Annotated in this window: 37 protein-coding genes and 1 tRNA gene; 14 read left to right on the forward strand and 24 right to left on the reverse strand. The window is 39.0% G+C overall.

What is annotated here, in order from left to right:
• Positions 1 to 618: 618 nt before the first annotated feature.
• From Q4534_RS22715 to Q4534_RS22730, 4 genes are all read left to right on the forward strand, one after another.
• Positions 619 to 1,251 (forward strand): hypothetical protein, encoded by a 633-nt coding sequence (locus tag Q4534_RS22715; protein ID WP_303615456.1) that lies wholly within the window; start codon positions 619 to 621, stop codon positions 1,249 to 1,251.
• 110 nt (positions 1,252 to 1,361) lie between these two features.
• Positions 1,362 to 4,322: a DNA polymerase III subunit alpha gene (locus Q4534_RS22720; protein ID WP_303615457.1), complete on the forward strand. Its 2,961-nt coding sequence runs from the start codon at positions 1,362 to 1,364 to the stop codon at positions 4,320 to 4,322.
• Positions 4,323 to 4,477: 155 nt separating this feature from the next.
• The gene (locus Q4534_RS22725; RefSeq protein WP_303615458.1) at positions 4,478 to 5,620 is read left to right on the forward strand and encodes a hypothetical protein; all 1,143 of its coding nucleotides are present in this window, start codon (positions 4,478 to 4,480) and stop codon (positions 5,618 to 5,620) included.
• Between the two features lie 291 nt (positions 5,621 to 5,911).
• Positions 5,912 to 6,868: a hypothetical protein gene (locus Q4534_RS22730; RefSeq protein WP_303615459.1), complete on the forward strand. Its 957-nt coding sequence runs from the start codon at positions 5,912 to 5,914 to the stop codon at positions 6,866 to 6,868.
• Between the two features lie 108 nt (positions 6,869 to 6,976).
• Here the strand turns inward: Q4534_RS22730 and Q4534_RS22735 are convergent, their stop codons facing one another.
• From Q4534_RS22735 to Q4534_RS22755, 5 genes are all read right to left on the reverse strand, one after another.
• Positions 6,977 to 8,428, reverse strand: a complete 1,452-nt coding sequence (locus tag Q4534_RS22735) for a c-type cytochrome domain-containing protein (RefSeq protein ID WP_303615460.1) — start codon at positions 8,426 to 8,428, stop codon at positions 6,977 to 6,979.
• A gap of 5 nt (positions 8,429 to 8,433) precedes the next feature.
• Positions 8,434 to 9,921: a DUF1501 domain-containing protein gene (locus Q4534_RS22740; protein ID WP_303615461.1), complete on the reverse strand. Its 1,488-nt coding sequence runs from the start codon at positions 9,919 to 9,921 to the stop codon at positions 8,434 to 8,436.
• A complete protein-coding gene (locus tag Q4534_RS22745; RefSeq protein WP_303615462.1) occupies positions 9,918 to 12,722 on the reverse strand; it encodes a DUF1553 domain-containing protein in 2,805 nt (934 codons plus the stop codon). The genes Q4534_RS22740 and Q4534_RS22745 overlap by 4 nt, the downstream gene beginning before the upstream one ends.
• A gap of 168 nt (positions 12,723 to 12,890) precedes the next feature.
• A complete protein-coding gene (locus Q4534_RS22750) occupies positions 12,891 to 13,130 on the reverse strand; it encodes a hypothetical protein (RefSeq protein ID WP_303615463.1) in 240 nt (79 codons plus the stop codon).
• 253 nt (positions 13,131 to 13,383) lie between these two features.
• Positions 13,384 to 13,770 (reverse strand): VOC family protein, encoded by a 387-nt coding sequence (locus tag Q4534_RS22755; RefSeq protein WP_303615464.1) that lies wholly within the window; start codon positions 13,768 to 13,770, stop codon positions 13,384 to 13,386.
• Positions 13,771 to 14,256: 486 nt separating this feature from the next.
• Between Q4534_RS22755 and Q4534_RS22760 the strand changes: the two genes are divergently transcribed.
• The gene (locus tag Q4534_RS22760; RefSeq protein ID WP_303615465.1) at positions 14,257 to 15,261 is read left to right on the forward strand and encodes a Gfo/Idh/MocA family protein; all 1,005 of its coding nucleotides are present in this window, start codon (positions 14,257 to 14,259) and stop codon (positions 15,259 to 15,261) included.
• A 219-nt stretch (positions 15,262 to 15,480) separates the two neighbouring features.
• Here the strand turns inward: Q4534_RS22760 and Q4534_RS22765 are convergent, their stop codons facing one another.
• From Q4534_RS22765 to Q4534_RS22800, 8 genes are all read right to left on the reverse strand, one after another.
• Positions 15,481 to 16,902: a sodium:solute symporter gene (locus Q4534_RS22765; RefSeq protein ID WP_303615466.1), complete on the reverse strand. Its 1,422-nt coding sequence runs from the start codon at positions 16,900 to 16,902 to the stop codon at positions 15,481 to 15,483.
• Entirely contained in the window at positions 16,899 to 17,126 is a 228-nt protein-coding gene (locus Q4534_RS22770) for a hypothetical protein (protein ID WP_303615467.1), read from the reverse strand. The genes Q4534_RS22765 and Q4534_RS22770 overlap by 4 nt, the downstream gene beginning before the upstream one ends.
• A gap of 113 nt (positions 17,127 to 17,239) precedes the next feature.
• Positions 17,240 to 18,010 (reverse strand): 3-ketoacyl-ACP reductase, encoded by a 771-nt coding sequence (locus tag Q4534_RS22775; RefSeq protein WP_303615468.1) that lies wholly within the window; start codon positions 18,008 to 18,010, stop codon positions 17,240 to 17,242.
• Between the two features lie 12 nt (positions 18,011 to 18,022).
• On the reverse strand, positions 18,023 to 19,165 hold the full coding sequence (locus tag Q4534_RS22780; RefSeq protein WP_303615469.1) for a Gfo/Idh/MocA family protein: 1,143 nt from the start codon (positions 19,163 to 19,165) through the stop codon (positions 18,023 to 18,025).
• Positions 19,166 to 19,177: 12 nt separating this feature from the next.
• A complete protein-coding gene (locus tag Q4534_RS22785; protein ID WP_303615470.1) occupies positions 19,178 to 20,008 on the reverse strand; it encodes a sugar phosphate isomerase/epimerase in 831 nt (276 codons plus the stop codon).
• Positions 20,005 to 21,387 carry a glycosyl hydrolase gene (locus tag Q4534_RS22790; protein WP_303615471.1) on the reverse strand — a complete coding sequence of 461 codons (1,383 nt, stop codon included), beginning with the start codon at positions 21,385 to 21,387 and terminating at the stop codon, positions 20,005 to 20,007. Before Q4534_RS22790 ends, Q4534_RS22785 begins: the two co-directional genes overlap by 4 nt.
• Positions 21,388 to 21,540: 153 nt before the next feature.
• Positions 21,541 to 22,437: an AraC family transcriptional regulator gene (locus Q4534_RS22795; protein ID WP_303615472.1), complete on the reverse strand. Its 897-nt coding sequence runs from the start codon at positions 22,435 to 22,437 to the stop codon at positions 21,541 to 21,543.
• Between the two features lie 622 nt (positions 22,438 to 23,059).
• Complete coding sequence (locus Q4534_RS22800) at positions 23,060 to 23,962, reverse strand: DUF3078 domain-containing protein (protein WP_303615473.1); 903 nt, start codon at positions 23,960 to 23,962, stop codon at positions 23,060 to 23,062.
• A gap of 141 nt (positions 23,963 to 24,103) precedes the next feature.
• Between Q4534_RS22800 and Q4534_RS22805 the strand changes: the two genes are divergently transcribed.
• Positions 24,104 to 24,379, forward strand: a complete 276-nt coding sequence (locus tag Q4534_RS22805) for a DUF202 domain-containing protein (RefSeq protein ID WP_303615474.1) — start codon at positions 24,104 to 24,106, stop codon at positions 24,377 to 24,379.
• 79 nt (positions 24,380 to 24,458) lie between these two features.
• Positions 24,459 to 24,668, forward strand: a complete 210-nt coding sequence (locus Q4534_RS22810) for a hypothetical protein (protein ID WP_303615475.1) — start codon at positions 24,459 to 24,461, stop codon at positions 24,666 to 24,668.
• Positions 24,669 to 24,761: 93 nt separating this feature from the next.
• Here the strand turns inward: Q4534_RS22810 and ppk1 are convergent, their stop codons facing one another.
• The 6 genes from ppk1 to Q4534_RS22840 all read right to left on the reverse strand — a co-directional run bounded on the left by ppk1 (position 24,762) and on the right by Q4534_RS22840 (position 33,630).
• Positions 24,762 to 26,885: a polyphosphate kinase 1 gene (gene ppk1, locus Q4534_RS22815; protein ID WP_303615476.1), complete on the reverse strand. Its 2,124-nt coding sequence runs from the start codon at positions 26,883 to 26,885 to the stop codon at positions 24,762 to 24,764.
• Positions 26,886 to 26,996: 111 nt separating this feature from the next.
• Entirely contained in the window at positions 26,997 to 28,958 is a 1,962-nt protein-coding gene (gyrB, locus tag Q4534_RS22820; protein WP_303615477.1) for a DNA topoisomerase (ATP-hydrolyzing) subunit B, read from the reverse strand.
• Positions 28,959 to 29,393: 435 nt separating this feature from the next.
• The gene (locus tag Q4534_RS22825; RefSeq protein ID WP_303615478.1) at positions 29,394 to 29,771 is read right to left on the reverse strand and encodes a CoA-binding protein; all 378 of its coding nucleotides are present in this window, start codon (positions 29,769 to 29,771) and stop codon (positions 29,394 to 29,396) included.
• A gap of 37 nt (positions 29,772 to 29,808) precedes the next feature.
• A complete protein-coding gene (locus Q4534_RS22830; RefSeq protein WP_303615479.1) occupies positions 29,809 to 31,380 on the reverse strand; it encodes an NAD(P)/FAD-dependent oxidoreductase in 1,572 nt (523 codons plus the stop codon).
• 3 nt (positions 31,381 to 31,383) lie between these two features.
• Positions 31,384 to 32,355 (reverse strand): tryptophan 2,3-dioxygenase family protein, encoded by a 972-nt coding sequence (locus Q4534_RS22835; protein ID WP_303615480.1) that lies wholly within the window; start codon positions 32,353 to 32,355, stop codon positions 31,384 to 31,386.
• Positions 32,356 to 32,532: 177 nt separating this feature from the next.
• Entirely contained in the window at positions 32,533 to 33,630 is a 1,098-nt protein-coding gene (locus Q4534_RS22840; protein ID WP_303615481.1) for a DUF1573 domain-containing protein, read from the reverse strand.
• A gap of 71 nt (positions 33,631 to 33,701) precedes the next feature.
• On the opposite strand from Q4534_RS22840, the gene trpS reads away from it, so the two are divergent.
• Positions 33,702 to 34,676: a tryptophan--tRNA ligase gene (gene trpS / locus Q4534_RS22845; RefSeq protein ID WP_303615482.1), complete on the forward strand. Its 975-nt coding sequence runs from the start codon at positions 33,702 to 33,704 to the stop codon at positions 34,674 to 34,676.
• A gap of 229 nt (positions 34,677 to 34,905) precedes the next feature.
• Here the strand turns inward: trpS and Q4534_RS22850 are convergent, their stop codons facing one another.
• Positions 34,906 to 35,328 carry a hypothetical protein gene (locus Q4534_RS22850; RefSeq protein WP_303615483.1) on the reverse strand — a complete coding sequence of 141 codons (423 nt, stop codon included), beginning with the start codon at positions 35,326 to 35,328 and terminating at the stop codon, positions 34,906 to 34,908.
• A 202-nt stretch (positions 35,329 to 35,530) separates the two neighbouring features.
• Between Q4534_RS22850 and Q4534_RS22855 the strand changes: the two genes are divergently transcribed.
• Positions 35,531 to 37,258: a phospho-sugar mutase gene (locus tag Q4534_RS22855; RefSeq protein WP_303615484.1), complete on the forward strand. Its 1,728-nt coding sequence runs from the start codon at positions 35,531 to 35,533 to the stop codon at positions 37,256 to 37,258.
• Between the two features lie 46 nt (positions 37,259 to 37,304).
• Here the strand turns inward: Q4534_RS22855 and Q4534_RS22860 are convergent, their stop codons facing one another.
• Genes Q4534_RS22860 through Q4534_RS22870 form a run of 3 tightly spaced genes read right to left on the reverse strand, consistent with a single transcriptional unit; the run spans position 37,305 to position 38,967 of the window.
• A complete protein-coding gene (locus tag Q4534_RS22860) occupies positions 37,305 to 37,478 on the reverse strand; it encodes a hypothetical protein (RefSeq protein ID WP_303615485.1) in 174 nt (57 codons plus the stop codon).
• Between the two features lie 2 nt (positions 37,479 to 37,480).
• Complete coding sequence (locus Q4534_RS22865) at positions 37,481 to 37,909, reverse strand: DUF2141 domain-containing protein (RefSeq protein ID WP_303615486.1); 429 nt, start codon at positions 37,907 to 37,909, stop codon at positions 37,481 to 37,483.
• Positions 37,906 to 38,967 (reverse strand): AMP-binding protein, encoded by a 1,062-nt coding sequence (locus tag Q4534_RS22870; protein WP_303615487.1) that lies wholly within the window; start codon positions 38,965 to 38,967, stop codon positions 37,906 to 37,908. Before Q4534_RS22870 ends, Q4534_RS22865 begins: the two co-directional genes overlap by 4 nt.
• Positions 38,968 to 39,080: 113 nt before the next feature.
• On the opposite strand from Q4534_RS22870, the gene Q4534_RS22875 reads away from it, so the two are divergent.
• The 4 genes from Q4534_RS22875 to Q4534_RS22890 all read left to right on the forward strand — a co-directional run bounded on the left by Q4534_RS22875 (position 39,081) and on the right by Q4534_RS22890 (position 43,909).
• Complete coding sequence (locus Q4534_RS22875; protein WP_303615488.1) at positions 39,081 to 39,917, forward strand: 1,4-dihydroxy-2-naphthoyl-CoA synthase; 837 nt, start codon at positions 39,081 to 39,083, stop codon at positions 39,915 to 39,917.
• 243 nt (positions 39,918 to 40,160) lie between these two features.
• Complete coding sequence (gene pckA / locus Q4534_RS22880; RefSeq protein ID WP_303615489.1) at positions 40,161 to 41,738, forward strand: phosphoenolpyruvate carboxykinase (ATP); 1,578 nt, start codon at positions 40,161 to 40,163, stop codon at positions 41,736 to 41,738.
• A gap of 7 nt (positions 41,739 to 41,745) precedes the next feature.
• Positions 41,746 to 42,921 (forward strand): 6-bladed beta-propeller, encoded by a 1,176-nt coding sequence (locus Q4534_RS22885; protein WP_303615490.1) that lies wholly within the window; start codon positions 41,746 to 41,748, stop codon positions 42,919 to 42,921.
• Positions 42,922 to 43,072: 151 nt separating this feature from the next.
• Complete coding sequence (locus Q4534_RS22890; RefSeq protein ID WP_303615491.1) at positions 43,073 to 43,909, forward strand: alpha/beta hydrolase; 837 nt, start codon at positions 43,073 to 43,075, stop codon at positions 43,907 to 43,909.
• Positions 43,910 to 44,287: 378 nt separating this feature from the next.
• Here Q4534_RS22890 and Q4534_RS22895 read toward each other — a convergent pair whose 3' ends face one another.
• Positions 44,288 to 45,013 carry a VIT1/CCC1 transporter family protein gene (locus Q4534_RS22895; protein ID WP_303615492.1) on the reverse strand — a complete coding sequence of 242 codons (726 nt, stop codon included), beginning with the start codon at positions 45,011 to 45,013 and terminating at the stop codon, positions 44,288 to 44,290.
• A 502-nt stretch (positions 45,014 to 45,515) separates the two neighbouring features.
• Here Q4534_RS22895 and Q4534_RS22900 point away from each other — a divergent pair.
• Positions 45,516 to 45,589 (forward strand) — tRNA-Asp (locus tag Q4534_RS22900).
• The last annotated feature ends 292 nt before the right edge of the window (positions 45,590 to 45,881 follow it).

Consider the following 45,881-nt stretch of genomic DNA (forward strand, 5'->3'; position numbering starts at 1 on the left):
CCAACCAATAAAACGTATATTGGTCTTCTGAACCCTGAAATCTAATTAGCCATTCTTGATTCTTTACAGCAAAAACGATCTGTATTAAAATTTGGGTATCGCTCCTACGGAGCTGGTGATAATTCAAAAACTTAGTGCTACAAAAATGAAACTCCTACGGAGCTTCCGCCATAAGTTAAATAATTATAAATCAAGTTAATAATAGAACAATTGCTAAGAAAGAAAACGAATTAGATTCTATATAACAAGTCAAGTAATTCAACAACCTGTTCTCCCATTCATCGCTATTGAACAACAATTACAAACCTTAATTTACTCAAACCTAGAAACAAATGCTTCTTGCTCCCCATAATTCGCTTGAGAATTATGATGCTCCAGAGGAGCAATATTTTTGTAGCATATTGTACCGTCTTTGATCGGAAGCTCCATAGGAGCGGCACATCCCAACCATTCAAACGTATATGGATCATCACAAGGAATATTGAATAACTATAGATACCTAGCCGTAAAAAACCTTTTGCATCTTACCTCCAATTTCCCTTTTTTGGGAAATAGCCGTAAATTGTTTGCATTATGGCAGAATAAGATCTGGCATCGTATCAAAATAACCATTCACCCATGAAAAATATTTTCCTAACCCTCAGCTTTTACCTACTATTTACCGGAATTATCCTCGCCCAAAGCAGCTATAGGCCCGATCTCTTTTTTAGAGAAGACTGGAAAGAAACACCGGCAGAAATCCCTGTCAACCAAAACCATGTGCAGAATGAAAATTTGACCGTTCAGCTATATGGACCTGGAAAGGACGTCATCAAAAAAAGCAACCATGAGAAACCTGTAGACGATCCTTTTTATATCTGGTCCGGACTATGTGAGGGCAACTGGATGCTAAGCCTAAAACACCGCCAACAAAATGTGGACCTTACAGGTTTTGCCAAAGTGAAATTCCGTTCCAAACAAGTTGGCCTAAGGGAACTTAGGATTTCACTGAAACTGGCTGACGGCAAGTGGCTGGTAAGCGACCAATCTGCCGGTGCCTCTAAAGACTGGCGCATCTGGGAATTCAATATACAGGACATCAACTGGCACCACCTGGACCCTGAAGGCATAGTAGCCATCGGTCCGGCCACTGATCCCGACCTTTCCAATGTAGAAGAAATCGGTTTTACAGATTTAATGCCCGGGGGACAATCAAAAGCTTGTTCAAGGCTGGACTGGATAGAAGTTCATGGCAGACCGGTGACAAGGTAAAGCCTTTGGAAACAAAGGTGCTCTTCCAGTAAAAATAATCACTTCAAACATCGACATTCAATTCATTTTGTTTATATTATTAACCATTAAATGTTAATAATATAAACAAAATGCACCTTAACTGCCACAGTTACTACAGCTTCAAGTACGGCACCCTTTCTGTTGAACAGCTTGTGGTGGAAGCCAAGAAGCAAAAACTCGACGCCTTGGCCCTGACAGATATCAACAGCTGTTCGGGGGTGTTTCCTTTTATCCGCGAGGCCCAGAAAAATGGCGTCCATCCCGTCATAGGAATAGATTTTCGCAATGGTAGCAAGCAGCAGTTTATAGGCCTGGCCAAAAACCAGGAGGGCTTTTATGAGTTGAACAGGTACCTTTCCCATCACCTGATGAACAAATTGCCTTTTCCCGAGAGGGCTCCCACATTCGATCACAGTGTGCTGATCTACCCTTTCACGGAGACATTCTTTACCCTGAAGGAAAATGAATACCTTGGTATACATCCTTCCCAACTCAATCGGCTCCCCTACAGTCCATGGGCCAAATACAAAGAACGGCTGGTGCTTTTACAACCGGTTTCCTTCGCCAGCAAAACAGCCTTTAATGCCCACCGCCTGCTACGTGCCATGGATGGCAATACACTGCTCAGCAAACTCCCTCTCAGCGAACAGGGAGATCCTACAGATCGGTTTTATGGCTATGCCGATATGGTTGGGCGCTGTGAAGGACACAGTTACCTGATTTACAATTCTCAAAAGCTTCTGGAACAGTGCCAGTTTTCCTTTTATTTTCAGGCCGTAAAAAACCGTAGAGACATTCTCGGGTCCGACTGGGAGGATTTTGATTACCTGCGGCAAGAAACATACAAAGGAGCCATTCGCCGTTATGGAAATTTGGATGAAACCAAAGAAAAACGCATCATTAAAGAGCTAGAGATAATCCAGCAAAAAGGCTTCGTTTCTTATTTTCTGATCAATTATGACATTGTCAATTTTGCACAACGCAAAAACTTCTTTTATGTGGGCAGAGGCAGTGGGGCCAACAGTATTGTGGCCTATTGTTTGGCCATTACGGATGTAGATCCCATAGAGTTGGACCTGTATTTCGAACGTTTCATTAACCTTTATCGGGAAAACCCACCGGATTTTGACCTTGATTTTTCTTGGAAAGACCGGGATGAAATCACCCGATATATCTTCAATACCTATAACCAACCCAAACAGGACCATGTCTGTCTGCTGGCTACTTTTAACACCTTCCAGTACAATTCCGTATTGAGGGAACTGGGAAAGGTCTTTGGGCTACCCAAATCAGAAATAGAATCTCTGATCTATCATGGTGACAAGCTGGAGAGCAGCAATTACATTCCCGACCAATACGGCAAACTAATCTATCAATATGCCAAAGTGATCCGCAATATGCCCTCTCATTTGAGCATTCATGCAGGCGGGATATTGATTTCCCACAAGCCCATTCACTATTACACCGCTACCGAGTTGCCGCCAAAAGGCTTTGCTACTTCCCAGTTTGACATGCATGTGGCTGAAGACATTGGTTTGCATAAATTTGATATACTGAGTCAAAGAGGCCTTGGACATATCAAAAGTGCATTGGAGCTGATCCATACAAATCAGGGAAAAACAGTGGATATCCGTCAGGTAGCTGCATTTAAGAAAGATCCTGCGATTAAAGCACATCTTCGTGAAGGCCGTACCATCGGGGCATTCTATGTAGAATCTCCCGCCATGCGCATGCTATTGGCCAAAATGAAAGCCGATGAATACCTGGAGCTGGTAGCTGCCAGTTCCATCATCCGCCCTGGTGTGGCCCGTTCGGGCATGATGCGGGAATACATTCTGAGACATGTTAATCCCGCCCGTAGGGAAAGGGCCCATCCGGTACTGAAGGACATCATGCCTGAGACGTACGGCATCATGGTCTATCAGGAAGATGTCATCAAAGTCGCCCACCATTTTGCCGGACTCACACTGAGCGAAGCAGATGTACTCCGTAGAGGTATGAGTGGCAAATCCCGTTCTAAAGGCGCCTTACAAAAAGTCAATGAACGCTTTTTCTCCAACTGTCAGGAAATGGGCAGGGATGCAACTGTAACAGGAGAAGTATGGCATCAGATCGAAAGCTTTGCCGGTTATTCCTTTGCCAAGGGACATTCGGCATCTTTTGCTGTGGAAAGCTATCAAAGCCTATACCTGAAAGCCCATTATCCTTTGGAGTTTATGGTGGCAGTTATCAATAATTTTGGTGGCTTTTACCATACTGAATTTTATATATACGAATTACGCATGAATGGGGCTGATGTACAGGCCCCACACCTAAACGAAAGTGACTACTTTACCAATATCAAGGGGAAGACCGTTTACCTGGGCTTTGTACATATGAAATACCTGCAACAAGAAACCTCCGGCAGATTATTGGCCGAAAGACAAAAGGCAGGCCCCTTTACCGGACTAACCGATTTTATTTCTCGGGTAGACATCAGTTTGGAGCAATTGCTGATTCTTATCCGCATCGGCTGCTTTCGGTTCACGGGCAAAAGCAAGCAAGAGTGTTTATGGGAGGCCCATTTTATCATGCACCGCAAAAAAAGCCCTACAGGTGGAAGTCAGCGCTTATTTGTCAATGCAGGATTTCGTGAGTTGAAGGCGCCGGTACTGGAAGATTTGGACCTGAGACAGGAAATTATCGATCAACTTGAAATATTGGAATTTCCGTTGATTAGCCCCTTCCACTTGGTAAAAGACCAGCAAACTACGGGAATTGCCGCATTGGAAATGAAGCAATTCCTTGGCAAGCGTGTGCAACTTATTGGATATCTCGTTACGGTCAAATATACACGTACCGTGAAAGGGGATGTAATGAATTTTGGCACTTTTATAGACAAGGACGGGCATTGGATAGACACGGTACACTTTCCTCCCGTGGTAAAAAAAACACCCTTAAAAGGGCGGGGCATCTACCTTCTCAAAGGCAAGGTAACCGAGGAATTTGATTTTTACAGCATAGAGGTAAGTAGTTGCGAAAGAATGGCCTATTGGAATGCAGAGGATTGACAAAAGAAAAAAGAGGAGGGTAATCATTTCAACACAAGACGTTCCAAGGAAATCCGCCGATAATATTTGATCATTCACTTTAAAAACGAATAAAACCCATATTGAAATGAAAATCTACCAAATTTTAATTAACTTAATAGTCGAACTATTAAGTTATGAGAAAAACAATTCTACTGCAACTCTGCTTGATCAATTGCCTCTTTTCATGTGGGCCCAAGGTTAGTGACACCCATTCTGTCACTTCCTACGCTTTAGAAATAGTAGATTCTGTGCAGGTGGATTTTCTAGGAAACCTGCAACTTTATGCGGTCCATTCCACCAAGGATTTATTCCTTTTCCATGAATTTCGACAAAATAAATTCATCCTCACGAATCAAAACGGAGAAATCCTATCCACCTTTGACCAGCCGGCTGATTCTCCCATCTCTTATGGCAATACCGCTTGTTCCGCTACTTTTGTAGGAGACAGTATTGTTGTCATGGGGAGACAAAAGCTGGTGATATATAACCTTGATTTTGATTATATTAAAAGTCATCAAAAACCCTATGCAGGTCAAGGTATGACTTACTCCGGCTTTGATCATTTGCATAAGGTCAATATAGGCGATGAAACCAACCTAGTTGCCTTTACCGGAGGAGCCCAACATCCAGTCGCAACAAATCAGGAGGACTATTACAACCATTTCAACACCTTTGACCTTATCAGCCTTGATTCAGGGGGCTTTGTACCCATTACTCCCCTGCATCCCAAAAGCAGGTACAAACAGGGTAAGGCTTTTAATTTTATCAGGCCAATGTTTCAGGTGAATGAAGACAAGATTCATTTTGTTTTTGCCACAGACACCTTATTTCATACCCATGACCTGAGCAAAGCGGAAAATGGATTAACCGTGGAAGGTATCCCATTTGATGATTTTATCCTTAATCCGGGATACCCATTTGGGGGAAGTGAAGATTACGACACTCCTAAGCCTAGGAAAGGTGAAGTAAAAAGCTATTTTAAGGTGGATGAGAAAGACCTGATCCTTTACCAGTCCGGCCTATCTCTTGAAAACACCCCACTCCGAGGAACTACTTCCCGAGAGGAATGGAACAAAATCAACGCTCGACTAAACCCCTTAAAATTTCTGGTAAGAGAAGCTGAAGGGGAATACAGCAAAGTAGGCCTCTGTCCCACCAATTTTACCCCTACACATGTAGATGGTAAAAATCGGTTGTGGGCGCGACAGCATGTTGAGCTTTTGGATCAGGAGCCTGAATTCTATACCATCTATCAGGTAGCATTGGTCCCGCAGTAGAAGTCATTGCTGGAAATAGCTAGAGAATTAATAGCCCCAAAAAGGGTACTTAGTGACGATATAGTAGATTTAGGCCTATTATAACTCGAAATCAGGTTGCTAGCACTGGTTATAAACAGATTTTTTGATTTTAAATGATATTTTTACAAATCACATCCAAAAAGTCGGATAAGATCCAATCGATGAATTTTGGAACCGCTAGCGATGTGAAATACATCATCCAGTAATCTCAAAAAGACAATCACTATGCGAGTAATTTTTCTTTCCGCAATTTTTTTGGTCTGCTTAAGTATGATTGCAGAAGCTCAAAATTCAGTAATGAATGATAGCCATATAAGGGTAAAACCAAATAATGGGATTAATGAAAGTTTAATTGACAGAGATAGGGCCGGGATCGTGCTTTCATCAAGAGCTAAAGGAGAGTCATTGCAAAATATCGATACTGAATTAGGTATAGTAATTTCTCCTCCAGCAGGCAGACTGGCAATTGTGGCGGATGGCAATTCTCCAGACCCGGATGATCTTGGTGGAACAGCTGTGAGTTTGGCATTGTTGCGGTCAGCTGGATTAACAGACAGGTTGGTGCATTACTCTCACAGTTGTGATTTGGTTAGAGGGGTAAGAATTTCTGAAAGGGCTGAAAGGGAGCGGCACTATTTGATGCAAGTAGCCTGCGATATTACAGCCCGCAGATGGGGAGGATATGATTCTCTGGTGTTTTTCGATGCCCTTTGGCAACAAGAGGAAACTGTCAATGATCTAGCTAAAGCCATAAATGAATCTTCGGCCGAAAACCCATTGTGGATCATTGAAGCAGGTGAGCCTGACATTATAGCACTCGCTTTGGAGGTGGCCGATAATGATAAATCCCAATTCGTAAAGGTAATTACCCATCATCCGGCAAATGACAATGCGGGAGATTTTTACACCTGGAAGCAGCTATTGGATTTTGGTGTTGAAGAAGTTCGCATTCCGGATCAAAATACAAACCTGAAGGTGGATTTATCACAATGGGATTGGGCTAAAAATCACGTTGATCCAAGAATTCAGTGGGTTTGGATGCTCGGGAAAATAGCTGAAGTAGATGATGTAGTCAAATTTCAAAAAGGTAAATGGGATTGCTCTGATGCCGGCATGGTGCTATATTGGATTACCGGAGCAACTGATGGAGGCATGAAATCAGGAACAGTAGAAAATGTAAAAAGTATATTATTGAATTATATTAAAATCAATCCGATGGCAGGTTAAAATTTGAATTAATATTTCTTTCCAAACTGTAAGTACTCTATAAACCAAGCCCAATTCTACTTCGAATTGAGCTTGGTATTATTCGGTTAGCTTACTCTTGTGTTATTGTCAATTACTTACAGCGATAGGTTTTACTTCTACATTGGTCGAATCAAGAACATTTACTTCATAGCCCAAATTGATGTCTAGGTTTCCAGAAGTTTCCATAAAGGCAGCTGCACCCTCCCTACTTACCTGCGTTTCCCAAGCATACAAACGTCTCAAATTAGGCAAATTTGAAAGGTGGGCAAGTCCTGCATCTGTAATACTTGTGCCATACAGGTTGAGTGATTCTAGGTAAGTCAGCCCCTGCAGATTTGCCAGCCCTGCATCTGTTACTGCTGTTTTTTCTGCCCTTAGTCTTGTAAGGTTTTTCAATTTCCCCACTTCCGCAAGTCCTTTATCAGACAGTTTGGTATCTTTTACATCCAACCAAGTAATTTGCTCAGGGAAATCCGCTGCTAATCTTGTAAGAATGGCATCTACTGAATCTTTTCTATACAATGTAACTTGCAACCAATTGTCTTCATTGGAAAGTCGCTTAATCGCAATGCCTTCATTCACGTATGCATTTAATTTTTCTTCTTCAATGGCTGTGGTACCTTCTGCCAGTAAAATTTCTACAGCGGATTTGTTTGCATTGGGATCAGACAGGGTAAGCAATACATTTTTCACTTCATCACCCGCCTCAAGTTCAGCCACTTTTTTATCAAATGACGCTCCTTCATTGATCCACCATTCTAGCAAAAGCACTTGTTCATCAGTGAGCTGTGACTTGCCTTTAGGGGGCATATGGTCATCGTGGTTTTCTTCCAAGTGAACCCTTTTGATCATTTCACTTTCTGCCGCACTTCCGGGTTCAAAAATGGCTCCATTTTCTCCACCTTTCATAAGGGCTTCAGGGGTATGCATTTGAAGGTCCCCTTTCTTCTTGCTGGCATTGTGACAGGAGTTGCAGCGCTGCTCCATGATGGGGTGGATGATGTCTACATACACCACCGCTTCATCTAGATTTTCGATTAATTTAGGCCCTTTTTCTTCCACAGGTATTCCGGCCAACTTTTTCATGGTATCGGGCATGTACTGGGTAAGGTAAGTAGAGCCATGTGTTAGCGATCCGCCATAATGACCGGCACCTGCAAGGAACAACATCATCACAGACAGGGTCCCTGTATAGGCCCGTTGAATTTGTATCAAAGGCTTTTTTTCTCGTTTATAATGTAATCCCCAAGCTGCAAAAGCAAAGACCACCAATAAAATCCCTGCCCATTTGTGAATAAACAAAAGGTCCTCTCCATAGTCTCCAGCTTGGGCCAACATTAAACCCAGCACAGCAGTGAGCAGTGAAGACAATGCGCCAAGGGCCAAAACAAAACCAACAGCAGGTTTAAGGTAAGAAAACTGGTCTTTTCTGGACAGCAATTCCATAAGAAATCCAAGGGCTAAAAAGCCTATGGGTAAGTGTAAAAACAGGGGGTGAAACCTGCCGAAGAAAATAATAATATCTGATCCTTGCTCCATTTAATTTATGCGATAACTTTACTAACTACTTTACCGGACACGTCCGTCAATCTAAAATCTCTTCCCTGTGCAAAATAGGTAAACTTTTCATGATCCATACCCATTAAATGCAAAATGGTAGCCTGCAAATCATGGACATGGACTTTATCCTGAATACCATAATAACCTATTTCGTCGGTTTCTCCAAGGGTAAAACCACCTTTTACACCACCACCGGCCATCCATACCGGAAAAGCTTCTGTATGATGATCTCTTCCTTTAAATGGCCACTCTTTCCCTCCCCTATTTTCTTGCATAGGCGTGCGCCCAAACTCTCCTCCCCAAACAACCAGGGTATCATCAAGCAAACCCCTTTGTTTCAAGTCTTTAACCAAGGCTGTCATGGCCTTATCTATTGGCTTACATTTAATTGGCAGGCCTGTGTCCAATGCTTCTCTCTCTGCTACGCCATGCATGTCCCATCCCCAATCAAACAATTGTACAAAACGAACGCCCTTTTCAATCAGCCTCCTGGCTAGCAGACAATTATTGGCAAAAGAAGTCTTTCCCGGCTCCGTCCCATACATTTCATGAATGTATTCAGGTTCATCTTTGATATCCATTACCTCCGGGACAGAGGTTTGCATGCGATAAGCCATTTCATATTGTGAGATTCTGGTCAGGGTCTCAGGATCTCCAAATTCTTTGTATTCTTTCTCGTTGATCTGGTTGATGGCATCTATGGTTTGCTTTCTAAGATTTCCATCTATACCGGAAGGATTGGAAACATAGAGTACCGGGTCACCTTCAGAGCGACATTGCACGCCTTGATAAACAGAAGGCAAAAACCCACTTCCCCAGACTGATTTCCCTGCATCCGGGGTATTCCCTCCAGAAACCAAAACCATAAATCCCGGTAAATCTTCATTTTCGGAACCTAGGCCATAAGTAACCCAACTTCCCATACTTGGACGTCCGAGCCGTGGTGATCCCGTTTGCAAAAGTAATTGTGCAGGTGCATGGTTAAATTGGTCTGTGTGCATGGTTTTAATCAAGGTCACATCATCCACTATGCTTGAAAAATGGGGTAAATTGTCGGAAACCATCATCCCTGAATTCCCTCTGGGAGAAAATTCAGCTTGTGGTCCAAGCATCTTAGGCACGCCTTGAATAAAGGCAAATTTCTTCCCTTCCAAGAGAGACTGTGGGCAATCTTTCCCATCCAATTTGGCCAACTCAGGTTTGTAATCAAACAGCTCTAACTGAGAAGGTGCTCCGGCCATGTGCAGGTAAATGATCCGCTTGGCACTGGGTGCAAAATGAGGAACCTGCTTGCGAACAAAGGCCTCTATATCTGCCTGAGTATTTGTAGAATTACTTCTTCCACAACCCAATAAACTTCCCAAAGCAATTCCACCCAAACCGGTGGTACACTGCTTGATAAAGTGTCTTCTCGTCCGGCTTTGCAGTTCCCTATATTGATATTCACTCGTTAAATCAATTCTTTTACTCATGATTTCATCAGAAATTCGTCCAAATTCATTACCACATTGGCCATTACTGTCAACACAGCCAATTCTTTGTCCTCTTCCCCTGTTAATTTACAAATCTCCTCAGGGCTATTTTCAAAATAAGTTTGAGTTTGATGGTAAACATCTTTTAAGTCTTCCAGTTTTTCTTCACTAATCCCCCTCAACATAGCCAAACTATAAAGCAAGGAAAGTTGCGTATTCACATCAGCTGATTCGTTTTTCAGCACCCTTCTACCAAGAGCTATTGCAGCATCCAGATAAACCGGATCATTTAAAGTCACCAAAGCCTGAAGCGGTGTATTGGTTGCTATTCTTTTCGGTAAGCAAAACTCCCTGCTGGGCGCATCAAAGGATATAATGGATGGATAAGGACTTGTTCTTCTCCAAAATGTATACAATGCTCTTCTGTATTTATCATCTCCTTTGCTGGTTTCCCATTTAGTACCACTGTATACGACTTGCCAAATTCCTTCCGGCTGTTCGGGCATCACACTTTTTCCAAGCATTTTTTTACTGAGTAACCCGGATACTGCGAGTGATTGATCCCTTACTTGCTCAGCATTCAACCTCAATCGGGGGCCTCTAGCCAGCCACTCGTTTAACGGATCTTTCTCTTTGGCTTCTTGGGTATAATGGGATGACTGCCTGTAGGTAGCTGACATGACTATTTCTTTCATCAATTTTTTCATGTCCCATTTAAGGTCCTCCCTAAATTTGATCGCCAGCCAATCAAGTAATTCAGGATGTGTGGGCGCAAATCCCTGAGAACCAAAATCCTCCAAAGAAGATACAATCCCTCTACCGAAAAACTGTTCCCAAATTCGGTTTACCATGACCCTAGCCGTAAGTGGATTTTCCTCGCTAAACATCCACTGTGCCAAACCCATACGGTTTTCTTCATACTTGTCAAAAGGATTCCAAATCTCCGGAACGCCAACATCTACCTCCTCTCCGGGTACCATCCAGCTCCCTTTCTCAAACACCCTGGAAATCCTTTGGTGATTAGCGGGAAGATCAACCATTACAGGGGTTGTCTCCTTCTCCTTTTCAGAATTAAAAAGCGCATACATTGCTTGTTCAATTTCAGGGTAATTTTCTTTATCCCCACCTGGTAAAGCATGATGAAGCATCAGCCACTCGAAGGTACTCGTTTGCTCTACCTCTTCTTTTCCTTCCCAAACAAGGTACAGGTCATGCTTGCCTTTTATAGGTTTTATGGGCAATGTGATTACCTCATTGAGATAATAGGTTACCTCCTTATTTTCTTCCTCATCAAATTCCTTTTTAAACCTTGCCTTTACCTTCCATGTTCCTATTTCTGCTCCATTGATACTGTCTAAACGAAAAGTAATCTTCCCCTCGTCCCCATTGGTTCTTGCTTTAAATACCAATCGATCTTCTCCTTCAAATGAAAGGGCTTTAGTGAAAGCATATACTTTCTCATTCACCTTAAAAGTAGCCGTTCCCTGAATGGGTAGGCCTTTGTCCATTTGATAAAAATAATGTGCATAAAGTTTGGGCACGCCCAACCTAAGCAATTGGGTGTAATATTTGCCCTTTCTACCTTCATCACCATTTTCATTCGCCCAATTTTTAATCTGAGCTAATTTCTCCAGGTCCTCATCCTCCTTATACGTTATCAATACAGGTGATTCACTGGGTACATCAGCATCTGCTGATTGGTTAAAAAATGCCATACTTCGGAAATAATCTTCGTGGCGAATAGGGTCATAAGGATGGCTATGACATTGTACACATTCCATTGTGGTTCCTTGTAAGACCGTCCATGTGGCATTCACCCTATCTAATACAGCCGCCACCCGAAATTCTTCATTGTCTGTGCCCCCTTCGTCATTGTTCATTGTATTGCGGTGAAAAGCGGTTGCAATAAAATCTTGGTCAGTAGCATCCGATTTTAAATCTCCTGCCAATTGGGCCTTAACAAATTGATCGTACGGAATATTCTCATTGAATGCATTTATAAGCCAATCCCGGTATTTCCAAATTTCCCTTGGCCTATCTGCTTCATAGCCTTTTGAGTCAGCATACCTGGCCAAATCCATCCACATGGCAGCCCAGCGTTCCCCATAGGCAGGTGAAGCCAATAAGCTGTCCACAGCCTTTTCATAAGCATTATCGGAACTGTCATTAAGAAAATCCTGCATTTCCTCTAGGCTGGGGGGCAAGCCTGTGATATCCAAGCTTAGCCTTCTTAATAAGGACTGTTTGTCCGAAATAGGGTTAGGACTCAGTTGTTTTTCTTCCAACTTAGCTTTAATAAAATGATCTATTTCATTACCGACCCATTTGAAATCTATCTCGGGAACTTCTGGTTTTTCAGGCGCTTTATAGGCCCAATGATCCTTCCATTGGGCACCTTGGTTGATCCAGCGAGAAAACAAAGCGACCTCTTCATCAGAAAGTGGTTCCTCCTCCAGAGGCATGCGGTACTCAGGATCTGTATGGGTAATTCTTTGAATAAGCTCACTTTTCTTGATATTACCTGGAACGATTGCTCTTTCTCCCGATTCATTGACTTCCAATGCTTCTTCTTCAAATAATAAACTGAAGCCCCCGGAGCGTTTCACACCTCCATGACAAGCTATGCATTTATTATTAATTATCGGTCGAATGTCACGATTGAAATCGACCCTTTCTCCCAGCATGACCTGGGGAATAAATTTATGCTTATTTTCTAAGGGTACTACACGAACAACCCACCATATTAACCCTAAAATAAATGCAGATGATAATACTATTAATACGTTTTTTTGATTGATCATAATTATGGTTTTGGCCAATCCGCCTAATCACCAAACAAAGTAAAGAAAAACATGCTCAATTCAAATATAAGATTTAAGGAAAGGTAAAAACAAGAATTATTAGACAACAAAAAAAGGTAAGCGCCGAACACTTACCTTTACCAAAAAGAAGATTAAAAAGTTCACCAACTAATCTTTCAACACCTTAGCTTTTAAACCTGCCAAATGCTTTAAATAGGTGTCTTGTATTTGTTCCCAACTTTTTTCTTCCACAACTTGATCGCTTGCAATGGATTTATTTTTTACTGAAAGAACTGCTTTTTCACCATCACTATTTAATTCGGAATGTCGAAACTCATTCCGTTCACATGACAAGCATATAAACAATAGCAAAAGAACATCCGGTAGAAACAATAATTTACTTTTCATTTCGATGTGATAAAATTGGGTTTATAGACACTACGTATTCTTTTTTTCTTTTGTCCTGAAAAAGTAACTTTTTTTAAAAAAAAATATTGTACCCTAATAAATAATTATTGAAAGAAAGGGCTAAATCAATTTTAAGAATTGAAGGACTAGGACTCTATGATTGACATATACTGGATAAGAAAAAAGTCTGCCGTCAATCATCAACGGGCAGACTCTCTTGTTTTATTTCACTGACTTTTCGAAGCAAAATCTTTTATTTCAGCATTGGAGTAGCTCTTTTACAAAATTGAATGGCAAGTCCCCAAGGGTCTCTCATCATTAGTAATCGGGTACCGTCTTCTAAAGTATCGTCACTTACAAGTACAGCACCTGCTTTTTGTAACCTTTCCTTTTCTTCTTCCGGATTTTCAGAAACGAAAGCCAAGTGTACCATTAAAGGGTTTAAATTGGCATAATCCAATATATCAGCATCCGGGTTATTGTACAATTCAATCATTGCTTTGCCACTATCATCAGACAAAAATGTCATGAAAGGAGAAGTGGTCATTTTTTTCACTACTTTCATTCCCAAATGCTCTACATACCAATCGGCTACTTCAAGAGGATGTTTTACATTAAAAGCGATGTGTTCAATTTTCATGCGTCCTTAATTTAATATGAAACGATTTGTCTAAACTCATTTAATTTTGCTAACAAAAAACCCCTCCATGGATCGCGAAATCTTTATGGAGGGGAAAATTAAAAATACCTTTATTGAATTAGTTATAAATTTTGGGCAAAATTGACTCAAGACTTTTACTAGTAACAAATGTAAAAAATTATTTGAATGAATAAGTCTAAAATTTAATTTTCAGTGAAATAATCTAGCTACGACAATTTATTGTCCATCTGAAAACCTTTCAATAACCCAATTTAGCCTTGGGCAATTGTGACGATAAAAATTCAGCAAGCAGCAAACAATATGAAAAGGCATATTTACAGCACAAGCATGGCCATAAGCTGTACGTTCATCAAAGAAGCCTTCCTGATTTTGGCTTTGCTTTACATTAATAGTAAATTGCTATAGCAAACACTCCCTAACGCTTAGGGTATATAAACTTTAAATTGTCTTTAAACTCAAACATCAATGAAAAAAAAATTGAAGTGGGGAGTACTTAGTACTGCCAAAATCGCCAGAGAAAAAGTCATTCCTGCAATGGCAAATAGTGATTTGTATGAAGTTTACGGCATCGCATCCAGAAACTTGGAAAGGGCACAAGAAACAGCAAAAAGTCTGGGAATACCAAAGGCTTATGGTTCTTATGAGGACCTTATCAATGATCCGGAAATAGATGTCATTTACAACCCACTGCCAAATGACATGCATGTACCCATGACACTAAAGTGTATTGAAGCAGGAAAACATGTCCTTTGTGAAAAACCCTTTGCATTGAATCATGAGGAGCTCGACGGGCTTATCACTGCAAGAGATAAATACAATGTAAAAGTTGGTGAGGCTTTTATGGTGGCCTCAAATCCTCAGTGGATAAAAGCCAGAGAATTGGTGAAAAGCGGTTATCTGGGAAAAATAAAAGCTGTTCAAGGATTTTTTAGTTATTTCAATGATGACAAAGACAATATCAGGAATATCGAGGAAATGGGAGGCGGAGGCGTTTGGGACATTGGGTGCTATCCTGTTTTTACCTCCAGGTTTGTCTTAGAAAAAGAACCCGGAAGATTGGTTTCAATGCTGGAATTTGACCCCCAATTCCGCACAGACAAAATCGGGTCGGTACTAATAGATTTCCATGAAATCCAAATGACATTTACCATCAGTACACAATTGACCCCATATCAGCGAATGCTGTTTTTTGGTGAGAAAAAAATATTAGAGGTAAGGATTCCTTTTAATGCGCCTTCGGATCAACCCAATGAAATATATATCCATGAGGGGGACTTTTCTAAAGACAACGCAGAAAAGATTGTTCTACCCGTAAGTAATCAATACACAGAACAGGCCATTGATTTCTCCAAGGCAGTTTTAGAAGATACCGAAGTGCCGGTCACCTTGGAAAACACCAAAGCCAACACCAAGGTTTTACAAGCTATTTTTGAATCTGACAGCAGTGAAAAATGGGTAAATATTAATTGATTCTCAATCAATATTGAAATCCATTATATAGTTAGATGGACTACAAAAGGTAGACTGGTTAGGTTAATACCAATCTACTTTTTGTAGTTTTTTTTTATAATTATTACCTGGTATAAATAAATACGCCCCTGCATTTTTCAAAGCAGAGGCGTAATAAATATTTGATTGAATTCCTTAGATTGCTAAACAATCAAGAGGTATATCCATTTGTAGTTCTAATTATTCATTGACTTTAGTGTCAGAAACCACGCGCTTTTCACTGCTCAGGTAACTTCCTACAGCAGAAATTCCAAGAATTATAAATAACAATAAGTCTAAACGATAACCAAAATACATGCTTGGAATAATACCTCCCAAAGAAAGTAAGAATATGGCCAATCCACCTAAAGACAAATAAATCATTACAGGGGAAATTTTTCTATCACTTAAAATCCCCAATAAAATCATTGGTCCCATAATTCCTGTTCCGGCAAAACTCACCCTTGCAAGTAACACCAACTGATCAAAAACGATAATTGAAAAGATAAAAGCAATGGTTGAGAAAACGAATATTCCTATTTTAGTTCGCTTCATAATTACTTTCTCTGCACCTGTAAGCAATCCCCTCAACTCAGAACCCATGGCAAAAATCATGGCATTGGTAGTGGATAAGCCGGCAGCAATCAGTCCTATAATGGCCAAAGCGGCAACCGCATCATGCTGATCTTTAAGAAAAGCGTTGGCAAAGAACTCATCTCTACCTAATTCTCCATAGAGGTCAGCTCCATACATTCCGATAAAAACGGTAGGAAGAATCACCAATATAGCAAAAGCTCCCAATGAGACCGCCATCAATTTCATCGTATTCATGCTTTTCATTACCACAATTCTCGTAGTAAATTGAGGCTGAGTAACCGGTATCATCAAAATCGCAATAAGCGATGCAAGCAGAAACTGTGGGGTTAACAAGCCTTGTGGGCCAGGCGTTGAAAGTAGTTCTTCTTTTACTGTCCCTACTTTTTCGAACATTGGTCCAATACCTCCAAAGTGATCCAAGCAAACCCATCCTATGATCCAAATTACGGCTAACAAAAGCACGCCTTGAATGGCATCACTAAAGATAATTGCCTTTAGTCCTCCAATTTCACTATAGGTCAACATGATAAGTACAATCCCCAAGGACCATCCCCATGCCGGCAATGATTCCGGGAAAGCCGCATCCATAAATATGGCAATTCCTTGAATTTGAATCCCTACATAAGGAATCAAAAACAAAAAGGCACTAAGGAAAAAGGTGTAACCTGCCAATTTATTGTCATAACAACGGGAAATCAGCCCTGACACTCCTCTAAACTCCATTCCTCTGACTTTTTTACGGATTTCGTAGCCAAACCAAAGCAATACAAATACCATGGCACCATCCGAAACCGCCAGAAAAATCCATGCGCCAATTCCGTTGATTCGGAAGAAATCGGGCATTCCCAAAAAGGTAAACGTACTAAAAAGTGCTGCTGCAAATGTCAGCACCCCCAAAGAAAGGCCAATATTACCACCAGCCATCATAAATTCCTCAGATGATCTCCCTTTCTTATAAGACTTGAGAGAAGCAAATACCAGCATGCCTGCGTATATCAGACCAAAAACCCAAACCCAGAAAATCATAAATCGTCCTCCTCGTTTTGCATGCCCGGATGTACCCTAGTACCTATAAAGGTAATGACAACCAATAATACGGTAATGATAAAACTTGTCCAAAGACTATAAGGAACGCCTCCCAACATGGGTTTGGCTACCCCTTGGGGAATGATCAAGGGAGTATAGGTAATGATGCATAAGAAAACTGCTGCGAAGCAACATATTTTCCAGTATAATTTCTTTTTTTCCATTTGAATTGGGTTTAATATCTTGAATTGACAATATACAATTGTTGGTTGATTCTGCGCAAATATTTATATAAAAGGCCAAATGGCCGGAATAAGCTCCGACCATTTGGTACTATTTACAATCTTGGCAAAGTCAAACCTCCATCTACCATGATCACTTGACCTGTAGAATAAGGAAAATCACCCTTAGCTAAGGCTGTTACCGCCAAACCTACGTCTTCCGGCAGCCCCCATCTTGGCTGGACCATCAGTCCTTCACCAATTAACTTGTCGTATTTTTCTTTAACACCTGAAGTCATATCGGTAGCGATCACTCCCGGTCTTACTTCATATACAGGAATATTGTACTCTCCTAACCTAACGGCAAAAAGCTGGGTAGCCATACTCATTCCGGCTTTGGCAACACAATATTCACCACGGTTTACTGAAGCGACAGTAGCAGAAATTGAAGAAACATTGATAATAGAACCTGTAAAATCTTCAGCTTTTCCTTTCTGCTCAATCATCCAATTGGCAGCCAATTGGGAAAGGAAATAAGCTGAATTTAGGTTGGTTTTCAACACATAATCGAAGCTCTCTTCTGTGGCTTCCAAAATGTCCTTTCTTTCCTTGGGTGCTACGCCTGCATTGTTTACCAAGACATTCAAGCGACCATAATGGGCCTTGATTTTGTCCATGATACCTTGTCTCTCTTCAGCACTTCCTACATCTCCTCTGCAATAGACAGCATCAGCTCCCAAAGCCTTCAATTCTTCAAGACTGGAAAGTACATCCTCTTCCTTTCGCATGCCATTGATGGCAAGATCAAAATTTTGTTTGGCCAGGCATTTCGCAATACCCAAACCAATTCCACGGGATCCCCCCGTGACTAAGGCTACTTTTTTCATGGGTTTGTTAATTTATAGTTCCGGGATATCTAACCAAGCCCTTTTCTCCCAGCTTTCTAATCCTTTTTCTGCCAATTGTACACCTCTAGCACCTTCTTTCATGTCCCAAGGGAAAGGAGAATCGGTGACAATATGCTTCAAGAACAATTCCCACTGTACTTTAAATGCATTGTCCATGGGCTCTTGTTCCGGCACCTTAGACCAACCTTCGTAAAATTCAATTGGCTGAGCGATATCAGGGTTCCAAACCGGTTTTGGAGTATTTCCATAATGCTGAATGTAACATTCCCTTAGGCCGGCTACTGCAGAACCTTTGGTACCATCCACTTGTACAGTAAGCAAGTCATCTCTTCTTACCCTTACCGTCCAAGATGAATTGAACTGGGCAATGATATCACCTTCCAATTCAAATGTCGCATAAGCAGCGTCATCTGCTGTACATTTGTAAGGTTTACCTTGCTCATCTACACGTTCCTTGATGTGGGTAGCTCCCATACAAGATACCGCTTTCACTTTACCGAAAATATTGTCCAATACGTATCTCCAATGGCACAACATATCTACAATGATTCCTCCATCATCTTCTTTTCTGTAATTCCAGGAAGGTCTTTGTGCAGGAATGGTCTGACCTTCAAATACCCAGTATCCAAACTCACCTCTTACAGAAAGAATCTCGCCAAAAAACCCATTTTCAATAAGTCTTTGAAGCTTTCTTAAACCGGGCAACCATAATTTATCCTGTACTACCCCATTTTTCACACCAGCTTCATTACAAATTTTATGCAATTCTAAAGCTGTCTCTGTATCTACAGCTACCGGTTTTTCACAATAAATATGTTTACCGGCTTTTACTGCTTGCTTTACTGCGTCAGCTCTTCTGCCTGTGGTTTGGGCATCAAAGTAAACACTGTATTGGTCGTCATTCATGACACTGTCCAAATCCGTAGTGTATTTGGCTACACCTGAACGCTTACTTAAAGCTTTTAATTTGTCTTCATTTCTTCCTACCAAAACCGGGTCAGGCATAATGGTATCTCCATTGTCTAACTTCACCCCGCCTTGTTTGATAATTTCTGCGATACTACGCATCAAATGTTGGTTGGTGCCCATCCTACCGGTGACACCGTTCATGATAATTCCTACCTTATGTTCCATTTTTATATTTTTTTAACTTTTATAATAACTTTCAACAATCTTGTCTAAAAACTCTTTTTGGTCTCCTGCCCAATGCCTGTCAGAAAAAATTTCAACTTCATTAAAGCCAGAAAACCCAGCTTCCTCAGCCCATCCTCTGATGGTTGGAATGTCTATACACCCTTCTCCCATTAAACCTCTGTCATTCAAGAAATCAACGGTTGGACACATCCAGTCACAAATATGAAAGGCATATAGATTGTCATTGCGACCACATCTTAATAGTTCTTCTCTTAAGTCAGGATCCCACCACAGGTGGTAAACATCAGCAGCTACACCAACATGATCTGAACCTATGGCCTCTGCCATATCATTGGCCTGTCCCATGGTATTCACAGCCGACCTGGTATCTGCATACATGGGGTGTAAAGGCTCTATGGCCAACTTCACTCCATGTTCTATTGCAAAAGGTAAAACCTTTTCAATCCCTTCTTGGATTTGTTCTCGAGACTTTACCAAAGATTGCCCGGGATCTGCACCACAAACCAATACAATCATGGGAGCACCCAATGCAGCAGCCTCTTCAATGGCCTTATAATTGTCTTGGATGGCCTGCTCTCGGGTCTTTGAAGACACCGAAGGGAAAAAGCCTCCCCTCACCAAGGATACAATCTCCAAACCATGGCTTCTCAACCTGTCTCCGGAAGCTGCTATATCTCGACCTCCAAGATATTGGCGCCAAACGGAAATTCCTTTGACTCCTACTCTTTCATAGTTTTCAGCAGCTTCTTCCAAACTCCAAGGCTTTGTAGTAATGGTGTGAATACAAAGCTTACTTAAATCTTTTATAGGTTTCACACTCATGACAGACAATTAAAGAAAGTGTAATAAGTATCCTTATCTATGATGCGTTGTACATACAATGCCAGTTCTCTTGCATGATAATCTCCCCACATGCTGGATTCATTACAGGCAATTTTTTGACCTGCAGGCACATTGTCCCATCCGTTTGGTTCATGATAAATGGAGTGCAAAATCAATCCTTGATGATTTTTATCTGTGCTTAGGTAGGGCTCGTCCAACAGAGTTTTTAGAACGGTTAGCCCCGCTTGCCAGTAAGTATTCCCTTTTTTCTCATCCCCGTTTTTCTTTAGGTAATGACCTAGTCTCAATAATCCTTGAGCGCCAATGGCAGCAGCAGAACTATCTACCGGTTCAAAGTCATTGTAAGGATCCGCAGGACGAGAAAGATAATCCCCTAATTTATGAAGATTAGGTGCTCCTGTATCCCAATAAGGGATACCATCCGTAGGTGTATGTTCGATGTAAAAATCGCAAGATGCTGTAGCTGCTTTTAGCAAAAACGCTTTAATTTCTGCCGGGTCTCCATAGGCTTTTAGCGAAGTTTCCGATAAAGTCTCTATGTATTCTAACTCCTCAGCAAAACCACACATGGCCCAGGCCAATCCACGTGTCCATGTAGAAAATCCGGTATACCCTTGCTGAGAATTAGGGCAACGATAATTGCCGTCGTTGGTATTAAAGACGCTTTCGTGAGCCGTCCTACCCCATAGATCATATCTATCTCTGCCTTCACCATAGTAGACAGAATAATCGGCAGTTGCTTTGGCATGTTGCAAGCCTCTCACGAGAAGGTTGACTTTTTTGTCATTCTCTTCTTGGAGCACATGGCCCAAGCTATGGCTAAGCATCAAAATCCTTACGGTTCTAATTGTGTCCACAAAAAGTGAATGGGGACCATTGAAGGAGTACATAAATCCGCCTTCTTTGATGGGAGACCATCGGCTGGCTTGCACAGCTCCTGATATCTTCAATGCCAATTCATAATAATTTTTCTCCCATTCAACATAAGGAATTTTCTCCTCCACCATTAGTCTCAATAAATTACCATAGGTGCTGACATTGTTGAAACCGTGATCATGTACACCTGTGTGGCTGATGTGAGGTGCCATGTATTGATGCGTTTTTAGTTTTCCTTTTTCGAGGAAACTCTTTTCACCTGTTGCATCAAACTGCAAGATGGAAGAGCCAAACTGAAAGCCTTGTGTCCATTCGGTCCATCCTCTGGTTGCATATTTTCCATCTACAGTGAAAACCGGGGAGCCTTGGTTTTGGGGATATTCCTTTTCAATTGCGGAGATTTTCTCAGCAGAGAGTTGCCAAAATTTATCCAGAGCAGATTTTAAATCTTTAGCTTGGATTTCAGAATCAATTGCAATCATACATTTAATGGGTTTAAGTTTATTTTGGAATTGAGATTTGTACCTCTAAAATTCAGTATTATAATCTGATTTCTAAAATATCAAATCATGCACTTTTTGTTTAAGAAGATAAAGATATCTTAAAATTTATCAAGTATAAAGGCATTATTCACTTTATTGCTGGTACTTTTCATTTTCTACCCATCTAAACTCAGATGGAGAAACCCCTGTTTTCTTTTTAAAAATTCTGCTAAAATAGGATGGATCAGGGTAATTGAGTTCATAAGCAATTTCCTTATTGGAAAGGTCCGTATAGATGAGGTACCGTTTGGCCTGAAGCATTAAACGCTCCAAAATCACCTCTCCGGCAGTCATACCGGTTATTTTTTTCACATGTTTGTTTAAAACACTAGGCGAAAGTTTCATTCGATCCGCAAAATCCTGAACCTGATGCACTTGCTTAAAATTATGCTCAACCAATGCATTGAATTGTTGGACCAAAGCAAAATCAGGATCCAATGTATTATTTTTATCAGCAAAATACCTTAGGTAATATTGCTTGCACTTGATCAGGAAAATCTGAAGGTAATTATTTAAAATGGCCGTGGTAAAGCTGTTCCATTTTTTGTATTCCTTTCCAATCGCTTCAATCAAATCTATAAGTTCCTTAAAATCCTCTTCATTTAAGTTAAGAATTGGGACCAAGGTAGGATTATTGAAATAAGGCAGTTGAAAAAGAAATTCTTCATTTTTTGTATCTAAAGCATAAAATTCTCTAGAAAAAACCATGAGATACCCATGGTAATCATTTTCTCTACTTATTTTGTGCACTTGTCCCGGGGTTAGAAAATGTACACTTCGCGAATGGATACTATGGCTATTGAAATCAATTTCATGCCTCCCTGCTCCGTTTACAAAAACACATATCTCATAGTATTTATGTCGGTGAGGTCTATCAGTCTCATGGGGGTAAGTACTATTTTGAATGGTTTTTCCTTGAACTTCATAAATTTGGAATGCCCTTTTGTTGGTGATTTTGGGCATTTCATACGTCTTGATAGGCTCTTGCATGGCAATCGTTGCGTTAAACCTCTAAGGTAATCAAAAAAATAAAATGTATTTTTCAAAAATCGTTAATAAGCAAGCTTAAAACAATACAATTTTTATCAAACCAACACATATATCAGCTATATTTTAAATATAATGTATTTTTTAAGTATTTTCATTGTCATATTTTTAATTATAATAGGTTTGTTTTACCTTTGAGATATCAAACAGAGACAAATGGTCTCTTATACTGTAGGATGATGAAACTGGCAGACATGCCCTCCTGTCTCGAGGGTGGAGATCACAGGATAAAGAAAATAGCGAGCTCGTATTTTTCCTAACTGCTCCGTGGAGGTTCGACTCCTTCTCCTACAGCAGGTTATTTTGGGTTTATTGTTAATTGACTAAAGCTATGAGACATTGTTTCATAGCTTTTTTTGTTTTCTAGCTTTTTTAAACCGCTAATGAGGGTTGGAAATCAAGTAATAGAAAAAAATAAAATAGCTATAAAATAAAAAAGCAGGGGAATATCCCCTGCTTTTTATTTTGAAAACTAAACCAACTATTATTTAACTACCATAATACAAACAAAATTAACAATACCTGATTAAAAACCAAATTAACCTGATAAAAAATGGTTGATAATCTATTTTTTGTTACCCACTTTATACAATATACCCAATGCTAAGCCTTGGCTATATTGAACCCCAGGATCCTGATCTATATCATATAAGGATATTCCTGTAAGGGTAACATTGATTATACTTGAAATTTTTGCCGTAAGGGTTACATCCAACCTATGATCTATATTTTTCAATGACAAGGTCTCATAGTTGGCAAACATGGTATACCTTGATTTTAGGTTAAGGTTTTCTGAGAGATTTTTATCAAGGCTGGCGAAAATCTGCATGGCCAACCATTCAACCCTTACCGTTTCACCTGCCGGCACTCCATAGTTTGCGGGTACATTTGCAATAATCTGATCGTCCGTTACAAATGTAAATCTAGGAGAAAATGGACCTATCCTTAAGAAAAACTCTTTATTTGGTTTGAATTCAAAACCTAAGGATGAGGTCAAATAGCCTGGTGCCATAAACTTAGAAATCAACGATTTGGTATCATCATCATTGTAGGTATAACCTTCTGCGAATTGTGAAAGGTAATTTACAGAAAAGTAACTTGACCATTTTTTACTCATCTGGTACCCTAATTTTGAATCAAGGAATATTCTGTCATTGGACTTTCTCGTTCCTTCCCCCTCATTTCTTACTATCCCAAATAAAAGCTCCAATTCATTGTCCCATGATATTTTATCCTTTTGGTAAAGGGCTTTACCTGCAATGATACTTCCAAATGCCACAGAGTTCACCCCTCCGGCTTTCCAATTGTTACTAAACCCGGCCTGATTGAAGTTCAATCCTGCACTAAATTCGGATTGCCAGTAGGAGGTATCTGTTGGAGTAGGCTCCGGGACATTAGTATTGCCTTGTCCCAAGGTTATATTTATTGCTAAGACAAAAACCAGTAAGGTTAGTATAAAATTTTTCATGCTTTACTTTATTAATTTTCAATAATTGTGTATTCTAAATGTTATTACTAAAAGACTTAAAACTTAATTTCAATTATTTTTCCTTGAAATTAACAGTAACAACTCTTTTACAATAGCTAAATCTAAACAAAGCGCAAATTTATGGAAAATCAAACAGAAGAAACACTGATTGTTAGAGATTTTTTAGCCCGCCAAAGGACAAAGCTTGCCAATGACCGAACCTTATTGGCCTATATTAGAACAAGTTTATACTTTATTGTAAGTGGTACAGCATTAATTAAGGTAAATGACCTTGCCAATGTAAAGAGTCTAGGGTATTTTTCTTTCTTGATCAGTGTGATTTTATTAATAACCGGATTCATCAATTATTTCAAATTAAAAAACAAGCTATCCAAAGGTAAATACCAAAAAATGTAAATTGGTATCACATTGTATTATGTGCAGAAAAATTGGTAGGCTATTTGCAACTTAACTTATAACACCAACACTATTTTAGATGAAATTTTTAGGAATAATTTTAATCATTGTGGGAACCGTCATGTTTTTAATTACAGGTATTTCCTATACCACAGAAGAAACTATAATTGATGCCGGACCATTAAAAATTAGTACGGACAAAGAAAATAACCTCGATTGGCCCCCTTACGCCGGAGGCATTGCTATCGTCGCAGGTTTTATTTTAATGGCAGCAGGAAAAAAGAAATAAACTAAAAATAGAAAATTAACTGTTCCATAGTAAACAAAAAAAGCTACAACTATTAAGTTGTAGCTTTTTTTGATGCTAACTTTTCCAAAAATATCAATCTATTAATTTAACATTCTCTATCATTTCAGGCTCTAATTCAAAAAACCTTTGGTGAATATTAAATATTTCTTCACCATCTTTTGGTTCTTTACTTATGTACTTCCCATCCTCTTGCATGACATAGGCATTTACATTGTCCAAAAGATTGTACCTGAGGATATTCATAAGTTGTTTCTGAAGAAATTCATTTTCAACTTTAAACAAAGACTCCAAGCGCTTGTCAAAACTCCTTACCATGGCATCTGCACTACCAACATAAATCCTAGGATCTCCATTGTTATGAAAATGATAAATTCTTGAATGTTCAAGGAAATCCCCCACAATTGAGATCACTTCAATGTTTTCACTCAGGCCTTTTCGTCCCGGCCTTAAACAACATATTCCACGCACAATTAATTTAACCGGCACACCTGCTTGTGAGGCCCCATAGAGGGCATGAATAAATTCAGAATCCTCTAAAGAATTGATTTTAATAAATATACCGGAAGGCAGCCCTTTTCTTGCATTTTCTGATTCAATTTCAATAAATTCTATCAAATTGTTTCTCATATCCCTTGGGGACGTAATGAGATTTTGATAGCTAGTTGGTGCTGAATGACCGGTAATTACATTAAAGAATTCCGACACATCATTGGCCAAGGTTTCATTCGTAGTTAATAGGCCTATATCTGTATATATCCTACTGGTTTCTTCATTGTAGTTTCCGGATCCCAAATGCACATAACGTGTAACTCTGTTTTCTTCTTTCTTAACGATTAAAAGTAATTTTGTATGTGTTTTAAAATTACTTACGCCATAGATAACAAAACACCCTGCCTTTTGCATTTTTTTGGCTTCTCTGATATTATTTTCCTCGTCAAATCGAGCCTTCACCTCAAACAATACAGAAACGTGTTTCCCATTTTCCACGGCTTTTAGCAATGCCCCTACAATTCGAGAATTTTTTGCCAATCTGTAAATGGTCATTTTGATGGCCATCACATGTGGATCATCTGCCGCCTTATCTAAAAGCTCCAGAATCGGTTCCATATCATTATAGGGGTGATGCAAGAGAACATCTTTGTGTTTCAAGACCTCAAATATATCTTCAGAGGCAGCTTCAGGATAAGATAATGGTGGTATGGGCGTCGGAGCAGCAGGCATTTTATCCTTAAACCTTTTGTTTCCTATTACCTGCCAAAGACCGGTAAAGTCCATCAGACTTTTTCGTTCTATTTTAAAGATACTGTCATCATGTAAGGTCCAACGTTGCTTGAGCAAATTGACCATCCATTTGCTGTACCCCTCTTCAATTTCTATTCTAACAACCCTTCCTGTTTTTCTTTCATTCAATTTCCGTTTGACTTCTTCCAGAAAGTTGGTATCCATATCCTCACTTTCCTCTAGGGTAAAATCCCCATTTCGAGTAATCCTGAAAAGATTTATGGATTCTATGTTTACATTTCTAAACAAGGAGACTATATGCTCCCTAATCATTTCTTCTATGGGAACATAGATGGTCATGTCTTCCCTCTCAAGTTCAAAAAATCTTGGGATATTGGAAGGAATTTGTACAAAAGAAAGCTTTTTATTATCCTTTTTCTCACCGGGGCCTATGGTTACCACTCCAAAAATCAACAATTTGTTCATTAAAATTGGAAAAGTATGGTATCCATCAAAAACCATAGGTGTCAACATGGGATACACGGCCTTATAAAAATAGTCTTTAACTGTCTTTTGCTCTTCCGGTAAAAGATTACGAACATTACTCAGCTGAAAGCCTGATTCTTTGGTGGTGGCAAGCAATTCATCAACGAATTGCCTTTGAAGTTTTTTATGAAAAATCTGGGATTCAATCATTAGCTTTTTCTTAAAGCTATCCTCCCTTAGACCTGAATAATCTATTCTAACCTTGTCATAATCAAGGTAATTGTACAATGAACCAACCCTAATCATAAAAAATTCATCAAGATTAGAAGCGGCTATTGCAAGAAATTTAAATTTCTCGAAAATATTTCTTTTTTCCTTTTTAATCTGGTCAAATACCCGATCATTAAATTTTAGCCAACTAAGATCCCTACTGATTAATTTGCTATTATTGATGGTTTCTTCAATTTTATCAAGCTGGATCAATTTCATGTTTTTTCTATTATATATGGTAAAAGTAGACCAATGATACTAAATTATTTATAGAATAAAAAAAGGGCTAAATGCCCTTTTTTATTCTTTTGTGAACACCTCTACCATTTATCAGGTGTCAATTTTTGCATATTTAGCATTTTTTTCAATAAACTCTCTTCTAGGAGCCACCTCATCACCCATAAGCATGCTGAACAAATGGTCAGCTTCTGCTGCGGATTCTATGGTTACTTTTTTCAAAGTCCTGGTTTCAGGATCCATAGTAGTGGTCCAAAGCTGCTCGGGGTTCATTTCTCCAAGCCCTTTATACCTTTGGATATTGACACTGTCTTCTTTTCCATCAGGCGCCAATTCCTTCACAACCCTTTGCCTATCTTCTTCTGTCCAACAATACCTTTCTTCTTTTCCTCTTTTCAACAAATAGAATGGCGGAAGAGCAATGTAAACATAACCACTTTCAATCAAATTTCTCATGTACCTGAAAAACAAGGTGAGAATAAGGGTCCTAATATGAGAGCCGTCAATATCCGCATCCGTCATGATAATGATTTTGTGATAACGGAGTTTGGATAAATCCAATTCCTTTTCATCATTTGCAGTACCGAATTTAACACCCAAAGCTGTTAAAATATTTTTTATTTCATCATTGTCGTAGATTTTATGCTCTTGGGCCTTTTCTACATTTAGTATTTTACCTTTCAAAGGCAATATGGCCTGAAAATCTCTGTCTCTTCCTTGCTTGGCAGAACCTCCTGCTGAGTCTCCTTCCACTAAATACAATTCACAAACAGCGGGATCCGAATTGGCACAATCCGCCAATTTCCCGGGTAGGCCGCCTCCCCCAAGAACATTTTTACGCTGCACCATTTCACGGGCTTTTTTAGCCGCATGTCTGGCTTGTGCAGCCAACACAACCTTACCAATGATTATTTTCGCCTCTTTAGGATGTTCCAACAACCAAAATTGTAAGGTCTCAGAAACAGAAGCGTCTACAGCACCTGTAACATCGGAGTTACCCAATTTGGTTTTCGTTTGTCCTTCAAATTGAGGCTCAGCAACTTTAACAGAAATAACAGCGGTAAGCCCTTCTCTGAAATCATCACCGGAAATATCAATCTTCACCTTATCAAGCATCCCTGATTTGTCAGCATAACTTTTGAGGGTTCTGGTAAGCGCCCTTCTAAAGCCAGAAACGTGAGTCCCTCCCTCATAGGTGTTAATTGTATTCACATAGGACACAACATTTTCTGTGTACGAATTATTATAACCCATGGCCACCTGTACCGGTACACCATTTTTCTCTGATTCTATATAAATGGGCGTTTCAATAATTTTTTGTTTGTTTTCATCCAGGTATTCAACAAACTCTATTAAACCACCTTCTGAATAAAAATCATCTGTTCTGACATTCCCTTCCTCATCCTTTTCTCGAAGATCTTTAAGCGTAATTTTGATACCCGCATTCAAGAAGGCCATCTCACGCAAACGATTTGCTATCGTCTCATATTTGTATTCTAAAATTTGAAAGATCTCATGGTCAGGCTTAAAATGAACATGGGTTCCTCTGCTTTCAGTCTCTCCTATTTCCCTTACATCATATTGAGGTACACCTCTTACGTACTCCTGTTCGTGAACTTTCCCTCCTCTTTTAACGGTCACTTTCAGAGAAGAAGAAAGGGCATTTACACAGGACACCCCAACTCCATGAAGCCCCCCTGAAACTTTATAGGTATCTTTATCAAACTTGCCTCCGGCGTGTAGAACGGTCATTACCACCTCTAAGGCTGACCTGTTTTCCTTCTCATGAAAATCGGTCGGAACCCCCCTACCATTATCCTGTACCGATACAGAATTGTCCTCATGAACAGTTACGGAAATGGTATCGCAATGGCCGGCAAGTGCTTCATCTATGGAGTTATCAACAACTTCCCATATCAAATGATGAAGTCCTTTAATCCCAATATCACCAATATACATGGCGGGTCTTTTTCTAACCGCTTCTAACCCTTCCAACACCTGAATATTCTGGGCTGAATAATCGCTTTTATTCGACGACGCTTTTTCCTTACTCATAGTTAGATTTTATGGCCTAAGAAGTGCCATTTCAAATTCAAATATTTACAACTAAACTAAAGACAAAAATACACAAAAAAAACGAGACTTTAACCCTTTTTTCGGCTATTGTTATTATATTAAACAGCTTTGGAGACTTCACCTTCAAGTAACTGTAAATCAAGCACCAGTATTCATCCTACACAAGAATTAAAAAAAATTAAACCAAGGGTTTACACCTAAATTTATCTAATAAGATAAATTATTTCCCCATTTTTACAGCAAATCACCCCATAAATTCAAATCATCTGAATAACGTTTTTTTATTGATTGATCAATAAAAGACAATCAAATACCAAGCCTTTATAACAGCTTTAAAGCAGTTCTATTCTTGCTTAATACAAACTCTTTAAATGCATAAACAAATCTCTTTAAAAGTATTGGTCTTTATTGACTTTAGTACTGTCCGGTACTTAATAGAACAAGGGTACAGGCAGAGGTGACTTCAATCCCATTATTTTTCGCCAAATTCATTAATTCTTGGTTTTCTGTCCCAGGGTTAAAAATTATTCTTTTGGGTTTCAAAGACAAAATGTACGCATACCACTCTTCTTGATTCTGTGGGCCAATATAAAGCGTCACCGTATGAACCCCTGATAAAGAAGGCTTTTCCCTCAAATTCTGAATTGGCATCCCAAAAATTTCCCCGGTTTTGATACCAACAGGTACAAAAGGAATATCCCGCTCATGTAACATATTTGCTGCGGTATAGGCATATCTTGAGGGGTTTGGACTTGCCCCTAAAACCACAGTTTTTTTATTATTTGCCATCATTTGCTTTACTTAAAATTACAGATGTAACTTTTACTTATTACCCATATTTTTCAATCAATTTCTCTGCACATCGCTCTCCATCCATGGCTGCAGACACAATTCCGCCTGCATATCCGGCACCTTCTCCACAGGGATAAAGCCTGTTTATTTGAAGGTGTTCAAAGCTTTCTTTGCTTCTTGGGATTCGAACAGGTGAAGAGGTTCGGCTTTCTACACCTACAATTTGGGCTTCGTTGGTGTAATAGCCCTTCATCTTTTTATCCATCATCGGCAATGCCATGGCCAACCTTTTTGCGATAAAATCCGGTAGAAATTCGTGCAAATTGACACTATTAAGTCCCGGCTGATACGAGGTATTTGGCAAGTCCTTACTTTGCCTGTTTTTCACAAAGTCCACCACTCTTTGAGCAGGGGCAATCTGTGACCTTCCTCCGGCTTCCCAAGCAGCCCGTTCCACTTCCTGCTGGAAAACCAATGCTGCAAGTGGACCATAATGGCTGTATTTGTTCAGATCCTCTAACTCTACAGCCACAACCAAACCAGAATTGGCAAATTTACCATCTCTTCTGCTTGGACTCATCCCATTCACCACCACCTCACCGGGTGAGGAAGCAGAGGGCACAATAAAACCACCGGGGCACATACAGAATGAAAACACACCTCTTTGCTTTCCATCCAACACAGTTTGTTGTACAAGGCTATAAGAAGAGGCCGGCAAATAAGGACCTCTATCGGATTGACAATGGTATTGAATTTTATCAATTATTTTTTGCTCATGTTCAATGCGAACGCCTAATGCAAATGGCTTTGCTTCAATCAAAACCTTTTGTTTGTGGAGTAAATGAAAAATATCTCTGGCAGAGTGTCCTGTGGCTAAAATCACCCCCAAGCCCATTATTCTCTCCCCCTCACCTGTCACTACCCCTTTGATGGTCTCTTTTTCTAAGATGAGTTCGGTAACTTTTGTATTAAATAGTACTTCTCCTCCGGCTTCTAGGATGCTTTCCCTGAGTTCAGTAATTAATACAGGTAATTTATTGGTTCCAATATGGGGGTGCGCATCTACTAAAATATCCTCTTTGGCTCCATGGGCAACCAATATCTCCATTATCCTACGTAAATCTCCTCTCTTTTTTGAACGGGTATAAAGCTTACCGTCCGAATAGGTACCTGCTCCACCTTCACCGAAACAATAATTGGAATCAGGATTAACAATATGTTCTTTATTCAGTGCTGCCAAATCTCTACGACGGGAACGAACATCCTTTCCTCGCTCCAAAACGATCGGCTTTTTCCCTAGTTCAATGGCTCTCAACGCAGCAAAAAGTCCTGCCGGACCAGCCCCAACTATTACAATAGGGTCACAATTTGATACATTGGGATAATCCTTACCTCTGCTAATTAGTGGTTCAGGTGTTTGTCCACTGTAAACTTCTACAGTAACATTTATCTTCACCTTTCTGCCCCTGGCATCAATGGACCTCTTTGTTGACCTTATTATAAGGTCTTTGTGATTGGAAAGCCCTGATTTTTCCGCTACAATTCTATTGAACAAGCTTTCATCATAGGCTTCTTCTGGGCTTAAAGCCAGTTGCAATTCTTTTTTCATAAGTTATTTTTCCACCACATCCAGCAATTCTGAGTCCACCCATCGTTTGCCCCATTCTTTAATTTCTAACTCTGTCCACAATTCCGGATAAAAAATTACTTTCTGAAATCTGGGAGGTAAAAACTTTTGCCAATTGGTACCACCGGTTGCTGCGATGTCCATAGGGTTTTTGTGCAGGTATTTCACCGCTGATTTATAGTGCGCAAGCGGCCAAAAAACATTGGCTTTCTCATCCAATTCTTTCATTAAACCGGTCAATTCTTCATCTTTCTCATCCAGGTAAACGTATTTTTTCCACAAATTATTTTTCCTGAATTTTGATATCAACTCCTTCAATTCCGCACCATATTTTTCTTCGAAAGACTTTAATGTCAAGGTTTTTTCTCCGGTAGCCAATTCTTTGGCTCCATATTGCCAATATAGAATGTCGAATAAGCTATCTATACTGGTAAGATTAATGTCTTTATAATCTTCTCTCTGCTCCAGATATACCAGATTTTGTATGTCTGTGCACATGATTTCTATCATCCTATATTGGGCACTTTGAAAACCACTTGCCGGGAGCAAAGACATCCTAAATTTCATAAATTGCTCTCTTTCCATTCCCTTCCACATGACGGCAAAGGAAGAAATCAATAAGTCAAAATACATGATGACTCTTTTTAGTCGGTCTTTAAAAAATTTAAGGCTAATATTTTCAACAGCAGCCATTTGTTCCAACTCCCACAATATTAAGTTAAAGTACAGCTCGGAAATCTGATGGTAAATGATAAAGATTTTCTCGTCTTTAAAAGAAGTTCTAGGCTGTTGTAGCGTGAGTAGGGTATCTAAATTTATATAATCCCAGTAGTTAAGATAATCTGCATGCAAAAGCCCTTCAAGATAAGAGGATAAATCCTGTCCTGATGCCCTGAATTTTTCTTCCAGAAGTTTTATTTTGTCTACTATTTCCTTTTCGGGATATTTATTTTCCATGCAGGTTGCCGAAGCATTATATCATTAAAACACGTTAAACAGAATTATTCTCGGGAAAACCGGGTATTAATCCTTTTCAACAGGCAAATTAACAAGATTTTTGCGTAATCAACTCCTGTATTCACCAAAAATAGGCCAATAATGACTTACATCATTCAATTGAAAAGTTTGAAATTATCATCTTATCCTACTTTTTATCACCACTGTTTTGGTTGGAGTCAAAGGATCATTGCTAAAGAAAGTAATGGTTTTATGGTCAATACCCTTGCGTCCTTCCGGGTCAAAGGAAAACACAAGGTCCACTTTTCCCCCTGGTTTTAAATCCATTGTGTTCAGTTCATAAGTCAAACACTCACAATTGGTTACAATTTTCCGTATGTTCAATATTTCAGGCCCTGTATTCTCAAGTGTTAATATTCTAGAAACCACATTTTTTGAACTTATTTTACCCAAGTCAATTTCCATTTCATCAATGAGCAGTTTGGGAACTTCATCCACTTGACTTAATGGTAGCGGAGGAAAGTACTCATGAATGGTAGCCATTAAATGAATAGGGACATTAAAATGTTCTCCTGATAAAAAAGACAGGGGAAATGTATCACGAATAAAACCTAAATCATCTCTTGCAGCAGGGTCATATTCAATTTCTAAAACACCTCTACTATTAGCTTCGACCAAGGCAGGCTCCATCTTTACCTTGACATAAGAGGGAATACTATCCTGTTTCAAATTGATTTGGATGGGAAAATCATTGAAATTGTAAAAGTCTAGAATTTTAATTTTAGGTTTGTTGGTGTACAGTGTACCCAAATTGTTTTGGCTAAAAACAAAACCCAAGCCATTATGCTTTACTTTATAGTGAACTTCAGGATTTTCCGGATAATGAATATTCACCCCTTCCAAAAACAATGAATCTCCTGAAGGTTTAATATTGGTTTTAACCAAGATCATTTTTGAAAAAGTACCACCCCTGGTTTCCGGATCAAAGGTAACTTGAAGGTGGCCAACCTTATTTGGTGCTAAAGTATCCTCCGAGTATGCTACAACGGCACACCCACAGTCTGTAATCACTTCTTTTATATAGGCATTGGAGTCTGTTTGGTTTAAATAATAGTAATCTGCCACCTTTACTTCATTTTCCGGCAAGACCCCTCCAATGTTTATCAGATTATTTTCCCAAATTATGCCTTCTTGTCCAACTTCCTGACTATGAACACCTACGATGTTGGAAAGCATTAAAATACCAACATTTAATAAAAACACTATGTACTTCATATTGGCAAATAACGGTAAAATAACCACAAATTATTGTTTAAATTCCTTAAATTTGTGTCAAAAAGACAATAATGGCAAGAGTACTCACAGGTATACAAAGTTCAGGAAAACCGCATTTAGGGAATATTTTGGGTGCAATAAAACCAGCCATAACCTTGACAAAAAATGAAGACAATGAATCATTTATCTTCATTGCAGATTTTCACTCCCTTACTACGATCAAGGATGCATCCACAAGGATAGACAATGTCAATGCTGTAGCCGCCGCTTGGTTAGCCTTCGGGTTGGATATAAATAGATCAGTATTTTACAGACAGTCAAGGATTCCTCAGGTAACTGAACTTACTTGGTATTTGAGTTGCTTCACACCTTATCCCATGCTGGCCAATGCCCATAGCTTTAAAGACAAATCCGATCGTTTATCAGATGTAAATGCCGGGCTGTTTACTTATCCTGTATTGATGGCTGCAGATATTCTGCTATATGGTGCTGACTTGGTACCTGTAGGTAAAGATCAATTGCAACATTTAGAAATTTCCAGAGACATTGCCAGTGCCTTTAACCATCGTTTAGGAGATGAGGTATTGAAAATACCGGAACCTCGAATCAGTAATGAAGTGATGATTATCCCTGGCACAGATGGGCAGAAAATGAGTAAATCTTACAACAATTACATCGATATTTTCCTCCCTGAAAAGCAGTTAAAGAAAAATGTCAATACCATTGTTACAGATAGTACGCCTCTGGAAGAGCCAAAAGACCCTGATGTATGCAACGTTTACAAATTGTACAAGCTTATCGCTAACGAGGAACAAACTTTGGCCTTGCGAGAAAGGTATTTGGCAGGTAATTTTGGTTATGGCCATGCTAAAAAGGAATTACTGGGTTTGATCCTAGATAGCTACAAAAATGAACGGGAGCAATTCACCTATTATATGAACAATCTTCCGGAATTGGAAGCAAAACTTGAAGCCGGAGAAGAAAAAGCCAGAGAAGAAGCCGGTAAAATTTTATCTGTAGTCAGAAAAAAACTTGGCTTTGGATAAAGGCTGAATATCAAGTTTTGATTAAGGCTTGGTATATTATTTCTCAAAAAAAGAATAAAAAAACAGGTGCCGAAGCACCTGTTTTTTTATATTAAATATACTTTTTAGTTCTTTAAAATTCATCAAAAACTGGCAAGCTGTCAGAATAAAAATACTGATTTAACTCGGATCATGTAATATCATTCGTAACTCTTTGATTGCCAATAATTATATTGAATAATTTCTCTAATTATCTGGATCTCCAAAGGTCTTTTAAGGATCTTCCATTGATTACCATGACAAAACGTGTTGGATTTGGCACCAATACTATCCTCACATCTTGCCCATCAAATTGTTCTGATTCAATTGGGACCCCTTCTCTACCTTGAACATCATAGGTAATGACACCTCTTGCATCCGGCAACATTGGGATGTATTTGTTAGCCAAATAAGCAGAAGGAAGAAGCACCTCGTTATCGGACACCAATTTGGCATAAATATCCTCTAATTTACTTTCCAGTTCATCTCCAAACTCCTCATTCAAATCATCTTCAAGGTCATGCATTTCCTCCTCGATGTCATCATATTCCGGGTCTGCATAAGTTATTTCACTCAACTTAATTCGCAAATTTACGATCTTAGTGAGTTCCACATCTAATTTCTCAAAATCCATATAAGCTATTACTATTATATTTTTTAAATAGATGAAGGTAAATAATATGAAACCATATTCCAACTTAGAATTATTAAAAGTATGGCAGCCAACTTATTATTTTATCCTTAGGAAAAATCTAAAGGCTCGTTAAGGCTTAATCCATATAAATGCTTATATTTTGGCTATAATTCTCAAACCATAGTAATTTTTTTTAAAAAATATGACTGACACAATCATAATCGAAAAAGCTCAAGCTTGGCTTAATAGTAACATCGACGAAAAAAGTAAAGCAGAGATACATGCTTTATTAAATGCTCAAGATCAAACGGAACTTATTGATTCCTTTTATAAAGACCTAGAGTTTGGCACAGGAGGTTTAAGAGGATTAATGGGGGTGGGTTCCAACCGAATGAATGTTTATACCATTGGCATGGCCACCCAAGGTCTGGCAAATTACCTTCAAGCTTCTTTTCCAAATGAAGAAATAAGCCTTGCAATCACCCATGATTCTAGGATCAACAATACGCTTTTTGCAGAAACTACTGCCAATGTTTTAACTGCCAATGGCATAAAGGTGAAATATTTTAGAGACATGCGCCCTACACCTATGCTTTCCTTCGCCATCAGACACTATGGTTGTAAGAGTGGGGTGATGGTCACAGCTTCTCATAACCCTAAAGAGTACAATGGCTACAAAGTTTATTGGGACGACGGGGGCCAAGTGGTGGCACCGCATGACAAAAACATCATTGGCGAAGTAATGAAAATCAAATCTATCGATGATGTAAACTGGGCCAAAAACGACAGTTTGAAAGAGTATATTGAAGAAGATTTCGATGCCATATACCTTGATGAAGTCAAAAAATTAAGCATGTCACCGCTGACCAATTTAGCGGAAAAAGACATGACCATCGTTTTTTCACCTATCCATGGGGCCTCTGGAAAGATGGTTCCTGATGCCTTAAAAGTTTTCGGTTTTGAGAATATTCATGTAGTCAAAGAACAAATCGAACCGGATGGTAATTTTCCGACGGTAAAATACCCTAATCCGGAAGAAACAGAAGCCTTGGATCTTTCTATAAAGCTTGCCAAAGAAATAGATGCAGAACTGGTCTTGGCCTGTGATCCGGATGGTGATAGGTATGCCGCAGTAGTTAAAAATGAAACCAATGATTATGAATTACTAAACGGTAATCAAACAGGTGCGCTTATCATCTATTACCTACTCAACATGTACCGTGAGCAGGGAAGACTTACCGGAAACCAATTTACCGTAAGTACGATAGTGACTACAGGCTTATTGGGAGAGATCAGTAAAGGATTTGGTGTAGAATATTTTGACGTCTTAACCGGTTTTAAAAACATTGCAGCAGTAATATTAGCCAATGAAGGCAAAAAAGAATTTATTGCCGGTGGGGAAGAGAGTTATGGATTCCTGGTAGGAGATTTTGTTAGAGATAAGGATGGGGTTTCAGCCTGTGCAGTAGTGGCTGAAATCATGGCATATTACAAACAAAAAGGCCTAAACATTATAGACGTCTTGGCCGAAATTTACATGGAATACGGGTTTTACAAAGAAGCCCTCATTTCAATCACTAAAAAAGGAAAAGACGGTGCAGAGCAAATACAGGAATTGATGAAGGGTTTTAGAACCAACAAGCCAACCTCAATCAACGGAATTGCCGTTAGTCAGGTAGTGGATGTTCAAGAAAGCGTAATTTATGACATGAAATCCGGAACAGAGGAAAAATTGGATCTGGATAAATCCAATGTCATCCAGTTTTATCTTGAAGATGGTAGCAAAATTTCTGCTAGACCTTCAGGCACAGAACCTAAAATCAAATACTACATCTCTGTCAATGAAAATTTACCTAACAGAGAGGCTTACAGGGCCACAGAGGCCTCCCTCGAAGCAAAAATAAGCGCTTTGAAATCATTCTTTGAATAAATTACAAGATAATGCCGGTGAAAGTGCCGGCATTATTTTTTATCTGTCAATTCCCTTGTTTCTTTTTGGCGTAAACCCCGAATAGGTAAGAGAAAATAACCGTCCCTCCTGCGATTGTAGGAATATAGGGATGATAAATAACCCTAAAGAAATACAGTATATATACAATAGCTGCTATAAGTCCAATTAAGGCTACGATAATTTGAAGGTTTTTCAACATAATTATTTCAATGTAAAACTTATGGTATGCTCTCCCGAGGTTAGATTAAAGGAGGCACTATCAAAGGTTGGGGCGGAAAAAGTAGCTCTTGCATCATTAGAAAACCCATAGAGATCTTTGGGAATGCCAAACAAATTTTTACGCATTTCACCATCCCCATCGGTATCATGAAATGCCGATACCGCATAAATACCTGATTCCAAATTCTTAAACTTAAATACTGCTTTCCCCGATTGAACCTTGGCAGAAGCAGTTTTTATTGCAGCAGTTGCCTGATCAGGAAAACCTTTTCCTCCCTTAAACAATAACAGTTGCACAAGGCCTGCATTTTCCCCTTTAACCTCTACCTGAATGGTCAACTGCGTGCTATTGTCTGAAATGGAAAGCCCCATAAGCAAAGTGGATAGGATAAGTATGGCTTGGTTAATCATTTTGCTAAAGTACGCAATTGATCTATTTTACCTGAACTTGTTAGCTTGAATTGAGGAAAAAACAAGATCTGTTTGGGGTTATGGAATTTTGGAAGCAAGCTTTTCGCTTTCTGAAGCAGTAACTTCCCGGCTTCAGCATTTTCTTTTCCTTCAATAACCAAAGTCAATGCCTGTCCTAACTTTTCATCTTTGATACCTGTTAAAAAAAACATGCTATGGGGAAAATACAAATGCATTAGACCTCCAATTTCTGCTGCAATTTCTTCCGGATGTAATTTTATCCCCCCTGAATTCACTACATGATCTGCCCTACCTTTCCATGTAAAAGCATTTTCACTTTCGAGTTTTACAATATCATTGGTTTGCAACCAAGAATTGCCAGCCATTGGAGCAAGAATCATGAGCCGATTGGAGTCATCTACTTTTACCTGTACATTGGGTAAGGTCCGGTACATGAGATTGCCATTGTTTTTTAAATTGGCTAGAGCGATGTGAGAAAGGGTTTCAGTCATCCCATAAGTCTGAAAAACCCTGCCTGATAAGCGGCTCAACTGCTCTCTCAACCGTGAAGTAATGGGAGCACCGCCTATGATTAGGTTTTTTATTTGGTTCAAAACTAAGGTTCCATTCCTTGATGTCAAACTATTTTCCACTTGCAATGGAACCAAGGCAACAAAATCAAAATGTTCATTTTCAAAACCTTTTAGAGGTTTGGAATCAGCCGGAATCACTTTTAATTCACCTTCCCATTCTAGGGCTCTGACGAGCATCATTTTGCCGGCCACCTTTTCAGTATCCAAACAACAGAGCATTTTACAGCCTTTGTTAAATCCGAAAAATGCTTTGGTAGCCTTGGCACTTTCTTCCAATTGCACTCGGGAAACTGTCACTTTCTTAGGCAAGCCTGTAGACCCTGAGGTTTGTAAGACAAAGCTATCCTTGCCATTTAACCATTGCTTACAAAAAGCGAAAGCTTCTTTGTAAGGATTAGGCAGTTGATTGCACTCACCCTTTCGAATCTGGTTTAGTGTATAACTTGTGTTCCCGAATGTTATCATAGGTTTTTGGCTGTACAAAATAAATAAATTATGAACTCTCTACCATAATCAGCAGGCTTAATTTTACAAAATAAAAATAGCCTGTTAACTTGCAATAAAAAATCAACCTGGAAATGATCAATTGGAAAACAGTAAAAGAATACAAAGACATCACTTATAAGAAATGTGAAGGGGTGGCCAGAATCGCCTTCAATAGGCCGGATATTAGAAATGCTTTCCGCCCCCAAACCACTAGCGAACTCTATGATGCATTTTTGGATGCAAGGGAAGACGTAAACATTGGCGTGGTATTGCTATCTGCAGAAGGCCCTTCCTCCAAAGATGGGGTCTATTCCTTTTGTAGTGGGGGAGATCAAAAAGCAAGGGGACACCAAGGCTATGTAGGGGAAGATGGAATGCACCGCTTGAATATATTGGAGGTTCAACGCCTTATTCGCTTTATGCCAAAAGTAGTCATAGCTGTAGTCCCGGGCTGGGCAGTAGGTGGTGGCCACAGTCTCCATGTAGTGTGTGACCTTAGCCTGGCAAGTAAGGAACATGCCATTTTCAAACAAACAGATGCAGATGTTACTAGTTTTGATGGAGGATATGGGTCAGCTTATTTGGCCAAAATGGTAGGCCAAAAGAAAGCCCGAGAAATTTTCTTTTTAGGACGTAATTATTCTGCTCAAGAAGCCTATGAGATGGGAATGGTAAATGCAGTTATTCTGCATGATGAACTGGAAGACACTGCTTTTCAATGGGCGCAAGAGATACTGGAAAAATCTCCTACCTCAATAAAAATGTTGAAATTTGCATTCAACCTTACAGATGACGGCATGGTTGGTCAGCAAGTTTTTGCAGGAGAAGCAACCAGGCTGGCCTATATGACTGAAGAGGCAAAAGAAGGCCGTGATGCTTTTCTCCAAAAACGCAAGCCTAATTTTAAGCACATAAAATGGATACCTTAAATTTGCAAAAATTTAAGATCCAATTTTCCTTTCACTCATAGATAGCCTAAGAAATAGCTTTAGGAGGTACTCTTTCTACAGCTATTTCTTTAAATATTTATACACTTTCTATTATTCTATTGTCATAGATAGATTTTTTATGATTTTAGTCATGATTTTTTCTGACAGACCCCATTGCCATTACTCATATATATTGGTATTTTTAACTAATCGCAGTTGAGAACTAAAAAAAGAATTAGGACTATGGATTTTGATTTAAAAAAATACGAAATAGAAGTAACTGATATTTTGAGAAATGGAGAAACAGCATTGTTGTACGAAGCGGCTTTAAGATTAGAAAAAGGTTCTGCCATATCAAGTACCGGAGCCCTGATGGTCTACTCTGGCACAAAAACAGGAAGAAGCCCAAAGGACAAACGCATTGTAAGACATCCAGAGTCTGAGAAAGACATTGACTGGGGTTCGGTAAATTATGAAATGGATGAGCACACGTTTATGGTGAATAGAGAGCGTGCCATAGATTATTTCAACACACGGGAACACCTTTATGTAGTAGATGCCTTTGCAGGCTGGGACCCAAAGTTCAGAATAAAAGTTAGGATAATATGTACAAGAGCGTATCATGCGTTGTTTATGCAAAACATGCTTATTCTCCCAACAGAAGAAGAGCTTAAAGAATTTGGCGAACCGGATTATGTAATTTTTAATGCCGGAGAATTTCCTGCCAACCACTTTACCACCAATATGACTTCCAAAACAAGTGTAGGAATAAGCTTGGAAAATAAGGAGGTCGTAATTTTAGGAACAGAGTATGCCGGAGAAATGAAAAAAGGCATATTCACCATCATGAACTACTTGATGCCAGAGCAAGATGTATTGTCCATGCATTGCTCAGCCAATGTGGGAGAAAAAGGTGATGTTACCTTACTATTTGGCCTTTCCGGAACGGGAAAAACCACACTTAGTGCAGATCCCAAAAGGAAACTAATCGGTGATGACGAGCATTGTTGGCATGATGACGGGGTTTTCAATATTGAGGGAGGTTGCTACGCCAAAGCCATAGATTTAAGTGAGGAAGCAGAACCAGATATTTTTGGAGCCATTCGCTACGGCACAGTGTTAGAAAATGTGGTCTATGATACGGTTAGCCGAAAAGTTGATTATTCAGACACTTCAATCACTCAAAACACCCGTGCTTCATATCCTATTCACTATATCGAAAATACCAAAATCCCATGTACTGCAGGTCATCCAAAAAATATTATCTTCCTTACCTGTGATGCTTTTGGAGTTTTGCCTCCAGTTAGTAAATTGAGCCCTGAGCAGGCTAGTTATCACTTTATTTCAGGGTATACTGCCAAGGTTGCAGGTACCGAAATGGGTGTAAAAGACCCTGAAGCTACCTTTAGCGCTTGTTTTGGTGCAGCATTTATGATGTGGCATCCAAATAAATATGCTAACTTATTGGCTGACAAAATTAAAAATCACAATGTCAATGCTTGGTTGGTCAACACAGGCTGGAGCGGAGGCTCCTATGGAGTAGGTGCAAGAATTAAGTTGAAATATACCAGAGCGATATTGGATGCGATTCACAATGGGGATTTTGACAATGTATCGTTTGTTAAAGAAAATGATTTTAACTTGCAAATCCCTACTAGCTGCCCGGATGTGCCAAGTGAAATCTTAGTTCCTGAAAACACATGGCAAGATCAGGCGAAATTTATTGAGGTCAAAAACAAGCTGATTAATCTTTTTAAGGATAACTTCGATCAATTTAAGGACCAAGTTGATTTAAAAATTACTCAAGCCGGTCCAAAATAACCTACTAATGAAAAGCTACAATTGTTATTTTATATTGATTGGTATGGCTAGCATGTTTTTTTTTCAATGTCAATCAAAAATTGACAAAGGGGTGTCCAATGACACCCCTTCGTTTTTAATAGACAACAAGGAAATACTACCATTTGAAGAATGTGTTTCAGGTATTAAATTCATACCGCTAAGTGCTCCAGAAGACACATTGATAAATCTATCCGGCAATGTGTATGACTTGGTCATCAAAGATAAAATCTATTATGCCAATAAAAGCTTCAAAGACCTCTCCATTCATTCCTTTGATCTTAATGGAAATCACCTACGAAGTTGGAATAAAAAAGGTAGTGGCCCTGGTGAGTACCCTTCTATTCATGGCATAATTATCGAAGGAAATAATCTGTTTATAAATACAGGAAGGGGAAATTTATTAAAATACAGCTTACCGGAATTTGATTACCTAAGTGAAATTAAATTGGCAGAAAACAATTTTGTTCCTTCGGTATCAAAAAGTGCTGAAGATAGTTGGTTAATTTCTACTGAAATTACTGGTAATGGTCGAGAAAAATTATTTCAAGTAATAAACCCTGAAACAAATCGTACAAAAGAACTACCTATTTTATCACTCCCTTATAGTGGTGAGTTAAACGAAGGGGTGATCGCAGCAACAAATAATGGTAAATTATTAAATTTTGGACTTTCTGATACAATTTACCTTTATCAAGAGGACACTGTAACAGCTTTCCTTTCTCTAAATTTTGGAAGTAAAGGGATTTCTGCCGAAGACCATGAATTGGAAGGGTACGCTTTTATGGAGAAAATACTCCTTTCACAAAATTACGCCTTCAACTCAGGCTTAATTGATTATAGTGATGGAATCCTTAAACTCATGATTTATGGGATTGACAAAAGCAATAATTTTAACCAAGAAGACCTTTCTACCTTCCCATTTTATGATGTGTTTATTCAACCTGACACAGGTATGAAAAAAATCACCAAATCATTAACCGATGTCCGAAACAGTAGTTATTCAAAAGACGGATATTTTTATCAAGTCATGCAATATGAAGACTGGCAAAGGGCTTTAGACAATTCCTATTTCGGGAAGTATGAAGAACAACTATTACAATGTATAGAAAAATTACCTGATGAAGAGGATCCTATCATCTTAAAATATACCGTAGCCTTTTAAACCGCATATCAGGAGAATTTCTCCTTTGAAATTAAACCCGAATTCCTATTTTTGAAAATAGAAGAAATTCAATGGGATTAATAAAGAAAATTTGAATCATACACCGGTTTATAAACTTTAACTCCCTCCTATTAATTGAAAACCTAAATTTATGAAAAATTCAATCTATTTCTTGTACTCCCTTATAATGCTGGTCTGTTTTATTTCCACCGGACTGAAAACAAAAGCCCAATACCACAAAGAAGAAATCTACAAAATTGCAGGCAATGACACTTTAAAAATGGACATTTATCTTTCTGATGAAAAAAAGAACGACAAGCCTGCGATCGTTTTTTTCTTTGGAGGAGGATGGGTTTCCGGAAGTTGGGATCAATTTCGTCCCCATGCAGCGCATTTTGCTAAAAAGGGCTTTGTCACTGTATTGGTAGATTATAGGGTATCTTCTCGCCAAGGCACAAGCCCATTTGAAGCCATCGAAGATGCTAAATCCGCCATGAAATATGTCAAAAAAAATGCAGAAAGGTTTGGCATAGACACTGCTAAAGTAATCGCATCCGGAGGTTCTGCCGGGGGTCATCTTGCTGCAAGCACAGCCACAATTTCAGGATTCGAAGGAGAGACCAACAAAGAAATAAGTGCTAAACCAGTTGCTTTACTTTTGTTTAACCCGGTTATTGATAACGGGCCGGCAGGCTATGGTTACGAGCGACTTGGAGATCGGTACAAAGAGGTTTCACCCCTGCACAACTTAAAAAAAGGTGTCCCTCCCACCCTATTCTTTCTGGGTACAAAAGACAGTTTAATTCCTGTAACCACAGGCAGGTATTATCAGAAAGCAATGGAAAATTTAGGAAGCTATTGTGAATTTGTATTATATGATGGCCAGCCACATGGTTTTTTCAATTATAAGAACCGAGAAATTTATGAACAAACCATTTTGGAAACTGAAGCATTTCTTAGAAAAATTAGATTGTTACCTGAATCCTAAAACCATGGTATATTTCTTAGTCAAACCAATTACTAATATTACCAAATTATTAATTTTAATTTAATACCTGTATCAGCTTAATGAATTACAAAAACATGTTAAAAAGTGTAAATAAAACACTTTATAATGATTTTTGGAGAAATTTAAGTAAAATATTATTTGGTAAAAATAGGAAATTTGAAATATTTAATTTTTTTTCATCTTAATGAAAAGATATGCTAACATGACCCTTGCGCTTCCATTTGTTTTTCTTAAGTTTAAAAAATCATAACAATTTAAATACTTACTCAGTAAGGCATTGAGCCAGAAATATAGCTGTAGTCGGTTAAAATAAACCCACCTAGAAGCCTTTGTATTACAAAGGCTTTTTTTTATATGCTATCTTAAGAGAAAAGCTTCTAAAACGTCTCCTACAAAATAGGCTACTAAAGCAGCCACTATTCCCAGTAAAAGTGTTTCAATTACACTTTGCCAAATACCGGTCTGGTTAACCCAACTCTTTAATGCTCCTACCAAAATGAAGGCTAAGCCGGTTAGCAAGCAAGTCCAGAAAAAAACATCAAAATCAACATCATAAAAGTAATCCCAAACATAAACGATTAAGGGGATAAACCCCACAACCACAAAAGATATAAGTGTGGCCAAACCTATTTTAAAAGGGCTTTTTACTTCCTCAATCATATTTAGCTCGTCCTTCATCATTTCATTTACCCACCGATCTCTATCGGCTACAATCACCTCCACCACATCTTGGAGCAACTTGCCTTCAAAACCTTTTTTCTGGTAAATGGCAACAATTTCTTCACGTTCTTTTTTAGGAATATTATCTACTTCCCAATACTCTATATTTTTGTGTTTTTGATAATTTTCTTTTTCCGATTTGGAAGACAGGTACGCGCCGATTGACATTGATAAACCGTCAGCAAACAAGTTGGCAAAACCTAGTATTATTATCACCATTGGGTCCAAGTTTGCCCCAACGGCCCCAGCTACCACAGCGAAAGTAGTAACCGCCCCATCGATACCTCCATACACAAATTCTCTCAAATATTCCTGAAGATTTTTAAAGAATGGTAACTCTTGGTGTAGTTCTGACTCTTCCAAAGCGCGTCTATTTTAAATTTTTAAAAGTAAAACTCCAAAGGTAATGAGCACCCTTTTGCAACAGGCACTTTTATAATCTACGAAAATTCAATTAATTAAGAAAAGCCTATCGTATATTACTATACAAAAGTATTCATTTACCTATCTAAACAACCTTAAGGTAGCATGATAAAGACAATAATGGCTAATGAACTATAAAACTGACATAAGGGAGCTCAATAAATAGAAGAAGCCTTAAGGAATTTTAATCGGCTATAGGCACATTCATCCACTTAGGAGAGGTTAAAAAAGATTATTTGAAATTAATGTCCTTGAATATGAAAGTGATAAAGCAAATCACTTCTTTTTTTTTGTCCTTCTATTGTATAAAAACAAACATTCTTCTACCTTTGTACCACTTCAAACGAGGAGTAATAAAGAAACAAAAAAAAGAGTAGTAGTTCAGCAGAATAGAATGTCCCGACTTTTCGGAAGGGGCGCTGAATCAAAACTTAATAATATTGGAGTGGTAGTTCAGCTGGTTAGAATGCCTGCCTGTCACGCAGGAGGTCGCGGGTTCGAGTCCCGTCCATTCCGCTTAAAAGCCTTGGGTTTCCAAGGCTTTTTTTGACTTCTTATTATAGATTAATCAATTTTCACTTTTCAAAAGTGAAAAAATAACAAAAATAGAGTGGCAGTTCAGTTGATTAGTATGTCCCGACATATGGGGAAGGTCGCTGGAACGAAACTTAATAATATTGGAGTGGTAGTTCAACTGGTTAGAATGTCCCGATTCATCAGGAAGGTCGCCGGTTCGAAACTTAAAGAATTAAAAATATTGGAGTGGTAGTTCAGCTGGTTAGAATGTCCCGATTCATCGGGAAGGTCG

Source organism: Cyclobacterium sp. 1_MG-2023 (genome assembly GCF_030546805.1).
GTDB lineage: Bacteria > Bacteroidota > Bacteroidia > Cytophagales > Cyclobacteriaceae > Cyclobacterium.

What these genes read in the sequence shown, in the direction of transcription:
- Q4534_RS22715 (WP_303615456.1), top strand. Translation starts at nt 619, where the DNA reads ATGAAAAATATTTTCCTAACCCTCAGCTTTTACCTACTATTTACCGGA.
- Q4534_RS22720 (WP_303615457.1), top strand. Translation starts at nt 1,362, where the DNA reads ATGCACCTTAACTGCCACAGTTACTACAGCTTCAAGTACGGCACCCTT.
- Q4534_RS22725 (WP_303615458.1), top strand. Translation starts at nt 4,478, where the DNA reads ATGAGAAAAACAATTCTACTGCAACTCTGCTTGATCAATTGCCTCTTT.
- Q4534_RS22730 (WP_303615459.1), top strand. Translation starts at nt 5,912, where the DNA reads ATGATTGCAGAAGCTCAAAATTCAGTAATGAATGATAGCCATATAAGG.
- Q4534_RS22735 (WP_303615460.1), bottom strand. Translation starts at nt 8,428, where the DNA reads ATGGAGCAAGGATCAGATATTATTATTTTCTTCGGCAGGTTTCACCCC.
- Q4534_RS22740 (WP_303615461.1), bottom strand. Translation starts at nt 9,921, where the DNA reads ATGAGTAAAAGAATTGATTTAACGAGTGAATATCAATATAGGGAACTG.
- Q4534_RS22745 (WP_303615462.1), bottom strand. Translation starts at nt 12,722, where the DNA reads ATGATCAATCAAAAAAACGTATTAATAGTATTATCATCTGCATTTATT.
- Q4534_RS22750 (WP_303615463.1), bottom strand. Translation starts at nt 13,130, where the DNA reads ATGAAAAGTAAATTATTGTTTCTACCGGATGTTCTTTTGCTATTGTTT.
- Q4534_RS22755 (WP_303615464.1), bottom strand. Translation starts at nt 13,770, where the DNA reads ATGAAAATTGAACACATCGCTTTTAATGTAAAACATCCTCTTGAAGTA.
- Q4534_RS22760 (WP_303615465.1), top strand. Translation starts at nt 14,257, where the DNA reads ATGAAAAAAAAATTGAAGTGGGGAGTACTTAGTACTGCCAAAATCGCC.
- Q4534_RS22765 (WP_303615466.1), bottom strand. Translation starts at nt 16,902, where the DNA reads ATGATTTTCTGGGTTTGGGTTTTTGGTCTGATATACGCAGGCATGCTG.
- Q4534_RS22770 (WP_303615467.1), bottom strand. Translation starts at nt 17,126, where the DNA reads ATGGAAAAAAAGAAATTATACTGGAAAATATGTTGCTTCGCAGCAGTT.
- Q4534_RS22775 (WP_303615468.1), bottom strand. Translation starts at nt 18,010, where the DNA reads ATGAAAAAAGTAGCCTTAGTCACGGGGGGATCCCGTGGAATTGGTTTG.
- Q4534_RS22780 (WP_303615469.1), bottom strand. Translation starts at nt 19,165, where the DNA reads ATGGAACATAAGGTAGGAATTATCATGAACGGTGTCACCGGTAGGATG.
- Q4534_RS22785 (WP_303615470.1), bottom strand. Translation starts at nt 20,008, where the DNA reads ATGAGTGTGAAACCTATAAAAGATTTAAGTAAGCTTTGTATTCACACC.
- Q4534_RS22790 (WP_303615471.1), bottom strand. Translation starts at nt 21,387, where the DNA reads ATGATTGCAATTGATTCTGAAATCCAAGCTAAAGATTTAAAATCTGCT.
- Q4534_RS22795 (WP_303615472.1), bottom strand. Translation starts at nt 22,437, where the DNA reads ATGCAAGAGCCTATCAAGACGTATGAAATGCCCAAAATCACCAACAAA.
- Q4534_RS22800 (WP_303615473.1), bottom strand. Translation starts at nt 23,962, where the DNA reads ATGAAAAATTTTATACTAACCTTACTGGTTTTTGTCTTAGCAATAAAT.
- Q4534_RS22805 (WP_303615474.1), top strand. Translation starts at nt 24,104, where the DNA reads ATGGAAAATCAAACAGAAGAAACACTGATTGTTAGAGATTTTTTAGCC.
- Q4534_RS22810 (WP_303615475.1), top strand. Translation starts at nt 24,459, where the DNA reads ATGAAATTTTTAGGAATAATTTTAATCATTGTGGGAACCGTCATGTTT.
- ppk1 (WP_303615476.1), bottom strand. Translation starts at nt 26,885, where the DNA reads ATGAAATTGATCCAGCTTGATAAAATTGAAGAAACCATCAATAATAGC.
- gyrB (WP_303615477.1), bottom strand. Translation starts at nt 28,958, where the DNA reads ATGAGTAAGGAAAAAGCGTCGTCGAATAAAAGCGATTATTCAGCCCAG.
- Q4534_RS22825 (WP_303615478.1), bottom strand. Translation starts at nt 29,771, where the DNA reads ATGATGGCAAATAATAAAAAAACTGTGGTTTTAGGGGCAAGTCCAAAC.
- Q4534_RS22830 (WP_303615479.1), bottom strand. Translation starts at nt 31,380, where the DNA reads ATGAAAAAAGAATTGCAACTGGCTTTAAGCCCAGAAGAAGCCTATGAT.
- Q4534_RS22835 (WP_303615480.1), bottom strand. Translation starts at nt 32,355, where the DNA reads ATGGAAAATAAATATCCCGAAAAGGAAATAGTAGACAAAATAAAACTT.
- Q4534_RS22840 (WP_303615481.1), bottom strand. Translation starts at nt 33,630, where the DNA reads ATGAAGTACATAGTGTTTTTATTAAATGTTGGTATTTTAATGCTTTCC.
- trpS (WP_303615482.1), top strand. Translation starts at nt 33,702, where the DNA reads ATGGCAAGAGTACTCACAGGTATACAAAGTTCAGGAAAACCGCATTTA.
- Q4534_RS22850 (WP_303615483.1), bottom strand. Translation starts at nt 35,328, where the DNA reads ATGGATTTTGAGAAATTAGATGTGGAACTCACTAAGATCGTAAATTTG.
- Q4534_RS22855 (WP_303615484.1), top strand. Translation starts at nt 35,531, where the DNA reads ATGACTGACACAATCATAATCGAAAAAGCTCAAGCTTGGCTTAATAGT.
- Q4534_RS22860 (WP_303615485.1), bottom strand. Translation starts at nt 37,478, where the DNA reads ATGTTGAAAAACCTTCAAATTATCGTAGCCTTAATTGGACTTATAGCA.
- Q4534_RS22865 (WP_303615486.1), bottom strand. Translation starts at nt 37,909, where the DNA reads ATGATTAACCAAGCCATACTTATCCTATCCACTTTGCTTATGGGGCTT.
- Q4534_RS22870 (WP_303615487.1), bottom strand. Translation starts at nt 38,967, where the DNA reads ATGATAACATTCGGGAACACAAGTTATACACTAAACCAGATTCGAAAG.
- Q4534_RS22875 (WP_303615488.1), top strand. Translation starts at nt 39,081, where the DNA reads ATGATCAATTGGAAAACAGTAAAAGAATACAAAGACATCACTTATAAG.
- pckA (WP_303615489.1), top strand. Translation starts at nt 40,161, where the DNA reads ATGGATTTTGATTTAAAAAAATACGAAATAGAAGTAACTGATATTTTG.
- Q4534_RS22885 (WP_303615490.1), top strand. Translation starts at nt 41,746, where the DNA reads ATGAAAAGCTACAATTGTTATTTTATATTGATTGGTATGGCTAGCATG.
- Q4534_RS22890 (WP_303615491.1), top strand. Translation starts at nt 43,073, where the DNA reads ATGAAAAATTCAATCTATTTCTTGTACTCCCTTATAATGCTGGTCTGT.